Raw genomic sequence first — 55,524 nt, 5'->3', positions numbered from 1 at the left:
CGAAACAGCCGTCGAAAAATCATGTTATACTGATCCCGCCGGGGCGGGCCCTTCGCGCGCCAAGGTGTATATTATGGAGAGATAGCATGAACAGATTTTCAGTGCTGGCCTTGTTGGCCGCTTGTATCCCTTTCACGGCTCTGGCCGAAGATGTCGACCTCGATGTGATGCGGGCGAGCGTCGAAAAATACAAGGATATCAACGTGGCTCTGGCCGAAGGCTACATCACGCCCGACAACCATTGCGTTTCGGCGGCGGCCGAGGGGCTGCCGGCAGAGCTTGGCGCGATGGGCATTCATTACATCCATCCCGCGATGCTCAAGATCACCGGGACCGATCCGCGTGTGAACGGTGAGTCGACCTATACCGACTGGTCGCAGCCGGCGATTCTGATCTATGAGCCGCAGGCGGACGGGTCGATGGAACTGGTCGCGGTCGAAAACCTGGTCTTCGAGGCCGCCTGGAACGCCGCGGGCATGGGCGACGCGCCGATGCTGAACGGTCGCACCTGGGACCATATGGCCGACGATCCGAACACGGCGGGCGACGAGGCGCATGGCTTCATGCCGCATTACGACCAGCATGTCTGGCTCTTCCGCGAAAACCCGATGGGGACGCTGATGCCGTTCAATCCGAACGTCACCTGCGAACACGCCCAAGGCTGACCGGTTCCCGAAAACATTGCAGGGCGCCCAAGGGCGCCCTCAACCGCTTTCGGCCTCGGCCACGTTGTGCAGCACCTTCAGGAAACTGTCCGGCGTGACCGAGATGGAATCGATGCCGAAGCCGACCAGCGTGCGGGCGAATTCCGGATCGTTGCTGGGGGCCTGACCGCAGAACCCGACCTTGACGCCGGCCTTGTGGGCCTCGGCGATCACATGCTCGATCATCCAGAGCACCGCCGGGTCGGTTTCGCGAAAAACATGGGCCAGCGCCTCGGAATCGCGGTCCACGCCCAACGTGAGCTGCGTCAGGTCGTTTGACCCGATCGAGAACCCGTCGAAGCGCTGGGCGAATTCGGCGGCGCGGATCACGTTCGAGGGGATCTCGCACATAACGTAGACCTGCAGCCCAGTCTTGCCGCGCTTCAGCCCGTTTTCGGCCATCACGGCGAGCACCTTGTCGGCCTCTTCCGGGGTGCGGCAGAAGGGGATCATCACGATCACGTTGTCGAAGCCCATCTCGCCGCGCAGCCGCGCGATGGCGCGGCATTCCATTGCAAAGCCGTCGCGGTAGCTGTCCGAATAATACCGCGACGCGCCGCGAAAGCCGATCATCGGGTTTTCCTCGGCGGGTTCGAAATCGCGCCCGCCCAGCAGGTCGGCATATTCGTTGGTCTTGAAATCGCTCATCCGCACGATCACCGGATTGGGGTGCATCACGGCGGCGATGCGCGACAGGCCGAGCGACAGGTGATCGACGAAATACTGCCGCTTGTCGTCGTATCCCGCCGTCAGCCGCTCGATCTCGGCCCGGGCGGCGGCGTCCGTCACCTCGTCGAAGCGGGCCAGCGCCATGGGGTGCACCTTGACGGCGGCGTTGATCACGAACTCCATCCGCGCCAGCCCCACGCCCTTTGCCGGCAGCCGCCACCAGCGCATCGCCGCCGCCGGATTGGCGAGGTTCAGCATTACCTGGGTGCGGGTCTCGGGCAGGTCGTCGAGCGACTGGTCCGTCGTCTCGATCTCGGCCAGCCCCTCGTAGATCACCCCGTCCGAGCCTTCGGCGCAAGAGACGGTGATTTCCTGCTGGTCGTGCAGCACATGGGTGGCCGTGCCGGTGCCGACGATGGCCGGAAGGCCCAGTTCGCGGCTGACGATGGCGGCGTGCGAGGTGCGCCCGCCGTGGTCGGTCACGATGGCGGCGGCGCGCTTCATGATCGGCACCCAGTCGGGATCGGTGGTGGGGGTGACCAGGATGCTGCCGTCGACGAAGCGGTCGATATGTTCGGCGCTGTCGATCAGGCAGCATTGCCCGGCCACCGCCGCCGCCCCGACGCTGAGCCCGCGCAGGATCTCGCGGCCCGGGTGCTTGACCGTATAGCTGCGCAGCGCCCCGGCGGCGGCGCGCGACTGCACCGTCTCGGGCCGGGCCTGCACGATGTAAAGCGTGCCGGTGTCGCCGTCGCGCGCCCATTCCATGTCCATCGGCTGGCCGTAGTGTTCCTCGATCACCTTGGCCTGCCGCGCGAGGTCGAGGATCTCGTCGTCGCTGAGGACAAAGGCCGCGCGTTCGGCCTTGGACGTGGGCACGTTGCGCGTGGTGCCGCCGCGGCTGTAGACCATCTTGATCTTCTTCTCGCCCAGACGCTTCTCGATCACCGGGCGCAGGTCGGCCCGGTCGAGGAAGGGCTTGTAGACCTCGTATTCGTCGGGGCTGACCGCGCCCTGCACCACGTTTTCGCCCAGCCCCCAGGCGGCGTTGATCAGCACCACGTCGGGGCAGCCGGTTTCGGTGTCGATGGAAAACATCACCCCCGACCCGCCGATATCGGCCTGCACCATCTGCTGAACGCCGATCGACAGCGCCACCTGGTCATGGGCAAAGCCCATGGTCTGACGGTAGGAAATCGCCCGGTCGGTGAAGAGCGACGCATAGCAGCGCCGGCAGGCCTCCATCAGCGCGGCGGCCCCCCGAATGTTGAGAAAGGTCTCTTGCTGGCCGGCAAAGCTGGCCTCGGGCAGGTCCTCGGCGGTGGCGCTGGAGCGGACCGCGACGGGCAGGTCCGCGCCGTCGCCCAGCTGCGCATAATGCGCGCGGATCGCGGCAGCGATCTCGGGCGGCCAGTCGCCTTCGAGGATCATCTCGCGGATCGCGCGGCCGGTGCGGGCCAGCGTCGTGTCGCCCGATTGCAGCCGCGCCATGGCGGCGGCGATCCGGTCGGTCAGGCCGTTATGCGCCAGAAAAGCCCGGTAGGCGGCGGCGGTGGTGGCGAAGCCGGGCGGCACGCGGATCCCCTTGGCCCCGAGCGTGCGGATCATCTCTCCGAGAGAGGCGTTCTTGCCGCCCACCAGCGGCACGTCGCTGCGGGTGACAGTTTCCAGATTGACCACAAATTCCTGCATCGCGCCCTCCGTTGGCCGGGTGGGGGCAGTCTGGCAAGGTTTCCGCAACGGTTCTTGATCGTTATCAAGACGGGCGCGTCACCTGCTGAAGAGCACGGGAAGCTTCGCGTCGCGTAGCAGCGCATAGCTGGTGGCACCCAGCACGAAATCGAAGGCGCGCGAGTGGCCGAAGGCGCCGGTCACGATCAGGTCGGCGCCCGTCTCGAAGGCGAATTGGCCCAGAAGCGCCGCGATGTCGTCGCCGCCGCGTTCGCGGTGCTGAAGCGCGGGCTTCAGCCCGTGCCGGTCGAACATGGCGGCCAGGTCGAGCGCCTCGTAATACCTCATCTCGTCCGACACCCCGTCGGTGATCCGCAGCACCGTGACGCTTGCCCCCGGATCGGCGAGGGGGATCAGGTCATGCGCGGCGCGGGCGGTCTCGCGCGTGTTGCTCCAGCCCAGCAGGATGTTCGCGCCGACCGGCGGGCCGTCGTAGTCGCGGGGCACGACGATCACCGGCCGACCACTTTCTCGGATCACCGCCGCCTGCGCGCGGCGCTGGTCGAAGCGGTCGGCATCCGGGTCTTCGTGCGCCATGATCACCAGATCGGCGGTCCGCGCGGATTCGATCATCCGGTCGGTCGCGCTGACGGATTCGGCCTTGAGCAGACGCCACTCGCTGGGGAAATCCTCGTTGCGGGTGTAACGGTCGAAAATGCGTTCGATCGCCTCGGCCTCGGCGCGCTGGCTGGCGTTGAATTCGGCGAAGGCGGGTTCGGGCACGTGCATGGCGATGCCGGGATAGACCAGCAACGCCTCGAGCGTGTGCAGCCCGATCAGATGCGCCATGTGCTTGCGCGCGAGACCGGCCGCCAGTTTCATCAGCGTCGCGGCGTGTTCCTGCGTGGTCAGACAAACCAGGATCGTTCCGAGAGCCATCGCAACCTCCTGTCCCGGGGCCCCTCAGCATGGTTGTAGCGGCCGTTCGCGGCCGTGGATTGACAACGATCAATCTGCGGGCCGCGGTGCGCGGTAGAACCGGACCATCGCCGTTTGTCCGAAAGGAGCGTGCCATGTCTCTCATGCGAATAGCCATCGTACTGGCCGTCATGGCCTGGGTTGGCGGCGCGGCCAGCGCGCAGACGATGACCACGCAGAACGGCACCGACCGGTTCATCGCGGGCGACGCCGTCCTCGAAACCTACGACGCGCCGGGGGATGTCTTTGTCGCCGGGCGTTCTGCGGTGGCGCGGGGGACCGCGAGCGGCGATCTGCACATCGCCGGTATGGATGTGTCGGTCGGCGCGGCCACGGGTCAGGACGTCTATGCGATGGGGATGACGGTCGTTTTGCAGGGCGCCATCGGCGAGGATCTGTCGGCCACCGGCATGACCCTGCGCACCGAGCCCGGGGCCGAGATCGGCGGCAATGCGCGCCTGCTGGGCGGGTCGGTGACCATCGAAGGCCCGATCGCCGGGGCGCTGACCGTCACCGGGCAGGATGTCTTTCTCAACGCGCCGGTCGCGGGCGATGCCCGTATCCTGGCCGAGACCCTGCGCTTCGGTCCCGAGGCGCGGGTGGGCGGGATGCTCCGCTACAGTTCCGAGCGCCGCATCGACGTGCCCGAAAGCGTCGCTCCGGCGGACAGGGTGCTGTTCGAGGACCTGCCCGAATTCTCGGAATGGGACGACTGGGACGAGATGCGCAGGCTGCACGAGATGCCGAGCCTGCCGGGCTTTGCCTCGCTCGTCTTCGGTTTCGTCATTTCGCTTCTGTTCTTCGTCGCGCTGGGGGCCATCGTTCTGGGCTTCATGCCGGACCGGCTGGAACAGATGCGCGGCCGCACGGCGCAAGAGCCCGGCCAGACGCTGGTGATCGGGCTGATTGGGCTGTCGGTCCTTTTCGGCATGGTGCCGGTGTCGGGGCTGACGGTCGTCGGGCTGCCCTTCGTGCCGGTCGTCCTGCTGGGCATCGTCGTGGCCTGGACCTTGGGCTACGGGCTGGGGGCCTATACAGTGGCGATGCGGCTCTGGTCGGGGTTCGGCGGCGATCCCGCGCCGGGCAACATCCAGCGCCTGGCCATCTTCGCCGCAGCGATCATCGCCATCGCCTTGCTGAACTTCATCCCCTTCGTGGGCTGGGTGGCGAATTACACATTGGTTTTGCTGGGCATCGGCGCGATGACGCGGGCGGTCTTCGGCGCTGTGGCGCGCACCGGCCAACCCGCAACCGAGCAGATTTGACGAAAGGAGCGTTCCGATGTCGGCCCAAGGTCTCGAGGTGATCGACCACACGGTCAGCCTGACCCATGAATGGATCAACGAATTGAGCGGCCGGCTGGACTGGTCCTCGCACCGCAGCGCGCTGCGGCTGATGCGGGTGACGCTGCACCACATCCGCGATCATCTGCAGGTCAACGAGCTGGCGCAGTTCTCGGCGCAGCTGCCGCTGCTGATCCGGGGCATCTTTTTCGAGGGCTGGGTGCCCAAGACGACGCCGATCAAGGAACGCACGTCGACCGGGTTTCTGATGGCGATCGGCGAGCAGATGAAGACCACGCCCGAATTCCGCGGCGATGTCGATATCCGGCGCGTTTTCGATCTGTTGAACGCCCGCATCAGCGCGGGCGAAATCGCGGATATCCGCGCCAGCCTGCCGGCCGATATCCGCGATCTGTGGCCGGCGCCCTAGGGCGCCGGAAAGCGGTCAGGCGACCATGTCCTGATGTCCGTCGGACAGCGCCAGAAGCGCCTGCGGCCGCAGGATGATCACCGTATGGATGTTCTCGATCGCGATCACCTTGGCCTTGCGCAATTGCGTCAGACTGCGGCTGACGGTTTCTGTGGTCAGCCCGAGGAAATCGGCGATGTCCGCGCGGCTCATGGGCAGCGAGATCTTGCGGTAGTTCCCCATATCGTCGCCCACACGCTCGGCCAGTACGCTGAGGAACGAGGCGACCTTTTCGGCGGCGGACTTGCGTCCGAGCATCAGAAAATGGTCCTGCATCGCGCTGATTTCGCGCAGCGCCGCCTCGAGCAGATCCTGGTGCAGCTGCGGATCGTTCGCGCCGCTTTCCAGCGCGGCGCGGCTGTAGGGCTGCAGGCGGGCATCGACCAGCACATCGCAATCGGTATGGTGCAGGCCGCTGGCCGGAAAACCGACGATGTCACCTGGATAGCCAAAAGAGATGACCTGCCTCCGCCCGTCCTCAAGCAGCCGGGTCAGGCGCAGGACGCCGGATTTCACCTCGTAGAGACGTTCGACAGCATCCCCTTCGAAATAGAGGTAAGCCCCTGCCTTGAAAGAGACTTCTGTCGATTTTCCACGTGAAACCCGTGGTTTGAAATGATACGATGGCGCGTAATGGTCTGTTGGAATGGTAACATACATCTTTGCTTACCCCCAGTATTGGATGAGGTCAGCTTGGACATGTGATGTAATTCCCCTTATCGTACCATACCGGTATTTTGTATCATTTTGTAATCGTACTCTGCCCAGTGAAAGAGACTATTGCGATGAAGCGTCCCACGGTTCTGATCGTCGACGACGACCCGAAAATCCGGGGATTGCTGCGCAATGTCCTTGAAACCGAGGGGTTCAAGACGCTCGAGGCCGCCACCGGCAAGGAGGCGATGGCCGAGGTGCAGAAGGGTACGCCCGCGCTCGTCACGCTCGACATCCGGCTGGGGCCGGACAACGGGCTGGAGATCGCGCGCGAGATCCGCTCGGTGTCCAGCGTGCCCGTCATAATGGTCACCGGGCAGGATGACGTGATCGACCGGGTGGTCGGGCTCGAGATCGGGGCGGACGATTACATCACCAAGCCGTTCCATGTCCGCGAGGTGGTGGCCCGCGTGCGCAGCGTGCTGCGCCGCTCGGCTCAGGAGGGGCAGGCGGCCGCGTCCCGTGTCGTTTTGGCCGAGGAAACGGCTAAAGCGGCCAAGCGGTGTCTGCGCTTCGACGCGATGACCGCCGATCTCGACCGGATGGAGCTGCGCGACCGGGACGGGACCGATTGCGGCCTGACCAGCGGCGATTTCCGCCTGCTGACGGTCTTTCTGGAACATCCCATGCGCGCGCTGTCCCGCGATCAGTTGATGGATCTGACCGGCGGCACGGAATGGAGCCCGCTGGACCGCACCATCGACAACCAGGTGGCGCGCCTGCGCAAGAAGATCGAGCGCGATCCGGGCGAGCCGAGGCTGATCAAGACGATCCGCGGGGTCGGCTACAAGTTCACCGCAGAGATCGAGGTCATGGACCCGGCCCATTGCAGTTCGATGGTCTGACGGCGGCCGGGTCTGGGCGGCGTTACGAAGCCTTTCGATGGCTGTGCAAAAGCGTCTCGGTCAGGTGCAGGAACCCGACCAGATCCGACAACGAGATGACCCCACGCAGGTTGTGGTCTTCGGTCACCATGAATTTGCGCTGGCCGGTGCGGCTGATACGCTCCATCAGGTCCTGCGCCGGCAGGTCCCCCGAGACGGTGAAGGCCGGATCGAGCCCGACAAAGACATCGCCCACACGCGTGTCCGGCCAGTTCTCGCGGTCGATGCGCGCCAGGATCGCGCTGTCGATATGGCCCAGAAGGACGTTGTCCAGCACCACTGGAACGAAACTGATGCGATGCGCCAGCATGACCTCGTCGGCCAGCGCGGTCAGCGTGACATCCGGCCCGACGGTGATCGGGTGATCGCTCATCAGCGAGCGGACGGTCTTGCCGTGAAAGACCGACCGCGCCAGCTGCGCCTGATAGCTGCCGCGCGCGGCCATCAGCACGAACCCCCCGATCAGGATCTGCCAGAGCCCGGCAACGAGCGCCCCCTGAAAGAGCCCGATCATCCCCAGCCACATCAGCAGATAGGCGAAAAGCGTGCCGGATCTGGCGGCCACCTCCGTGGCGTGCAGGATATCGCCGGTGCGCTGCCAGACATAGGCGCGCAAGACCCGGCCGCCATCCAGCGGAAAGGCCGGCACCAGGTTGAAGAGCCCCAGCACCAGATTGATCATCGCCAGATAGCCCAGCACCTCGGGCACGGCGGTGGGCAGGGCCAGCAGCGGCGTCAGCTGCGCCAAAACCCAAAAGCCGAGCGCCAATGCGAGGCTCATCGCCGGGCCGGCCAGAGCGACCAGAAACTCGACCCGCGCCGTTTTCGGCTCGGCCTCTAGCTCGGCCACGCCGCCGAAGAGGAAAAGCGTGATGCCCTTGATCGGCACGCCGTAGCCGCGCGCCACGACCGAATGCGCCAGTTCGTGCAGCAGCAGCGAGCCGAAGAACGCCAGCATCGCCACGACTGACATCACGACGTAGGTCTGCATGGTCTGGTCGGGGAAGCTTTCGGGAAAGTAGTGCTGCGAGAGGCTCCAGGTGATCAACGCGGCGATCAGCAGCCAGCTTGGGTCGATCTTGATGTCGAAACCGTTGATCGTGAAGAGCTTGACGGCGTTAGAGAACATGCGCCCCTCCAGTTTGGCTGTTATCCTACGCCCGGCTGCGGTTCAAAAAATTGATCTTTCTCAATCTTTGCGGCGGCCCGGGCCTTGGCCCGGGCGCGGCAACGAAATGTGAACCAATCTCGGTCACAACCCCACCGTCCGGGGCTGTCAGAACGAGCGGCGAATGATCCTGAAAAAAGCTGCCCTGTCGCTGTGTCTGGGGCTGGCGGGCCTGGCCGCAGAGGCGCAATCGCTGATGGGCGAAGACGGGTTCGCCCGCCCGCGCACGGCGCTGATCCCCGATCTAGGCGCTTTGGGCGACGCAGCAAAGGCGTCCGGCCGGGCCAGCCTTTTCGCGGGCTTGCAGGGCGACAGCTTCTTTGCCCGCAGCCCCGCGCCGATCCCGCGCAAACGCGTGGGGGCTGGGGTCTTGTCGGGGCAGGGCGGCGCGGCGGCAATGCTGTTGCGCCACCTGATCGCCGAGGCCGAGGCAGGGCCGCAGGGCTATGACGCCGTTCAGCACGGCGCACGGATCCGCCCGCCGAAACGGCCCACAAGGATGAGCATTGCAGAGATCTATCGCTGGATCGACGACACGCCGGGCCAGCCGCACGCCATCGGCCGGTATCAGTTCATCCCCGCGACGCTGCGGCGGATGGTCGACCGGCTGGGCGTGGACGAGCGGGTCGCGTTCTCGCCGCTGGTGCAGGATCGCCTGGCCGATCTGTTGCTGGAAGAGGCCGGGCTGTCGGCGTTCCGGGCCGGGGGCGTGGCGCGGCAGGACTTTATGAACAACCTCGCGCGGATCTGGGCCGGGCTGCCGAATTCGTCGGGCCTGTCGCATTACCACGGCTACGCCGGCAACCGCGCGACCATGTCATGGGCGCAGTTCGAAACCGCGATGGCCCGCATCTTTCCGCCCAGCATCTTTCCGCACTGAGGGGCGGCGTCGCCGTCGCCCCCCGCGCAAAGGCGTCAGCCCTTGTGATGGACCTCTTGCAGGCCGTAGACCGGGGTCTCCAGCCCCTCGGCCCGCGCTTTCAGCTGCAGGGCAAGGAACTGCGAGTAATGCCGCGACTGGTGCAGGTTGCCGCCGTGGAACCACAGCGCGTCCTGCTGGGTGGGCTTCCACATGTTGCGCAGCTCGCCCTCCCACGGGCCCGGGTCCTTGGGCGTGTCCGATCCCAGCCCCCAGCATTTGCCGACCTTGTCCGCGACCTCCTGGCTGATCAGCTTGGCCGCCCAGCCGTTCATCGACGAATAGCCGGTGGCAAAGACGATCAGATCGCCCTCCAGCTCTGCGCCGCTGTCGAGCTTGACACCCGTCGGCGTGACCTCGACCACCTGCCCACGGGCCAGCTTGATCTTGCCGTCCGCCACCAGTTCCGACGCACCCACGTCGATGTAATAGCCCGACCCGCGCCGCAGGTATTTCATGAAAAGCCCGGTGTCGTCCGCCCCGAAATCGAGCTGGAAGCCCGCCTTCTCCAGCCGGTCGTAAAACTCCTTGTCGCGGCGTTTCATCTCGTCGCAGCCGGGTTTCTGGATCGCGGGCAGCACCTTGTAGGGGATCGAGGCAAAGATCAGATCGGCGGTGTTCACGTCGATCCCGTTGGCCACCGCCTCTTCGGAGTAGAGCGCACCCAGCGCCACATCCATCAGCGTGTCCGACCGCGAGATATGGGTCGAGGAGCGTTGGATCATCGTCACATCCGCGCCGTTCTCCCAAAGCGCCGCGCAGATGTCGTGCGCCGAGTTGTTCGAGCCCACGACCAGAACCTTCTTGCCCTTGTAGGCATCCGGGCCGGGATGCTGCGAGCTGTGCTGGATCTCGCCCTTGAAGCTGTCCATGCCGGGCAGGTCGGGCATGTTCGGAAAGGCCGACATGCCGGTCGCCAGCACCAGCTGCTTGGGCTTCAGGGTCACCTCTTCGCCGTCGCGGTCCACCTTGACGGTCCATTCGCCGGTCGCCTCGTCGTAGCTGGCGGACTGGCAGGTGGAGCGGGTCCAATAGTTCAGCTCCATCACCTTGGTGTACATCTCCAGCCAGTCGCCCAGCTTGTCCTTGGGGGCGAAGACCGGCCAGTGATCGGGGAAGGGGAGGTAGGGCAGGTGGTCGTACCAGACCGGATCGTGCAGGCAGAGCGATTTGTACCGCTTGCGCCAGCTGTCGCCGGGGCGGTCGTTCTTTTCGATGACGATGGTCGGCACGTTGAGCCGCCGCAGCCGCGCGCCCAGGGCAATCCCGCCCTGACCGCCGCCGATGATCACCACATAGGGCTGGGTCTTGTAGCCCAGTTCGGCCGCTTCGCGCGCGCGCGCCTCGGACCAGGTTTCGCGGTCCGGATCGGCGCCGTGTTTCACGCCCCTCTCGCGGCGCGGGCCCTTGGCCTCTTCAAAGCCTTTCAGCTCCTGCGCGCTGGTCAGCAGCGTCCAGCAGCCTTCGTCGTTCAGGCGGATATGGCCCTTGCCGCGGACCTTGTCGGTCTCGAAGGTGATCCAGGCGTCGGTGATGCCGTCGGCCTCGTTGGCGTCGCCCTCGATCTGGAAATTGCGGCCGTGTTCATGCGGCTGGCAGGCATTCACCATGTCGGCGATGGCGTCGCGGCCCTCCATCGTCTTGATGTTCCAGGTAAAGGCCACCAGGTCGCGCCAATAGCAATCCTTGGCGAAGAGCCCCTTCAGCGCTTCGGTGTCCGGCTTGGTCAATGCGTCTTCGAATTTGGCGAGCCATGTCTGCACGCGGCCCATGGGCGATGCGACGTCCATTTCTTCTCCTCCCGAGGTATCTGTTGGTTGTGTCTTTTGGTTTGGCTGCTCAATAGGTTGAGGCTAACCGCGGGCCGCGCATTCGGACATAGGGTTTTAGTCGTAGCCTTCGGCGGGCTCAGGGTGTCAAGCGATAGAACCGCGCGGCGGTGCCGCCGAAGATCTCGGCACGGTCCGGGGCGGGCAGATGCGCGACCAGCGCCTGCGCCGTGTCGTGCCAGAGGTCGTATCCCGCCTGCAACTGGCACACCGGCCAGTCCGAGCCCCACATTACCCGTCCGGGCCCGAAGGCCCTGAGGACATGGTCGGCAAAGGGCCGCAGATCCTGGGTCCCCCAGCCGTCGCCCGCCTCGGTCACCAGCCCGGAAAGCTTGACGCAGGCCGAGGTCTCATCCGCCAGCCGTGACATGCCGTCGGCCCATGCGCCGAACGCGTCCTTGCCGGCCCGCTGGTCGCTTATCTGCGGTTTCATGCAATGATCGAGCACGATGCGCAGATCGGGATAGCGGCGGGCCAGCGTCAGAAAATTCTGCAGATGCTGCGGAAAGCCGAGCGCGTCGAAACTCAGGTCCAGCTCGATCAGCGCAGGGTAGGCCCATTGCACGTCGTCGCGCAGCATCCAGTCCACATCCGGGATGTCCTGGATCATCGGGCGGACCCCAAGGAATTCAGGATGCGCGGCCAGACGGCTCAGATGCGCGAGCGCCCCGGGGTCCTCGAAGTCGATCCAGCCGACGACGCCCCGGATGCTGTCCGTCGCATCGGCGAGCCCCAGCAGGTACTCGGTCTCTGCAACCGTGGCGGCGGCCTGTACGGCGATTGTGCCGCCGATGCCGTGCCGGGCCAGCATCGGGGCCAGATCGGCGGGGCCGTAGGGGCGGCAGAGGACCGGGTCGTCCTGGGGCATCCAGTGGTAATCGCCGCGTGCGGGGTGCCAGTAATGCTGGTGCGCGTCGATCTTCACGTCGGCGCGTCTGCCCGCATCAGCCCCTGCGCCTTGAGCTCGGCCCAGAGATCGGCCGGGATCACCGCCTCGGCCGCGGCCAGGTTACCGGCCATCTCGTCCACGCCCTGACCGCCGGGAATGACGCTGACATGGGCGGGGTGCAGCAGCGGAAAGCGGAAGGCCGCGTCGATCATGCGCACGCCGTGCGCCTTGCAGACCGCCTCGATCCGGGCGACGCGGTCGAGGATCTCGGGCGGGGCGAGGTCGTAGTTGTAATACGCCCCCGGTTTCGCGCCCGTGGCCAGGATGCCGGAATTGTAGGGCCCGCCGGTGACGATGCCGATCCCGCGCCTTTCGCAAAGCGGCAGGAAGCTGTCGAGCGCGTCCTGTTCCAGCAGAGTATAGCGCCCGGCCAGCAGGAAAAGGTCCATATCGCCGCGCTCGGCCAGCGTCTGGCAGACCTGCCATTCGTTGACCCCCGCGCCGATGGCGGTGACCAGCCCCTGATCGCGCAGGCTGATCATCGCGTCATAGCCGCGCCCGCCGAAGAACTCTTCGACGCGCATGTCCGACGCCTCTCTCGAACCGTGGGTGAAGGCGCAGAGGTCGTGCACATACAGAATGTCGATCCGGTCCACGCCCAGCCGCGAGAACGAATGTTCGAACGACCGCATCACGCCGTCGTAGGTATAGTCGAAGTGTTCGCGCCGTTGCGGTACCTCGAACCATTTGCCCTGGCCCGAACGGTGCTCGGGCGCACAAGGCTGGATCAGCCGGCCGACCTTGGTCGACAGCACATAATCGTTGCGCGGCTTGCCGCGCAGGAAGGGGTTCAGGCGGGTTTCGGACAGGCCCAGCCCGTAAAGCGGCGCGGTGTCGAAATAGCGCACGCCGCCCGTCCAGGCCGCGTCCAGCGTCGCCCGCGCCGCCTCGTCCGAAATGGCGCGGTAGAGGTTGCCCAGCGGGGCCGATCCGAACCCCAGTTCGGTAAAGCTCAGACCGCCGTTCGACAGCCTGTCCCAATGCCGCGTCTTCAGTGCCATGCCGATCGCTCCTTTCTCGTGTGGGGCGAGCCTAGCGCAGTTCGCCCGGCGCACAAATGATGCGTGTCAGCCCGGGGCCGCGCCGTGGACAGGGCAAACCGCTTTGACTACGGTCATGCGGGCGTCGTCAAAGGAGGCTGACATGCTCAAGGGGATCGACCCTCTTCTCAACGCCGATGTGCTTTTTGCCCTGCGCGCCATGGGACATGGCGACGACCTGATCATCGCCGACACCAACTTCCCCGCCGACAGCGTGGCGCGGCACACCACGCTGGGGCAAGTGCTGCGCATCGACCGCACCGCGCCAGAGGCGGTGCGGGCGGTGCTGTCGGTCTATCCGATCGACGATTTCGTCGAGGACGCGGCGGCGCGGATGGAGGTGGTGGGCGAGCCCACCACCGTGCTGCCGGTGATGCGCGAGGTTCAGGCCGAAATCGACGACGCCGGCGGTCCGCTGATGCTGGGGATCGAGCGGTACGACTTTTACGAACGCGCCCGCCAGGCCTATGCGGTGATCCAGACCGGCGAGCGGCGGTTCTACGGCTGCTTTGCCCTGCGCAAGGGGGTCATCCCGCCGGACGAGGGGTGAGCGGGGGGCTTAGCCTTTGCGGGATTTCGACCGCGATTCAAGTCGCCACCAGCGCCTGCCCGTGGGGTGGCGCTGCAGCCTGTGGTCTCAGCGCTTTATTCCTGCCCGGTCATTGCTCCAAATGAGCGGCGGGCCAACGTCGCCAAAGCGCCAGCCCGACGGGACGGGCTGGCGCTGGTCGCGGCGGCCTGCGGCCTTGATTCCGCGACTTTGGAGCGCTGAACGAGGCCCCGTCAGTCGCCCAGCCGCACCGCGGATCCGGCGGTCTGGTCCGCCGCGCTGAAGCCCATCCGGTCGAGCGTGTAATACGCCCCGATGGCGATGATCGCGATGGCCGCGAATCCCAGAAGCATGGCTTTCATGGCGTGTTACTCCTTGGCGGTTTCGGCGCGCAGGTAGGCGATCAGGTCGTCCCTGTCCTGTTGCCTGGTGATGCGTTGCATGGGCATTTTCGTCCCCGGTATATAATGCTCGGGCCCGATGTCGAACAGGGCGTCGATGGTCTGGTCGGTCCAGACCAGATCGAGCCCGGTCAGGGCCTCGGAATAGCTGTAGTCGCTGACGGCCCCGGCGGGCCGCCCGAAGAGCCCGTAAAGCGACGGCCCCGCGCGGCGGGCGCTGCCGGGGGTCAGCGTGTGGCAGATCGAGCATTTGCGTTTGAACTGCCGTTCGCCGTTGGGCATCGTTTCGGGGTCCGACAGGAAACTGCGGTCGGCCATGTCGATCTGGCCCTGTTCGTCGAGCGTCGCGATGGGCCAGCTGTGCATCCGGTCATCCAGCCCGCCCGCGTGGATGTTGGCGCCATCGGGCGAAAAGGCCAGCGCCCAGATCGGCCCGCGCGTGGTGGCGCGGAAGTCGTTGACGATGCGCCAGCCGTCCGTCGCGACGACCATGATATAACCCTCGCCATCGCCCACCGCCAAAAGCGCGCCGTCGCGGCTGGCCTCCATTGCCAGGATCGGGCGGCGGTCCAACGTCAGATCGGCCAGCTGTGCGCCCGTGGCCAGATCGAGCGCCCGCGTGCCGCCGTCCACCGCGCCATAGGCCAGCCAGCCCGCGGCCTCGTTCAGAACGATCTCGTTCACGCCGAAGCCGTGTTCGACCACGCGCTGGTGTTCCTGACCCAGGGCCACGTCCCACATCCGGATCGTCCCGTCCGCCGAGGCCGAATAAAGGAACGCGCCGTCATCGGTGAAGGCCACATCGTTGACCGGCCCGCCATGCCCGCGCAGAAACCGCGCCTCGCCCGCGCCTGTGGGCCAAAGCCCAACGGTCCCGTCCCATGACGCCGTGGCGATCAGCGCGTCGTCGGGAGAGACGGCGATGCCCATGACCTTGCCCTTGTGGCCTTCGAACCGCTCTGAGGTGCCTGTCGCCGGATCCCACCGCATCAAAGCGAAATCGTCGCCGCCCGACCACAGCACGCCGTCACCCGCGAAAGTGACGGTGTTCACCGCCGCCTCGTGACCGTCCAGCCAGGCGGGGCTGCCATCGGACCAGAGCCCGACGGCGTTGTCGAAGCTCGCCGTGGCGATCCGGCCCGAGGGCGACACGGCGATGCCCATCACCGGGCCGCCGTGGCCGTCGAGCGTAAAGTATCCATTGGCCCAGGCCGGGGCGGCCAGGGCCGCCAGCGCGAACACCAGCGCGCGCATCGGCTATTCCGCCGGGGTGGCCCCTTTCGGGGCGGCGCCTTCGCGGGCCTTCACCTCATCGACCCAGAGCGAATGGTGCTCGCGCGCCCATTGCTCTTCGACATCGCCCTTGCCCATGGCGTCGAAGGCGCCCTCCATCCCGACCGAGCCGATGTAGATATGCGCCAGAATGATCGCCATCAGCACAAAGCTGACGATGGCGTGCCAAAGCTGGGAATACTGCATCTCTTGATGCGGGGCGAGGGTTTCGGGCAGGGGGGCCAGCCCCACCATCTCGGTGATGCCGAAGGCGTTGAGCTTGGCGAAGGTGGCCGCGAACATCGGCAGTTCGAACGGAAAGAGCAGCGCCAGGCCCGAGACGCTGATCGACGCGCCCAGCACGATCACCGACCAGAAGATCAGCTTTTGCCCGGCGTTGAACTTTTTGGCGGGGGGATGGCCCTTGGAAAAGATGCCGCCGCCCTTGAGCAGCCAGTTGATGTCGGTGCGGTCGGGAAGGTTGTGCATCACCCACAGGAAGAAGATGAAGACCAGCGCCACCATGAAGGCCCAACTGACGTTGTTGTGCACCCATTTCGAGACGATGGCGATGTCCGAGAACGCCTCGTGACCCAGCGCGGGGATCAGGAACTTGCGCCCCATCAGCGAGATGAGGCCGGTCAGGCCCAGCAGGATGAACGACCCCGCCAGCAGCCAGTGGCTGAACCGTTCGAACGCGGCAAAGCGCTGGATCGTGCGGCCGGTCTTGGGCCCGTCGATGCGGATGCGTCCGCGGATCAGGAAGAACAGGACCAAAAGCCCGATCGTGCCCAGCAGCAGATAGCCGCCATAGGTCAGCAACGGCCCTTCGCGGAACTCCAGCCACCACATGCCGCTGTCCTGGATCAGCACGGTGGCGGCCGGGCCGCGCACCTGGGTGCTGACATCGGCGGCGTCATAGCGCAATTGCAGCCATCCCAGGGAATCCGACGCGCCGCCCAGGGTGCCCAGCTGTTCGCTTTCCGGCGCGCCGCCGGTTGTCTCCAACGCGCGTTCGAGGCGCGCCGCGTCGTCGCCGGTTTTCAGGCCCTCCTGACGGCGCAGGATATCCTCGAGCGTGGTGGCCCCGCCGGTGGCCGAGCGGTCGATCTCGGGCAGGGCGTCTGCCTCTTGGGCGGAGGGGCCGGTTGGGGCCAGGGCCGCAAGGCCCAAGACCAGTACGATCAGAAGATGCCGCAGCAACGTCATTTGTGTGATCCTCGCTCTGTCGAATTGAAGCGCGGGCGGCCCTCTCCCCAAGGCCGTCGCGAAAGTTCGAGATTGGGCAATAGATAGCGCCCAAACTGGAACCTTCGACATGAAAAGGGGCCAGCACTGATCCCAGCGCTGGCCCCCAGTTCAATTCCGATCAGCCGCCTTTCTGATCGTAGGCCGTGCCCCAGCCCCAGGCGCCCGACCCAAAGCCGCGCGCCACGACGCGTTCGCGGTAGATCGAGGCGACGATGTCGCCATCGCCCGCCAGCAGCGCCTTGGTGGCGCACATCTCGGCGCAGATGGGCAGCTTGCCCTCGGCGATCCGGTTGCGGCCGTACTTGGCGAATTCGGCGGTCGAGTGGGTCTCTTCCGGGCCACCGGCGCAGAAGGTGCACTTGTCCATCTTGCCGCGGCTGCCGAAGTTGCCCGCCTGCGGATACTGCGGCGCGCCGAAGGGGCACGCGTAGAAGCAATAGCCGCAGCCGATGCAGAGGTCCTTGGAGTGGAGCACCACCCCTTCCTCGTTCTGGTAGAAGCAATCCACCGGGCAGACCGCCATGCAGGGCGCATCCGAACAATGCATGCACGCGACCGAGATCGACCGTTCGCCGGGCTTGCCGTCGTTGATCGTCACCACCTTGCGGCGGTTGATCCCCCAGGGAACCTCGTGTTCGTTCTTACAAGCCGTGACGCAGGCGTTGCATTCAATGCAGCGTTCGGCGTCGACGAGAAATTTAGCTCGTGCCATAGGTCATCTCCTCCTTACGCTGGCATGATCTTGCAGAGAGTCGCCTTGGTCTCCTGCATCTGGGTGACAGAGTCGTAGCCGTAGGTCTGGGCGGTGTTGGTGGATTCACCCAGAACATACGGATCGGCCCCTTCGGGGTAGTGGGACCTGCGGTCTTCGCCCTGCCAGTGCCCGCCGAAGTGGAAGGGCATGAAGGCCACGCCGGGCGCCACACGCTCGGTCAGCATCGCCATCACCTTGACCTTGCCGCCTTCGGGGCCTTCGACCCAGACCTGGCTGCCGTCCCTGACGCCGAGGTTGTTGGCGTCGCGCGGGTTGATCTCGATGAACATGTCCTGCTGCAGTTCCGCCAGCCACGGGTTCGACCGGGTTTCGTCCCCGCCGCCCTCGTATTCGACCAGACGGCCCGAGGTGAGGATGATCGGGAAGTCGCCCGAGAAGTCGGTCTTCTGGATCGAGCTGTACATCGTCGGCACGCGCCAGAACTTCTTGTCCTCGTAGGTCGGGTAATCCGCCACCAGATCGTACCGGCTGGTGTAGAGCGGTTCGCGGTGCAGCGGCACCGGGTCGGGGAAGGTCCACACGACTGCGCGGGCCTTGGCGTTGCCGAAGGGCGCGCATTCGTGCTTGATCGCCACCCGCTGGATGCCGCCCGAAAGGTCGGTCTTCCAGTTGGTGCCCGGGCCCGCCACGGCGTCGATGGCGGCGCGCTCGTCGTCGGTCAGGTCGCCGTCCCAGCCCAGGTCCATCAGCATCTGCATGGTGAATTCCGGATATCCGTCCTGGATTTCCGAATTCTGCGATGCCACGCCCTCGGCCAGCAGGTTGTCGCCGTCCCGTTCGACGCCAAAGCGCGCGCGGAACGTCAGACCGCCCTTCGAGACCGGCAGCGACATGTCATAGAGGTTGGCCGTTCCCGGGTGCTTCATCTCGGGCGTGCCCCAGCAGGGCCAGGGCATGCCGTAGAAATCGCCGTCCGCCGGGCCACCGTTCGCGCGCAGCGTGGTGCGGTCGAAGGTGTGCTGGTTCTCCATGTGCAGTCGCAGGCGTTCCGGCGACTGGCCGGTATAGCCGATGGTCCACATGCCGCGGTTGAACTCGCGGGTGATGTCCTCGATCAGCGGCTCGTCGCCGTTGATCGCGATGTTGCGGAAGATCCGGTCGGTAAAGCCGAACTTGTCCGAGAAGAGCTTGAGGATCTCGTGGTCCGTCTTCGATTCGAAGAGCGGGTCCACCACCTTTTCGCGCCACTGGATCGACCGGTTCGACGCGGTGACCGACCCGTAGGTCTCGAACTGCGTCGCGGCGGGCAGCAGATAAACACCGTCGGTGCGGTCCTGCATGATCGCCGACACGGTCGGGTAGGGGTCCACCACGACCATCAGGTCGAGCTTTTCCATCGCCGTCTTCATTTCCGGCAGACGGGTCTGCGAGTTGGGCGCGTGGCCCCACAGAACCATCGCGCGGGTGTTGTCGGGCTGATCGAGGTTTTCTTTGTCCTCGAGCACGCCGTCGATCCAGCGGCTGACCGGGATGCCGGTCTGGTTCATCATCTTCTTGCCGCCGAACTCGGCATCCGAGAAGCGGGCCTGCAGCCAGTCCCAATCCTCTTCCCAGACCCGGGCCCAGTGTTTCCACGAGCCTTCGGCCAGGCCGTAATAGCCCGGCAGCGTGTCAGCCAGAACGCCGAGGTCGGTGGCGCCCTGCACGTTGTCGTGGCCGCGGAAGATGTTGGTGCCGCCGCCGGCGGTGCCCATGTTGCCCAGCGCCAGCTGCAAGATGCAATAGGCGCGGGTGTTGTTGTTGCCGTTGGTGTGCTGGGTGCCGCCCATGCACCAGATCACGGTGCCGGGACGGTTGTTGGCCAGCGTGCGCGCGACGCGCTCAAGCTGCGAACCGGGCGTGCCGGTGACGCGCTCGACTTCTTCGGGGGTCCAGCGGGCCACTTCTTCCTTGATCTGGTCCATGCCCCAGACGCGGGTGCGGATGAACTCCTTGTCCTCCCAGCCGTTCTCGAAGATGTGCCACAGGATGCCCCAGACCAGCGCCACGTCCGAGCCCGGACGGAAGCGGACGTATTCGTCCGCATGGGCCGCGGTGCGGGTGAACCGCGGGTCGCAGACGATCAGCGGCGCGTTGTTCTGTTCCTTGGCGCGCAGCATGTGCAGCAGCGACACCGGGTGCGCCTCGGCGGGGTTGCCGCCAATGAGGAAGATCGCCCGGCTGTTGTGGATGTCGTTGTAGCTGTTGGTCATGGCGCCGTAGCCCCATGTGTTCGCCACGCCCGCCACGGTGGTCGAGTGACAGATCCGCGCCTGGTGATCGACGTTGTTGGTGCCCCAGTAGGCGGCGAATTTGCGGAAGAGATAGGCCTGTTCGTTGTTATGCTTGGCCGAGCCCAGCCAGTAGACGCTGTCGGGGCCGCTTTCGTCGCGGATCGCCATCATCTGGTCGCCGATCTCGTTGATCGCCTGCTCCCACGAGATCTTGACCCACTCGCCGTTCTCTTTCTTCATCGGGTACTTGAGGCGGCGTTCGCCATGCGCGTGCTCGCGCACCGCGGCCCCCTTGGCGCAATGAGCGCCGAGGTTGAACGGGCTGTCCCAGCCGGGCTCCTGCCCGATCCAGACGCCGTTGCTGACTTCGGCGACGACGGTGCAGCCGACCGAACAATGAGTGCAGACGGATTTGACGGTCTCGACCGCGCCGGACACCGCCTGTTGCGCGCTGGCCTGCTGGACCGATCCTGCTGTGGCCGCGATCGCGGCAAGCCCGCCGACGGCCAGGCCCGATCCGCGCAAAAAGGCGCGGCGGTCGACCGATTGACCTGCGATTTCAGACAGGATGCCGTTCCGCTGGGGGCGTCGGGCGACCCCGTTGGTCTTTTTCCTGAGCATGTTTCCCTCCCTTTGCACCCCCGCGGGCGCGTGATCCGTTGCGACCGGGCGCGCCGGTCAAATGGCTTGGGCCCTCAGAAGCGGGCCGAAGCGAGGTAGGCGCGGGTGTGCGCGGTATCCTGCATCTTGCCGTCGTCGACGGGCGCAGGGGCGGCGTCGGCCTCGGTGCCGGACGCGGCGACAGCGGCCACCGCGGCAGGCGCGGCGGTGCCGGCCAGTTTCAGAAAATCGCGGCGGCTGGCGCCCTCGGTTTTCGCGGTCATGAAAGGTTCCTTCCTTTCTTCTTGGTCATGCGGCCCGGACCGGGCCACGGTGGATGGCGGAGCAAGCCGCCGGTTCAGCGCCGGATCACTCCGGCTGAAGTCGGAACGCCTCGCGCTCGATCTCCATGAAAGCGCGCCCGACGCTGCCGAGCGCGCAATACATCATGCCCGTCTTCGCGCCCTCGAGGTCGGCAAAGAAATGCCCGGCCCAGGGGGCGAGGTGGCGGTTGAAGAAGGTCTTCTGGTCGGCCAGTGTCGCCGGCGCCGAGAAGCGCCCGACGATCAGCCCCGCCATCACCTCCATCAGGGTGGCTATGTTGTCTTCGGGTTCGTAGACATTGGGCGCGCGGGCGATCCGGCGCGCGGCCAGATCGTTGCGCAGCACCGCCAGCGGCTTTTCGTTCAGAAACCCGGTCAGGTAATAGCTGGCGTAGGGCAGCAGCTCGCCGCGCCCCATGCCGATGAAGAGCGCGTTGAATTCGCGGGTCGCGTCCTTGGGCTTGGTCGTGGCGGCGCATTCCGCCAGCCGCGCGATGGCGCGGCCCAGGTCGGTGTCGTCGCCGGTCAGCCCGGCTGTCTGCGACAGCAGCAATTCGTCCGGAGGCCCGGACAGCATCAACCCAAGATAGTTGTAAAGATCGGCACGAAGACGATCTTCGGGGGCGATATCGGTGGTTTCGGCAGCGGCGCTGCTCATGAATCGTCCTCGAACCTGAATTGCATACGACGGGGTACGGCAACAACTGAGTAGTCGTCGTCAGTTTCGGTCTCAAGCGCCGCTTCGGCCATTACGACCTTGGTCGTAGGTTCCGTAGCAGACCGGTCATTTTCCTGACTCTTTTCGGTGGGTTCGGCTTTGGCCGTCTGCGGCTCCGCCGTGTCGGCCGCCGGGGTGTTTTCCGCCTCCAGCGCCTCGATATGCTTCAACAGACCCTTGCCCACGCGGTAGGCGGTCTTGACCCCCGGCGCGTCGGTCGCGGCGGCGGTGAAGTCGTCGTCGTAATCGTTCAGCCCGTCGAGATTCGCCAGCACCGGGTTCAGCCGCCAGAGCCGACGCAGCGCGCGGCGGCGCAGGCGTTCGGGGACGGCCTTGTTCATGAAGCCCGAAATGTCGTCGCCCAGTTTCAGCGCGTCCGGGTCCGGAAGGTCGTATTCGGCCAGGATCTCTTCGTCGGTTTTTTCGGCGACCTTGGCGGCCTCGGCCTCCTCGGTGGCGCGGGCGCGCGCCTCGGCCTCGGCGGCTTGCTCGGCCTCGACGGCGGCGCGGCGGCGGGACCAGAAATCGCCCCGGCTCATGACCCGCCGGCCTTTCGGGTGCGCGACGGCGCGCGGTAGACATCGGTGGGCTGCGAGATTCGAGGATCGCCGATCCCGTCCTCCTGACGCGCGTCGCGATGCTTGCGGCGCTTGCGTTTGACGAAGGGCTCTTCGACGTAATGCGCCTCGACCCATGCCGCGACCCAGGCGAGCAGCCCGTCGGGCATCGGCACCTTTTCGACGATCTCGTCGCCGCTTTCGCTGAACATCTGCCCTTCGTGCACCGAGGCGGTCACCAGATGCACGTGGTAGGGCCAGTCCGACGCGGGATCCTCTTCGGGCCGCAGCACCACATATACGCAGGGCACCGCCTCAGAAAGGGCGGTCCTGTAGGCCTCGGCTTCGCCACGATAGAGCGTCAGCGGCACGGTGTCGGCGTGAAATTCCGCCGCCTCGCCATCCTCGCGCAGCAGTTTCCAGCGCGCGGGCGGCGCGCCCGGCAGCACGGCGACCGGTTTCCAGACCCATTTGGCCCAGCGCGTCACCCCCGGCAGGCGCCGGATCACGACGCCCACGGGCAGCGTGACCGATTTCTGCGTCTCAAGCGTCACGTCGTCCCCCCTTGCACGGCGTATGCTTTCGCCGCGCGGTTGCCCTTGTCCCTCCCGGACCCGGGCGCTATCCCTCTCCACACGGCACCAAGGTTAAGCGCAGGTCAGGCCTGGATGGCAAGACCCAAGTGCGGAACCGAGGGGGAGATCGGGGGGAAGATCATGGCCAAGACGGTGATGGTGTGCGACTGCCTGGGCAGTCAGACGGTGGATGCAGAGGCGATCGGGGCAGGGAGCGGCCAGCAGGTCAGCCGGGTCTACCGGGCGCTTTGCCAGCAGGATGCCGAAGCGGCGGCCAAGGCCATAGCGGCGGGCGACGTGATCGTCGCCTGCCAGCAGGAAAGCGCGTTTTTCGAGATGCTTGCCGAAGAGCTGGGCGTCGACGCGCCGGGCTTTGTCGACATCCGCGACCGCGCGGGCTGGAGCGACGAGGGCGCAAAGGCCGGCCCCAAGATGGCCGCGCTGGTGACCGAGGGAATGCTGAACGTGCCCGCGCCGCGCGCGGTGGATGTGGTCAGCGAAGGCACCTGCCTGATCGTCGGGCCGGGCGAGGTGGTGTTCGCCGTGGCCGCCGATCTCTGCGAGACGCTGGCGGTGACGGTGCTGCAGACCGACACCGCCGAGCCGCCGGCCGACCGCCGCTTCGACGTGGTGCGCGGGCGTCTCAACCGCGCGCAGGGTGCGCTTGGCCGGTTCGACGTGCGGATCGACGGCTTTGCCCAGCTGATCCCCGGCGGGCGCGGCGGTTTCGGTTTCTCCGCGCCGCGCGACGGCGCGAAATCCGCCTGCGACATCCTGCTCGACCTGACCGGCGACCGGCCGCTTTTCCCCGCGCCCGAAAAGCGCGAGGGCTATCTGCGCGCCGACCCGCGCCAGCCCGCCGCGGTGGCGGCAGAGGCGGCCAAGGCCGCGCAGTTGGTCGGGACGTTTGAAAAGCCCTTGTATGTGCGGCTTGAGCCCTCGCTCTGCGCCCATTCGCGCGCCGAACAGCCGGCATGTTCCAAGTGTCTCGACATCTGCCCCACAGGCGCGATCACCAGCGCGGGCGATCACGTCGCCATCGACCCGATGATCTGCGCGGGCTGCGGCGCCTGTTCGGCGCTCTGCCCCTCGGGGGCGATCAGCTACGACGCGCCGCCCGTAGCGACGATCTTTCGCCGCCTCGACACGCTGGCGGGCGCGTACCGCAAGGCGGGCGGTGCAACACCCCGCCTGCTAGTGCATGACAGCGGTCACGGGGCCGAGATGATCCGGCTCGCCGCGCGCTTCGGGCGCGGGTTGCCCGCCGATGTGATCCCGTTCGAGACGGACACGCTGGCGGGCTTCGGCCATGCCGAGATGCTGGCGGCGCTGTCCTGCGGCTTTGCCGCCGTCGATGTGCTGCTCTCGCCGCGCACCGAACGTGACACCCCCGCGCACGAAACGGCGCTGGCCAATGCGATTGCCGGTCGCGACGCGGTCCGGCTGCTCGACCTCGCCGATCCCGAGGCTTTGCCGGAGGCGCTTTACGACGTGGACGCTGCCAGTGCCGCCGACCCGGTGCTGCCCATCGGCACAAGGCGGCAGGTCACCCGCGTCGCCGCCAAGGCGCTGCAGCCGCAGGGCGGGGTGATCGACCTTCCGGCGGGCGCGCCTTATGGCGCGGTGCTGGTCGACACCGACGCCTGCACGCTTTGCCTGTCGTGCGTGTCGCTCTGCCCCTCGGGGGCGCTGGGCGACAACCCCGACAAGCCGCAGCTGCTGTTCCAAGAGGACGCCTGCCTGCAATGCGGGCTTTGCGCCAACATCTGCCCCGAGCAGGCCATCGCGCTGGAGCCGCGGCTGAACCTCGCCGACAGCGCGCTGTCCCAGCAAGTGCTGAACGAGGAAGAGCCCTTCGCCTGCGTCGAATGCGGCGCGCTCTTCGGGGTCAAGTCGACCATCGAGAAGATCAGCGAAAAGCTGGCCGGGCATTCGATGTTCGCCAATCCCGATGCGCTGCGGATGGTGCAGATGTGCGACAATTGCCGCATCCAGGCGCAGTATCATTCCGAAAACAACCCCTTCGCGGGGGGCGAACGGCCCAGGCCGCGCACGACGGACGACTATTTGGCCGAACGCAAGTCTCCCGGCCCTCGCCGGGACCACTGATCGCCGTCCGCGTCGTCCGCGCCCCGGACCTGATCCGGGGCCTCCAGGCGGCGCGCGGCGAGGTGCCGGGTCAGGCCCGGGACGGCGTTTAGCGGGATTGCACCGGCTGACCCAGGTCTGCGGGGGGCACGTCGGCGACGAAGGCCATGATGTTTTCCAGATCGTCCAGCGTCATCTCGACTGGCGCAATCGGCGACGGTCGGGTGCGGTCGAAGGGAGGCGTGACCTCGGCCACCTGGGTGAAGGCGGGATGCGGGTTGAGCGCGTAGAAGCTCTGGAACCGGTCCTCCCAGTCCGGCAGCGCCTTGAGCACCGCGAAAGAGGGCGTCGAGCCGATCGCGTTCATCCGGTTGGTGTCGTTCACCACATGGCAGCGCCCGCACATCGACAGGCTGGTCTTTTCGCCGCGCGCGGCATCGCCGTCATAGCTGACCTCGGCGACGGCCACGACCTCCTTGACCGACGCGGAGAACACCTGCGCGCCGTCCACCGCAAAGCTGTCCACCGTGCCGCGCCCCACGTCCGAGCGCAGCCAGTCGGCAAAGCGCTGTGCATCCGGGTCTGCGCCCACCGCCAGTTTCCAGACCTGCCCCAGCCCCTCGAAGGCCAGTACGCCGTCCGCGCCGAAGACCGCCTCGGCCTCGGCCCCGTCTTCGACCAGCGTGACCCGCGTCGCGGTCTTGAGCGCGAAACGCGGCAGGATGAATTTCAGCAGACCGCTTTCCGACAGGGCCGCAGGCGCGGCCAGCCGGAACGCCTTGTCGTCGGCCATGGCCCACGACGGCGCGAACAAAAGCCCCAGGGCCAGCAAACCGTACCGCATGGCGCACCTCCTCGTCTTGCAAGCCTACGGGGGCTGGCTTACACCGGTCAATGCTGCAAATTCTGGACAGGAGGGGAGCGGTCCGATGAGCGACGATTTCAACATGTCGATGCGCAAGTTTCTGAAACAGGTGGGCGTCACCAGCCAGCAGGCCATCGAAGAGGCGATGCGCGGCGCGGGTACCGCGGGCAAGGAGTTCGAGGCCAAGGTGGTGCTGACCATCGACGGGCTCGACCTTGAACATGTGGTGACCGGCAAGATCAAGGGACAGGACTGACGTGGCAGTAACGCGCGAGTCCGTTCTGGCCGCTCTGAACACCGTGACGGATCCGGTGTCGGGCAAGGATATCGTCGAGGCCGGTCTGGTCCGGGCGCTGAACGTGGACGGCGCGTCGGTGCGTTTTGTGCTCGAGGTCGCACCCGAGCGCGCCAAGGATTACGCGCCGGTGCGCGACGCCGCCGAAGCGGCGGCGAAAGGCGTCGACGGGGTGGCGCAGGTCACCGCCGCGCTGACCGCCCATCAGGCCAAGGCCCCGCCCGACCTCAAGGGCAACGCGGGCCACGGCAAGCCGGTCAGCCCGCTGCAGGGCGGGCCGGAAAAGATCCCCGGTGTGCAGAGCATCATCGCCATTGCCAGCGGCAAGGGCGGGGTGGGCAAATCCACCGTCTCGGCGAACCTGGCCTGTGCGCTCGCGGCCGAGGGGCGGCGCGTGGGTCTGCTGGATGCCGACGTCTACGGGCCGAGCCAGCCGCGGATGCTGGGGGTCAGCGGACGCCCGGCCAGCCCCGACGGCAAGACCATCCTGCCGATGCGCAATTTCGGCGTGACGATGATGTCCATCGGGCTGATGACCAACGAGGGCCAGGCGGTGGTCTGGCGCGGGCCTATGCTGATGGGCGCGCTGCAGCAGATGATGATGCAGGTGCAATGGGGCGCGCTCGACGTGCTGCTGGTCGATCTGCCCCCGGGCACCGGCGACGTGCAGATGACGCTGGCGCAGAAGGCGCAGGTCGACGGCGCCATCGTGGTCAGCACACCGCAGGACGTGGCGCTCTTGGATGCGCGCAAGGGCATCGACATGTTCCAGCAGATGAAGGTCCCGATCCTCGGGCTGATCGAGAACATGTCCACCCACATCTGCTCGAACTGCGGACATGAGGAGCATATCTTCGGCCATGGCGGCGTCGCCGCCGAGGCGGAAAAGCTGGGCGTGCCGCTCTTGTCGGAGATTCCGCTGCACCTCGATATCCGCATGGCCGCCGACGGCGGCGCGCCGATCGTGGTGTCGAAACCCGACAGTCCGCAGGCGACGGCGTTCCGAGACTTGGCGCGCCGGCTGGTGGAGATGGGCAAGGCATGAGCCTCGCCCCCACGTTCCCGCCGCTGATGCAGGGCAGGCTGGCCGGGGCGCAACCGCCGTTCGAGGCGGCGCTGCGCGCCGCGCGGGAGGGCTGCGACGCGGGGCTGATCCTTTACGATCCGGGCCCGGCGGCGCTGGAGGCGGCCATCGTCCTAGCCCCCGAGGTGCCGCTGGCCGAGGCCATGACCATGCTGCCGCTCTGCGGCGTGTCGCTGCAGAACGCGCTGGGCGCGCTGGGGCCGTCGGAACTGGCGGTCCAGCTGGGCTGGTTCGGCGAGATCGTCGTCAACGGGGCCAGTGCGGGCAGGCTGCGCGCCGCCGCCAGCACCGCCGATCCGGCGGCGCAGCCGGATTGGCTGGTCGTGGGGCTGTCGCTGGACTTCGTACCGGAGGGCGATGGCGGCGACACCCCGGACCGCACGGCGCTTTATGCCGAGGGCTGCGGGGATCTGACGCCCGAACAGGTGCTGGAAAGCTGGTCGCGGCACCTGCTGACCGGCATCCACCGCTGGGAAGACGAGGGCATTGCCGCTTTGCACCGGGACTATTCCGGCCTCGTGCACGGTCTGGGCGACCCCATGCGGCACGGTGGCGAAAGCGGCACGTTTCTGGGCCTCGACGAACGTCTGGGCCTGTTGTTCAAGACGGCAGGGGGTACGCGGCTTCTCCCGCTGACGCAGCTTCTGGAGGAGGGACGGCCATGAACCTTGCCCGCGCGATCCATTTCGACGAATCCGACATGAACGTCTTTCATTCGCCGGCGCGCACCGGTGAATGGTGCGTGTCGGGCGGGTTCGAGTTTTCCAACTGGACCGAGGCCGACCTGACCGGCAAGGCGCGACAGGCCTTCGCGAACGGCTGGCTGGGGGTGGAAACCTTCGGCCGGGTCAGCTTTGTCGCGGTGACCAAGATCGAAGAGGCGGAACGCGACATGCTGGTGGACCGGCTGGCGCGGCATTTCGTCGAGGTCTACGGCGCGCCCTCGGTCGAGGCCGCGTCGCCGGTGGCGGCGGAAGAAATCGCGCAGATGGTGCAGATGTGCGACGACCACGCGCCGAACACGCTGCTGACCGTCGCACGTGAATTGACCGAGGCCGGGGTGCGCGAAACGTTCCGCGTGATCGCGCCGCAGGAGGCCGACATCATGCAATTCGCCGTGCACGGGTCGCTGGACGAGTGAGGCCCGAGCTCTGGCAGGCACGGTGCGCATGAATGCGCACCCTACACTGTTGCGCGCGGCCCCGTAGGGTGCGCATTCATGCGCACCGCTCCCGCTGCTGTCACAGCAGGCCGCGAATCGGTTCCAGAAGCCCCTTGTTGCGCAAGGTCCGCACCGGGTAGCTGTCGTCGTGCAGGATGCGGTCGATGGAGAACCCCGGTTCGATCTTGGCCAGCTTGTCCGCGGTGGCCTTCGCCTTGTCGTATTGCCGGTCGAGCGCGTAGAGCGCCAGAAGGTGGCGATGCGCCGGGCGAAACGCCGGCGCGGCGCGGGCGGCGGCTTCTCCGGCCTCGATGGCGATGCCGGGGCGGTTGCAGGCCACGGCCACGATGCAGTGATACAGATCCCACCAGTGGCGGAACGGCGAGTGCCGCGCGATCTGCCGCGCGCGATCGGAATGCTCCAGCGCCTTGTCGTGCTCGCCCGCGAGATTCGTCGCGACCGCCAGAGACAGCCAGCCGAACCCGCCCGAGGGATTTCGCTCGACCGATTGCTTTGCCAGGTCCATCGCTCCGGCCGCATCGCCCAGCGCCATCACCCGCACCTGGCCGATCAGCGCCTGCACCAGCGCGTTGTCGGCGCCCTGTTCCAGCGCCTTGTGGTTCATCTCGTGCAATTCGTCGGACACCGCGTCGATGTCCTTTTCCAGCAGCTCGATCATCTGGATGTTGCGGATCAGGCAGCGCCAGGCCGTGTAAATGCCGTTGCCGTCGATGTCATGGGCCTGGCTGAGCAAGCTGTCGGCCTCGCGCAGCGCCTCCGGCTCAAAGCTGAACATCCGGTACATCGCCAGACGCGACAGCGCGGTCGCGCGCGCCTCGGGGCGCGTCGTCTCGACCGCCAGCGGCAGCTTGCTGAGCGCCCGGTCGGCCGCCTCGAAAACGATCGAGGCCACCCGCACGCTGGGGGTCAGCACCTCGGCCGGGCTGTCGAGACTTTCCTGCATCGAATGCAGAACCCGGGCCGAGGGCAGGTGCACGATCTTGATGTAGACGAAGCTCGACCCTTCGTTCTCCACCAGATCGCAGCATATCTCGAGATCGCCGCGGTCGTTATCGCCGGCGTCCAGCGGCAGGCCCGCCTGCCGCCAGGCGCGCACCTGCTCGGCGATGTTCTCGCCGATCCGGTCGGTGAGCACGTCGCCGATCAGGCTCGCCATCCCGCCGGTGTGAACCTGGGTCCGGCAGCGCATCAGAAGCCCTTTGGGCTGCGAGGGGCGGGCCGCGTCGAGCCGGGTCTGCAGCCGCGCGCGCTCTTCCCGCAGCCAGTCCTCGAATTCGGGGTCGCGCACGTCCAGCCCTTCCAGCAGGTCGCGGCTGCCCTCGATCTTCAGATCCGCGCTGAGCACGTCGACATCCAGTTGCGCGGGGACGAGCGAGATTGTCGTGCGATCGGCGAGGATGCAGCCGGAATGCGCCCCCAGCATGGTCCGCAGCTTGCTGAGCGCCTGACGCAGATTGGCGCTGGCCTGTTCGGGGGCGAAGGTGCTCCATAGCTTGTCCTCCAGCCAGCGGCGCGGGCGCGACATGCCCGGGCTGAGCACCAGAAGCGCCAGCAAACCCTGGTTCTTGGCGCCGACCGGCGTCAGGTTCGCACCGTCCGCCGCCGTGACCTGAAGCGGGCCGACGAGTGTGATGCGCAGGTGTCCCTCGTCCTTCTTCATGCCAAAGTCCCCTAAACCTAACCGGGTTGCCAACCGATTGATGTCAACGAAGGCATAGCATCGGGGCCATGTTCCGGCAATGGGCGTGAAAGATGCGTTAATTCTTCGCGCAGAGCGCGATAGGCTTTGACCGGCGGCGCAGCATCATGAAATGGTTCAAATAATTGTTTGGCACGGGGGAGCTGTATGACAATTTACGGCGGACAAGGTGGCCAGGGCGGGCAAGGCGGCCAGGGCGGACAAGGTGGCCAAGGCGGCCAAGGCGGCCAAGGCGGCCAAGGCGGTCAGGGTGGCCAAGGCGGTCAGGGCTTCGGGGCCTCGCCCTATCTTACCAATGCCATGGCGCTCGCGCGCGATGGCACGCAGCATTATTGGAATGGGACGGCCTCTCGAACGCCGCCGCAGGCCGGGCGCGACACATGGCAAGCGTTCAAGGCGCTGGCCGGCTTCCCGCGGCAATCGGTGATCGACCAGGCGCTCTTGCAGATGTTCACCGTCGATCTGGACAGTTCGGACCAGGCCAACACAACCGGCGGTATCTCGATCGGGGGGCAGACGCTGGCGACGCTGGAAAAGCCCGAGGCCGAGTTCCTGGCGGAGCACCAGCTGCATTTCTTGCGTGCCGCCGCCGATCTGCGCGGCGACCGCATGGCCGAGATCGTGACCGAGACGACCGACCTCATGTCCTTCTTCGGCATGGTCGGCTATCTCAGTGAAGAGGCGACCAAGTGGACGCTCTGGGTCGCCAACGCCGCATGGCGGCTGGCCAACAACCTGGAAATGCCTCTCAAGCTTGGCTTCGACGTGCCGCGCCCGATCACCATGTCCTACGAGGTGCAGCCCTGCATCCAGACGCCGGGTCATGGCGCCTGGCCAAGCGGGCACGCCACCGAATCCTTCGCGCTGGCGACCGTGCTGACGCGGCTCGTTTATCCGGGGGCGTTCGATCCCAAGGCGGCGATCACCGCGCAGAACGAGCTTTACCGCCACGCCGCGCGCATCGCCATGAACCGGACCGTGGCCGGGGTGCATTACCCGTCCGACAGCATGGCCGGTGCGGTGCTGGGCATCACCATGGCCGAGGCGCTGGTCAATCTGCTCGACGGCAAACCGGCGACGCCGCAACGCACCTATCACGGCGCCAGCTATGCGGGGGATTTCAATCTGACCCTGCTGGCCGAGGCGCTTGACTACGACGCCATCATCGGCACGGGCAGCACCGATCTTTCCGGTGTCACGGCGCCGGCTTGGATGGCGCATATGTGGGCGGACGCCCTGAAGGAATGGACCCCCGGCACTGGGGGCTGAGAGTTTTAACGAGTTTTAAAGGTGGCGCGCGGAGTCTCCGCGTGTTTTGGTGACCAGTAGGCCGGAGGTGCAGACCTCCGGCCAAGTTTTTTTGGGAGCACTAGATCTGAAAGGCTTCGATGCAGTCTGCGAGCGTGTCGCGCAGAAGTTCGGAGGGTTCGTAATCCAAAAAGAGTATGATTTTCCATTCATCCAAAACACTCTCGGGAATTTGACCATCGGGTAAGGTCGCGAGTACCCAACATGCGTGGGCCTTCCATCTTGCCCCGCCAATTTCGGCCTGCCCTCTTAACTTGAAAATACGGAAGACGTCTTCGTTATTGAGCGAGCCGTCCTTGGCTTTTTGAATCAAACCTGGCGCATGAACCTTTAGAATGATCAATCCCGTATAGAGATGTAGCCTCGCTTCGGGACGCTCAATTGGCTCAGGGGTTAGTACTGCAAGCGCAGCGATCCGTTCGACATCTCGCAGGCCGAGACCTGCGTGGTGATCGACGTATCCAAGATATGTTTCAAGCCATCGAAACTTCCACGAGGCCTCCAGCCCCAGTTGCTCCGATACGTACCGAAAGTGATCGATTTGCAGTTGAGTCGATGGCCCCCTGCGCGCAGGCCGCGGAACAAGCGGCATCGTCAGCGTGATGAATTTTTGCAGATACTTTTCGGCCTGAACCCCGGACCCGTACCTTGCTCTGACCGAGTTGGCCAATTCCGCCGAATTCACACCAAGGATGAAGTGCACGTTCGGAACGTCGAAGAAGTGCTTGATCACTTCCAGCAGGCTCAGTGCATAGTCCGGCCGGCATCTGTCCAGCTCGTCGACAACGATCACCAGCTTGGTCTCGTCAGATGCGACCTGGGACAACCCCTCGCGGAACCCTTCCATGGCGTTGCGGCGATTTTCCTCGGTGCGCCAGAAGTCTCGTGTCGCGTCGCCAAGCTCTTTGCTGCCAGCGTCCAGCGCATCGTCGGCAAGGCTTTGCGTGGGGTCCGGAATCTCGTGCAACGCGCCGGCTGTTGCATATGCGATCCCGAGGCGCAGCAATGCCCGCCCGAACATGGGCGCGTAGCTTTTGACCTTGGCCAGCCCCTTTTTCTTTGCCGATCCGGATTTCGAGCCGCCCAAGCTCTCCAGGCGCTCGGCGACGACCCCGACGATGGAAACCAGCGGATCGTCCAGGTAGTCGTGTTTGAAGGCGTCGAAATAGACCGTTGTGGCCGTGCCGCCGTTCTCAGCGACATGCGCGCCGACCCAGCACTTCAGGAAAACGGATTTCCCGGCACCCCATGGGGCGTCGAGCGCGACCACCATCGGTTCCGAGACCCGTTCGACCAGATCGGACAGCTTTTGGCCATCCTTCGCGCGCCCAAGTCTGCAGTGCTTTTCAAAGCCCTCATTATAGAGGTCGATCTTTGGTTCCGGCACGGTCAGCCGCATGGTGTCCTCCGGGCAGAGCAGGCGGCATGACGTGTCGGCGCGACCTCAGTTGCGCGGCCGCGCGCCGGCGTGAATGTCGACGGTCACCGGGCCGAGGCGCGTCTGCGCGGCGGCGGGGACAGGCACCAGCGGCAGAACGGCGGGGTCGAGATCGTCGATCTGGTTGCCGCCGCCTTGCGCGGCATTGGCGACGATCGTCGGCGCGCACATGGCCAGCGCCCGGGTCATGCGCCCGGCGGCGACGCTGGTGCCGTTCAAGAGCCGCGCGCTGTCGGTATAGGTGCCCGCGGCCAGAACGCCCCAGAAGAGCCGCCCGTCGTCGGCCACGGTGGAACCGACCGGCCCGTGCATCGTCCATTCCGCCCCTTCGGCGGTGTAAAGCGAGGGCGGCAGCGAGTCCGTGGCGGTGTCGCGCTCGACCGCGCCGACGGTGAAGACCTGCCGCACCGGCACGGGCGGATGCGCATCAGGCGTCCAGCCGGCGGTGGTCAGGGCGCTGAGGCTGTCGGCGTATTCGATGGGGCAATCGTCGGCCAGGTGGCTCCAGTCCTGCAGGGTCTTGTCCCAGCCATAGGCGCCGGGCGCGTCGAAATAGGATTGCCGCGCGCCGGGCCGGTAACCGGCGAGGCTCTCGTCGCGCTGGACTTGCAGATGCACCGCCGCCTCGTCCGCGCCCTCGTAGCGGAGGCCGATGGTCCAGGCGCCAGCGGTGGCCAGCGCCTCGCCGGCCAGCTTGTTGTCGGTCTGTGCAACCGCAAGGACATGATGCGCGCGGCGCACCTGCCCGTCGTCCAAGGGGTGTTCGGGCACATGATAGAGCCGCGCCACCGCCGCGCCGTTGCGCATCAGCGACCGGTATTCCCCCGGCGGGATCGGCGCAAAGCCCGAGGCCACGCCATCGGGCGTGGTCAGCGCGATCTGCAACGCGGTCGAAGGGGTCGCGGGGTCGGTGTGGATCTCGACGAAGCTCGCGGTTTGGTCGCCGGGCTGGATGCGCCAGGTCAGGTGCCGGTCGCTGTCCTGCGCCGCGCTGCCCGCGTCATAGCCGAAGCGCGTCACCAGATTGCCGCGATAGGCGTTGCCGAAGGACCAGACCACGCGCACCGGCTGGCCGGTCACCTCTTCCCACAGCTTGGCCTCGCGCGCGACCTGGTATTCGGTGAACCGCGTACCGTCCTTGGGCCCGGCGAGGATGCCCATCGACAGGTTGACGATCACCGGCGCCTTGGGGTCGATCTGCGCCGCCTGCCGCAGGATCCAGCGAATGCCCTGCACCATGTAATTCTCGAACTTGGTGCCCGACGTGTCCTCGACCGCCGAGGCGGGCAGTTGCACGCCAAGAAGCGGCCAGTCGCGCGCAGGATTGCTGGCGTCGTCCGGGTCGGCCCCGGCGGCCAGATCGAGAACATGGGTGCCGTGGGTCAGCGCGAAATCGGTCGAGCGGCGTTCGTCGATGCGGCAGAGCCGGGCGTTGAGCGCGGAATAGACCGCCCATTCGTCCGGCGCCGCGCCCTGGTCGAGATAGGCGTCGATGTCGCGGCGGGTCAGCACCTCGCCCAGATAGACGCGGCGCGGGGCGTCGCCCTGCCGGGGTGCGGCCTCTTCGATGGCCTGCAGCCAGATCGCCTCGAACCGGCTGCCATAGCCCTTGCCCTGCCGCCGCCGGAACCGCGCGTTGAGAAAGCCGATGCCGTCGTCGATGATGGCGACGATGGGCGTGGTCTTTTTGGGTTTGCGCCCGGTGGCCGGTTCGGCGACCGCGCCGGCGGTGCCGACGGGGATCGCGCCGGGATCGAGGTTCACGGTGCTGCCCACGTCCAGCAGCAGCCAAAGCGACGCCTGATAGTCGTTCGCCGTGCCGAGCTTGCGGTAGAGCGCGTATTCGTCGGGCAGGCCGGGGTAGGTGCCTGGGCGCGACAGCCTTTCCTGCAGGAAATCGTATTCGTGCGGGTCCATCACCACCGGGGCCGCCGGGTCGTTGACCAGCGCCGACAGCGCGGCGCGGGCGGCTTCGATGGTGGCGGGCTGGCCGACGGGCTTGAGGCGGATGAAGATCGGCTGATAGCGGTCCGGCGTGGGCTGCGGCGGCGGCAAAAGCGCCTCGCGGCGGGCCTGGATGAGGCCGGTCCAATCCAGATAGGCATCCCAGAAATCATGTGGGCTCGAAGAGGTCCAGCTCTGCGCCATCGCTCGCTCCTGCTAATCGCTTTGTCTTTGCGGATAGCAAAGGCCGCGCGGGTCATCCGGTCAAGCCGTGCACCGTCATTTGCGCGTTATTCACGCCGGCAGCGGCAGGATTGCTGGCGCCGACCTGCATTTTAACGCGCGTTTTTGCGGCGCGGTTGCGCTGCATTCACGGGCAGGTCACGCTGGCCTGTCAGCCTTTACCTCACGCTAATTCGGGCACCGCCCCGGCCGGACAAGGCCACGCGGGCCCATCGACAGGGGGATCGCGCCATGACCGCTCAAACAACCGCTCCGCTCAAAGCCTTCAACGTCGTCGACGGCGGTCTCGGCGAGGCCGCGCGGGTCGGCGATCACGCCATTCTCACCCGTGACGTACCGCGCCACGGGGCGGCGGAACTGGCCGCCGACATGGCCGAGGTCTATGCCATGGCGCTGCTGCGCGACGTGCCGTTCGACGCCATGACCAACCCGCATCACACCGTCACGATCGATGGCGGAACGCGTTTCACCCTCCACGAACTGCTGTGCGAGCTGCGCAGCCTGACGTGGTTCGATCGTTCCGCCGTCTCGTTCCGGGACGTGGACGACACGGCCTTCTCCCGGGCCGGTCTGGGTGACGAAGGCCATCGCCGTTCCCTGCGCTGGAACGGCGATGGCCAGCTGACCCTGCGCACGCTGTTTCGCGGCGGTGTCGCCTGCGACGGGCCCGCCGCGCCGATCTCGCCGCTGTGGAGCCAGGGCATGCGCCCGTCGATCCGGGCGGCGCTCGGCACGGTTCCGGGCGAAGCGGCGCCGATGTCGGAATGGATCGACTGGCTGGACCGCACCGTGGGCGCCGATCTGCCTTTGCCGGGGCACGACGCTGCGCCGCGCTGCCACGTCGTCACGCCGCGCGGTCTTGCCGAGCAGGTGCACACCGCGCATCCCGGCCAGATCTTCTTTGCGACCGCGCTGCGGATGCTGGGGCTTGGCGTCGGCTATGACGCGGGGATCAGCGCCACGCCGGTGCTGCGCCGGCACTGGACGGCGCAGCGGCTGCTGACGCTCATGTGCTGCGCGGTGCGGCGTGCAACGGCGCTGGCGCAGGTCCGCGCGGGGCGCACCGATCGGTTGTCGCGACCGGGCGTGACGGCGGCGCGCTTTGCGGTCATGCATGCGCGTGACGATCTGCACAGCGGCCCGGACGGGGTGTTACTGCGCGCGGCGATCGACGAGTTGGCGAACGCCTGTCCGAACCTCCTTCATTGGGTGGGCCGGATGAACGCCACCACCGGCGACCGGACGCGGATCCGCGAGACCCTGCATTTGCCGGTGATGTGCGAGGACGGCCTGCCGCTGCATCCCTCCGACGGGGCGGCGCAGGCGCTGACCGCCGGGGCGCTGGTCACGGTGATGAAGGCGGTCTTCGATCTGCCACGCCACCAACCCCACCTGGCCACCGCTGCCGCCACGGGCGTGGATGCCGCCGGGCTCGACCGGCTGGCCGGCGACGTGGCGCTTGGGCGCATTGTGGCCGGAGGCTATTATCACGCCGAGAACCACGCCGATCTGCGCATGGGCGAGGCGCTGGGGCTGCAGATCCTGCGTGAGGCGCTGGAAGGCGACAACCTGTCGGCCTCGATCGGGTTCAGCGGGCTGGACGGGCAACGCCATGCCATTTCGGCGAACCCGAGGGCTTTTCGCTGCGGATATGCGAGCCTGCGCGTCGACGGTGACTTTACGCCCTGGCCCGCCGACGGGCGTCGTGGCGCGGCGAAACTCACGGCGGTGGTCTGAACCAGGCCTGGCGCCGGCGTCAGCGGCATATGCCGCGGGGCTCGGCGCCGGACCAGGGCAGGCGGACCAGCGGGCGGTCCAGCGCCTGCTCCAGCCGGTCCACGGGCATGTGCCGGCTGATCATGTCGCGCAGCCGCGCGGTGCGCGGGGCCTGCGGGTCGAGCAGGCGGCAGCAGACGTATTCCTCGACGATCGCGCCTTGCTGTTCATAGCCGTAGGTCAGGAAATCGCCTTCGGTGTCGGGCTCGAAGAGGTAGGGATCGGGGCTGTCCCGGTGCTCGCGCGCGGCCTTGAGCGGGTGATACCCGGTCTCGGCGCGGTTCTGCCATTGCCAGACATGGGCCAGCTCATGCGCCACCAGCATGGCGTCGGCCAGGTCGATCAGGCCGGGAAAGCCGGGCATCAGATCGTCGCGATAAAGATCGCGGCGAAAGAGCACCGTGTTCAAGAGCACCATCGCCCCGGGCGACACGGTGACCGTCTCGCCATCAGAGGGCGGAAAGATTCGCTCCTGACAGGTCAGGCGCGGGCGCACGGGGCGCGTGTAGGTGAAGGATCCGGCGAAATGCCCGTTATGAAAGCGCACGGACGCGGTGTCGACCGCGGGGCCCGCGAGAGCGTCGGCAAAGGCGGTCTCGCCCTCGGTCAGGGGGCGGCCGCAGGCGGCCAGAAGGCACAGCATCAGGATCAGCGTCATCCGCATTGGCGCAGGGAAGCGCAAGCGGCGCGCGGGCGCAAGTCTTCGGAGTCGCTCAGGGGCGGTGCGCAGTGAATGCGCACCCTACGGGGGCGGGACAAGGCTTTCTTAACCATGTGCCGGGCATTGTGTGGGCATGCCGAATTATCTTCGCCCCGACAGGCCTGGCGCCTGCATCTTCTTCACCGTCGCCTTGAACGAGCGCGGCGCGTCGCATCTTACCGGCAATATCGGCCTGCTGCGGCAGGCCGTGCGCCAGACGATGGTGGAACGGCCGTTTCGCATCGAGGCTTGTGTCGTTTTGCCCGATCATCTGCACATGATCTGGAAGCTGCCGCCCGGGGATGCGGATTTTTCGACCCGCTGGTCGGTGATCAAGGCACGCTTTTCGCGGCAGATGGAGCCTGGACCGCGACGGCTCAGCCATGTCGCGCGGCGTGAGCGTGGGCTGTGGCAGCGGCGATTCTGGGAACATCATCTGCGCGGGCCGGCGGCCCTGGCCGAGGCGGTGGCCTGTTGCCACGAGGACCCGGTGAAACACGGGCTGGTCGCGCGCCCGGAGGATTGGTTGTATTCGTCGATCCACCGGGCGCGGGATATTGCGTCCGGTGCGGCGGCGTAGGGTGCGCATTCACTGCGCACCGGGCCCGTATGAACCGGGGGGGCAGGTGCGCAATGAATGCGCACCCTACGGTGTCGGTACCTGTCAGCGGGTGAATTTCTTGAATTTCACCCGTCTCGGCTCCAGCGCGTCGGCGCCCAGGCGGCGTTTCTTGTCTTCCTCGTAATCCTCGAAGTTGCCTTCGAACCATTCCACATGCGCCTCGCCTTCGAAGGCCAGCATATGCGTACAGATCCGGTCGAGGAAAAAGCGGTCGTGCGAGATCACGACCGCGCAGCCTGCGAAATCCACCAGCGCGTCCTCGAGCGCGCGCAGCGTCTCGACGTCCAGATCGTTGGTCGGTTCGTCGAGCAGCAGCACATTGCCGCCCGACTTCAGCAGCCGCGCCATGTGCACCCGGTTGCGTTCACCGCCCGACAGCAGCCCGACCTTCTTCTGCTGGTCGCCGCCCTTGAAGTTGAACGCCCCGCAATAAGCGCGCGAATTCATCTGCGCGTCGCCCAGCTGGATGATCTCGGCCCCGCCCGAGATCGCCTCCCAGACAGTGGCCTGCGGATCGAGATCGTCGCGCGACTGGTCGACATAGCTCAGTTGCACGGTGTCGCCGTATTCGATTGTGCCTGCGTCGGGTTTTTCCTGCCCGGTCAGCATCTTGAAAAGCGTCGACTTGCCCGCGCCGTTGGGACCGATCACGCCGACGATCCCGCCCGGCGGCAGCGAAAAGCTCAGATCCTCGATCAGCAGCTTGTCGCCCATGGCCTTTTTCAGCCCATTGACCTCGATCACCTTGCCGCCCAGCCGCGCACCGTTGGGAATAACGATCTGCGCGCGGCCCACGCGTTCGCGCTCGGACTGGCCGGCCAGCTCTTCATAAGCCTGGATCCGCGCCTTGGACTTGGCCTGCCGGGCCTTGGCGCCCTGGCGCATCCATTCCAGCTCGCGCTCCAGCGTCTTCTGGCGGGCCTTGTCTTCGCGCGCCTCGTGGGCGAGCCGCTTGGCCTTTTGCTCCAGCCAGCTGGAATAATTGCCCTCGTAGGGGATGCCGCGCCCGCGGTCGAGCTCGAGGATCCAGCCGGTGATGCTGTCGAGGAAGTAACGGTCGTGGGTCACGATCAGGATCGTGCCCTTGTATTCGATCAGGTGGTTCTGCAGCCAGGCGATGGTCTCGGCGTCGAGATGGTTGGTCGGTTCGTCCAGCAGCAGCATGTCCGGAGCTTCCAGGAGCAGCTTGCAGAGCGCCACACGGCGCTTTTCGCCGCCTGAAAGCGTGGTCACGTCGGCATCGTCCGCCGGGCAGCGCAGGGCCTCCATCGCGACGTCGATCTGGGCGTCCAGATCCCACAGGTTCTCGCTGTCGATCTGGTCCTGCAGCGCCGCCATCTCATCGGCGGTCTCGTCGGAATAGTTCATCGCCAGCTCGTTGAACCGGTCGAGCTTGGCCTGCTTCTCGGCGACCCCGTCCATGACGTTTTCGCGCACGGTCTTCGACGCGTCGAGCTCGGGTTCCTGCGGCAGGTAGCCCACGCGCGCGCCCTCGGCGGCCCAGGCCTCGCCAGTGTAATCCTTGTCGATCCCCGCCATGATCCGCATCAGCGTCGATTTACCGGAGCCATTGACGCCGACAACACCGATCTTCACGCCCGGAAGAAAGGAAAGGCGAATGTTTTCAAAGCACTTCTTGCCACCCGGATAGGTCTTGGACACGCCATCCATATGGTAAACGTACTGATAGGACGCCATCGAAATTCTCCCTGCTCGGTCTCGCGCCGGTGTACTCGGGCGGACGCGGCTTTGCAATCGCCCGCGCGGCCTTGGCTAGCCTTTAACCTGACCGCAAGATTCGCCCTGCTAATGGGTTTGCGGACTGAAATGCGGACCCTCGCGGGGCGCGGTGCGGACGGAGGCCTCGGATGGCAGAGCAGAACACGGTCAAGAAACGCAGCATGTGGCGGCGCATGTCGATCCGGCACCGGTTTCCGATCCAGATCGCCGTGCCCACGCTTTTGGTGGTGCTCGCGGCGATGCATTTTACCGATCATCAGGCCTCCAGCGCGCTTTACCAGGAACGAATCGCCAAGTTCCACAGCGTGATCGAAGGACGCCGCATCGCTCTCACTGAATGGGCCGAGGGGATCGAAGAGGATCTGCGCATCCTGTCCACCGGGTTTGCCACCCGCGACGCGCTGACCAGCTTTTCGCAAGGATGGGTGTTTCTGGGCGATCAGCCCACCGAAAAGCTGCAACGGCTGTACATCGACGACAATCCCAATCCGGTCGGGTCGAAAGATATGCTCGACACTGCCGCAGACGGGTCGCTCTGGTCGCAGGTGCATGCGCGTTTTCATCCGGGCTTCCGCACCATTTTGAAAGAGCGTGGCTTTTACGATGTGTTCCTCTTCGATACCGATGGCAACCTTGTCTATTCGGTGTTCAAAGAGACCGATTTCGCCACCAATTTCGCTGACGGGCCGTATCGCGACTCCGGCCTGGGCCGGGTCTTTCGCGCGGCGATGGCGGCGCCGCCGCTCGCCGCGCAATACGAGGAATTCTCTGCCTATGCGCCCAGCAACGGCGCTCCGGCCAAGTTCATCGCCATGCCGGTTTTCGATCATCTGGACAACCGGATCGGTGTGATCGCGGTTCAGATGCCGATTTCCGAGATCGCGCGCATTCTTACGGATTCCGACGCGCTGGGCGAGACCGGGATCGCCTATGCGGTCAGCACCGGCGGCGAGATGCGCAGCAGTCTGGACCGGCCCGGCGCGCCCGCCGTGCTGGAGCCCGCGCCGCCGACGCCGCAACTCGAGACGGCGATGCGGCTGGAAAACGCGATTTTCGAGGACGTTCCCGGCATCGCGGGCGATTCGGTGCTGGCCGTGACGGAACCGTTGGAGGTGGCTGGGACGAAATGGTCGATCATCCTGGAACAGGACATGGATGAGGCCTTTGCGGCGCAGCACGCGCTGCGGACGAGCATGATGATCGAGATCGGCATTGTCCTGTCGGTCGTCGCATTGTTGTCATATTGGCTGACGCAGTTGCTGACCGCCCGCGTCACCAGAATCGCCGAGGCGGTGGACCGGATGATGAAGGGGGATTACGACACCGACATTCCCGAAACCAAAACCGGCGACGAGGTCGGGGCCATCGCCAGGGCGCTCAAGGGTTTGCGGGACGACCTTACCAAGGGGCGCGAGGCGCAGGACGGCGCGGTCGAGCGCGCGCAGGCGCAGAACGAAGTGATCGAGCGGCTGAGCGAGTCGCTCAACGCGCTGGCCGCGGGCAAGCTGGATTGCGCCATCGACAGCGAACTCGATGCCGAATACGAAAGCCTGCGCGCGGATTTCAACGTTACGGTGGACGCGCTGCGCGACATCATCGAGCAGATGCAGGCCACGTCTCTGGCCATCGACAGCGACGCCCGCACCCTGTCCTCGGGGGCCGAGGAATTGTCCCAGCGCACCGAAAACCAGGCCGCCACGCTGGAAGAGACCGCCGCCGCCATGGAAGAGATCACGGCCAGCGTGCAGGGAACGGCGCAGGGTGCGAACGACATTGTCTCGGCCATCGATACCGCCCGCGACGTGGCCGAACGCGGTGACGAGGTGCGCTCGCGCGCCGTCGAAGCGATGGGCAATATCGAGGATTCCTCCAAGCAGATTGGCCAGATCATCCAGGTGATGGAGGATATCGCCTTCCAGACCAATCTGCTTGCGCTCAATGCCGGGGTCGAGGCCGCCCGGGCAGGCGAGGTGGGCCGCGGCTTTGCCGTGGTCGCAAGCGAGGTGCGCGCGCTGGCGCAGCGTTCTTCGGACAGCGCGGGCGAGATCCGGAACCTGATCGTGAATTCCAACAACAATGTCAGCAACGGGGTCAAGCTGGTCTCGGAACTGGGCCAGTCCATCGATCAGATCCTGACCGAGGTGCGCGCGGTCGCGGTTCAGGCACGCGAAATAGCCAGCGCCGCGTCCGATCAATCCAACGGTCTGTCGGAAATCAATACGGGCATCGTCATGCTGGACGACGTGACCCAGAAAAACGCCAGCATGGTCAGCGACAGCGCCGACGCCAGCCGGACCCTGTTGAAGAAATCCATGGACCTGCGCGAACTGGTCAGCCATTTCGAAGGCACGGCCGCGTCCGACGTGCCGCTCAGCCCTGACTGGGAGGATGTCGGCATCGACCCCGAACCGGCCCTCGCCGCCTTCGAGGAAGAGATCGCTGTTCCCGCCACTCCACTGCCGGTCGAGCGGCCTGCAAGAGCGGCCAACGGAGCGCAGGCGGCGGGCATCTGGGAGGAGTTCTGACCCATCCCGGGCCGCGCCGCCCGCGCTCGGCCGGCCGCGGACATATGGCGCTTGCACTCGGCCGGGGTTGATGTCTTTTTGCGCAAATGCCGTGTTTGCCGATAAATATGCAGGATCAGCACTGTTGTGGACAGGCCCTGCGGCTGCCGCTGCCGCGCGGTGCCCGCGTCGGTCTTCTGGGCGGGTCGTTCAATCCAGCCCATGCCGGGCATGTGCATATCTCGAAAGAGGCCCTGCGCCGGTTCGGTCTCGATCGCGTCGTCTGGCTGGTCAGCCCGATGAACCCGCTCAAGACCCAGGAGCCCGCCTCGCTGGCCGACCGCATGGACAAGGCGCGACAGGTACTCGGGGGGCATCCGCGCATCTGTGTCAGCGACTTCGAAAGCCGCGCGGACACGCGCTATACCGCCGAGACCCTGGCCCTGCTTAGGCGCCTGCATCCCGGCATAAGCTTCGTCTGGCTGATGGGCGCGGACAACCTGGCGCAGATACACCGCTGGCGCGACTGGCAGAAGATTTTGAACGACGTGCCCGTCGGCGTTCTGGCGCGCCCCGGCGACCGCATTTCCGGGCGCATGTCCAAGGCGGCGCGGGTCTTCCGGTGCGCCCGTCTCTCCGCGCGCGCGTCGCGGCTTCTGCCCGCCGCTGCCCCGCCGGCATGGTGCTTTGTGAATGTGCCGATGATTCCGCTCAGTTCCACGCGCATCCGCGCGGCCGGTCACTGGCCCGCGGCGATGCCTCTGGGCAGAGCAGGCGATTGACGCCAGTGGGCGCGCGACCCTCGCAAGCTGCGGCGTTCGGGCCCTTGCCCCGGCCCAAGCGCTGAGCTTAGATCGCGCCATGACACACAGGTTCTCACGCCGCGCCTTTCTGCTGACCGGGGCCGCCGCGACGCTGGCGGCCGCGCAGCCGCTCTGGGCCAATCCGCCGCTCACCTCGCTGCGTCCGGCCGCCCGCGGCGCCGATTTCGGACGCAAGACCCTGCCGAGCGCCGAAGCCCTGATCGAAGCGGCCAGGCTGGACGGCGCGGTCGGCTTTGCCGTGGCGGACGTGGCGACCGGCGAGACGCTTGAAGAGCGGCAGGGCGCCACCGGCCTTCCGCCCGCCAGCGTGGCCAAGGCGCTGACCGCGGCGTATGCGCTGCATCATCTCGGTCCGGCGCACCACTTCGTCACTCGCCTGGTCGCCACGGGCCCGGTCACGGATGGTGTCGTCGCAGGCGATCTCGCGCTTGTGGGCGGCGGGGATCCAGTGCTGGAGACCGACAATCTCGCCGCGCTTGCCGCCGATCTGAAGGCGGCCGGCATTCGCGAGGTGAAGGGACGGTTTCTGCTCTGGGACGGCGCATTGCCCTATCTGCGGACGATCGACGCCGGCCAGCCCGATCATGTCGGCTATTCCCCGGCAATCTCGAGCCTGAACCTGAATTACAACCGCGTACATTTCGAATGGCGGCGCGGCGGCAAGGGCTATGACGTGACGATGGACGCACGGTCGGCGACCCACCGGCCCGACGTGAGCATGGCGCGCATGTCGGTTGTGGCGCGCAGCACGCCGGTCTACACCTACGCGGATGCGGGCGGGCACGACGATTGGACTGTGGCGAAAGGGGCGCTGGGCAAGGGCGGGGCGCGCTGGCTGCCGGTGCGCAAACCGGCGCTTTACGCGGGCGAGGTGTTCCAGACTTTCGCGCGCGCGCACGGGATCGTTCTGAAAACGCCCGCGATGGCCGAGACCGAACCGAAGGGCGCCACGCTCGCCACGCATGAAAGCCCGCCGTTGCGGATCATCCTGCGCGACATGCTGAAATATTCCACAAACCTGACGGCCGAGGTGGTCGGGCTGTCGACCACCAAGGCGATCGGGGGCGTGGCCGAGACGCTGGCGCAATCCGCCGCCGCGATGAACGCCTGGGCGATCTCGGACCTGGGCCTGAAAAGCGCCGCCCTGGTGGACCACTCTGGCCTAGGCGACGCCAGCCGCATCTCGGCTGCGGATATGTGCCGCGCGCTGGTGGCGGTGCGCGGGCGGATGGGGCTGAAACCCCTGCTTAAAAAGATCAAGATGCGCGACGACGCGCGCAACCTCGTCGAGGACCATCCGCTGAGCGTGCACGCCAAGACCGGGACGCTGAATTTCGTGAGCGGGCTGGGCGGGTTCATCGACCTGCCGGACGGCCGCGAACTGGCCTTCGCTATCTTCGCCGCAGACATCGAGCGCCGCGCGGGGCTGACGAAGGCAGAGCGCGAACGGCCCGAAGGCGCGCGTAGCTGGAACGTTAGGGCGAAGAAGCTGCAGCAGGCGCTGATCGATCGTTGGGGGGTGATGTACGCGTCGTGATGGCGCTACGGTGACCGTCCGCGCAAACACAGCCCCGGACCAGATCCGGGGCCTCGTAGCTCGCCGTCGCCGCGACCAGCGCCGGATCGTGGGCTGGCGCAGAAACGGCTGTTCTAAGGCGCTTTATTTTTGCCAGATCATCGCTCAGAACGAGCGACGCGCCCGCGTCGACAGAGCGCCAGACCGCCGGGACGGTCCGGCGCTGGTCGCGGCGGGCTTCGCCCTTTGTTCCGCGACTTGGCGCGCATTGAATTTCGGTGGAGGTCCCGGATCAGGTCCGGGACAATGTCGCCCTGCGAGAGCAGGCCTCACACATCCAGTTCCTCGACGAACCGGGCGTTTTCCTGGATGTACTGAAACCGCAGCTCGGGTTTCTTGCCCATCAGGCGCTCGACCAGATCGCCGGTTTCGCCGGGCTCATCCTCGTCGATGGTGACGCGGATCAGCTTGCGGGTCTTCGGGTCCATCGTGGTTTCCTTGAGGTCCTTGGCGTCCATCTCGCCCAGGCCCTTGAAGCGCTGCACGTCGATCTTGCCCTTGCCGCCCAGACCCTTGGCCAGCATTGCCTCTTTCTCGGCGTCGTCGGCGACGTAGAGGCGGCGCGCGCCCTGGGTCAGGCGGTAGAGCGGCGGGCAGGCGAGGTAGAGGTGCCCCTGGTCGATCAGCGGGCGCATCTGGGTGAAGAAGAAGGTCATCAAGAGCGACGCGATATGCGCGCCGTCGACATCGGCGTCGGTCATGATGATGATCTTGTCGTAGCGCAGATCGTCGACGTTGAACTTGGTGCCCATGCCGACGCCCAACGCCTCGCAGAGATCGCTGATCTCGGCGTTGGACCCCAGTTTGGACGAGGCCGCCCCCAGCACGTTCAGGATCTTGCCCTTGAGCGGCAAGAGCGCCTGATTTTCGCGGTTGCGCGCGCCCTTTGCCGAGCCGCCGGCGGAATCGCCCTCGACGATGAACAATTCGGTGCCTGCGCGGTTCTTGGCGGTGCAATCGGTCAGCTTGCCAGGCAGGCGCAGCTTCTTGGTCGCCGATTTGCGCGCGGTTTCCTTTTCCTGCCGGCGGCGCAGCCGTTCCTCGGCGCGTAGCACCAGGAAATCGAGGATCGCACCGGCGGATTTGGTGTCGGAGGCCAGCCAGTTGTCGAAATGGTCGCGCACCGCGCCCTCGACCAGTTTCTGCGCTTCGGTGGTGGCCAGCCGGTCCTTGGTCTGGCCGACGAATTCCGGTTCGCGGATGAAGCATGAGACCAAAGCGCAGCCGCCGGTCAGCAGGTCGTCGCGGGTGATTTGCCCGGCCTTCTTGTTGTTCACGAGCTCGCCGTAGGCGCGGATGCCCTTGAGGATCGCCGCCCAGAACCCCGCTTCATGCGTGCCGCCCTCGGGCGTGGGGACGGTGTTGCAATAGGACTGGATGAAGCCGTCGCGCGACGGGGTCCAGTTGATCGCCCATTCGACCTTGCCCGGAGCGTTGAACTTTTCCCTGAAATCGACCGTGCCGGCGAAGGGTCTGTCGGCATAGGCCGCGGCATTGCCCAGCGTTTCGGTCAGGTAGTCCGACAGCCCGCCGGGAAAGTGGAACGTGGCCTCTTGCGGGGTGTCGCCATCGGGAATCGCCGATTTCCAGCGGATCTCGACCCCGGAGAAGAGGTAGGCCTTGGAGCGCGCCATCTGCAGCAGCCGCGCCGGTTTGAACCGGTGCGCGCCAAAGATGTCGGGGTCGGCATGGAAGGTCACCGTGGTGCCGCGCCGGTTCGGGGCCTGCCCGACCTTGGCCACGGGACCCAGAGGAATGCCGCGCGAGAAGCGCTGTTCAAAGAGCTCGCGGTTGCGGGCCACCTGGACGACCATGGAATCCGACAGCGCATTCACCACCGATGCGCCCACGCCGTGCAGGCCGCCCGAAGTCTCGTAGGCCTTGCCGGAGAATTTGCCACCCGCGTGCAGGGTACACAGGATCACCTCGAGCGCCGATTTGTCAGGGAATTTGGGGTGCGGGTCGATCGGGATGCCGCGCCCGTTGTCGCGGATGGTGATGGCGTAATCGTCGTGCAGCTCGACCTCGATGCGGTTGGCGTGGCCCGCCACCGCCTCGTCCATCGAGTTGTCCAGCACCTCGGCCACCAAGTGATGCAGCGCGCGTTCGTCGGTGCCGCCGATATACATGCCGGGGCGCTTGCGCACGGGCTCCAGCCCTTCGAGGACTTCGATGGAATGGGCGCCGTAATCGTCCGGGCCGGTGCCGGAGAGAAGATCGTCGGGCATGGCAGCTGCTCGTCTTGGTTTTGATTGGCCGCAGTATGGCAGAGGGGGGCGGTGCGGTGAAGGGGGAACACGCAGTTCCCGGGGGCGGGGCCCCTCATCAAGCCCTTGCGAGCTTTCTTCGGATTAGCCCTTGGTCAGCCGGTCGGCCTTTTTGCGCACCAGGACGGTGCGCAGGTCGTGCATGGCCAGCAGCAGCGCGTCGGTGACCTCATCGAGCTGTTCCGGCGAGGCCTTGGATTGCGCCCATTGGGTCGTCAGGTTCAAATGGTCGACGGCGCGGTGGATGTCGTCGATGTCGCGCCGGGCCAGCAGCGCACTGCGGTCGGCCATCCACGCGCGGATCTCGGTCAGGTCGTCCTCGGACAGGGTTCGGTCGCCATGGGGTTTGATCTCGCCGTTGCGGATGTTGATCACGGCGATCGGGTCCATCTCGATCCGGCGCTGGCGGTTCTCGGTATCGACGCGGAAGACCATTGCCCCGTTGTCACGGACGCGAAAGTAATAGTCCGGCAGGTCCGCCATGGTCGTTCCTCTTTACACCCCGGTCACCGCTTACGCCCGCAGCCCTTCGCAAAACACGCGGATGCGCCGACAGGCTTCCGCGAGGGCCTCGTCAGAGGTTGCATAGCTTATCCGGAAGTGTGGCGAAAGCCCGAAGGCCGCGCCAAAGACCACGGCGACGCCGGTTTCGTTCAGCAGGGCGGTCGCGAAATCCTCGTCGTTGGCGATATGCGCGCCGCCGGCGCTGGTCTTGCCGAGGCAGCCGGCGATGGAGGGATAGACGTAAAACGCGCCCTCGGGCACCGGGCAGGCGATCCCCGGCGCCTCGTTCAGCGCCGACACCACAAGGTCGCGGCGGCGCAGGAAGGCCGCGGCGCGTTCCGCCAGGAAATCCTGCGGCCCGTTCAGCGCCTCGACCGCCGCCCATTGGCTGATCGAGCAGGGGTTGGTTGTGGATTGCGACTGCACCTTGCGCATCGCCGCGATCAGCGGCTCGGGCCCCGCGGCATAGCCGATGCGCCAGCCTGTCATGGCGTAGGCCTTGCTGACCCCGTTCACCGTCAGCGTCCGGTCGTAGAGCTGCGGCTCGACCTCGGCGGGTGTGCAGAAGGCAAAGCCGTCATAGGCCAGGTGTTCGTACATGTCGTCGGTCATCACATGCACATGCGGATGCCGCAGCAGCACGTCGGTCAGCGCCTTGAGCTCGTCCCAGGAATAGCCCGCGCCGGTGGGGTTGGAGGGCGAGTTGAACAGGAGCCACTTGGTGTCGGGCGTGATCGCCGCCTCGAGCTGAGCCGCCGTCAGCTTGAACCCGGTGTCGATCGAGGTGTCGACGATCACCGGCGTGCCGCCCGCCATCAGCGTCATGTCGGGGTAGCTGACCCAGTAGGGCGCGGGGATGATGACCTCGTCGCCGGGGTTGAGCGTGGCCATCAGCGCGTTATACAGCACCTGCTTGCCGCCGGTCGAGACGCTGACCTGCGCCGGCGTGTAGCTGAGGCCGTTTTCGCGGGCGAACTTGGCGCAGATCGCCTCTTTCAGCTCGGCGATGCCGTCGGGCGCGGTGTATTTCGTTTTTCCGGCATTGATTGCCGCAATCGCAGCGGACTTGATGTTGTCGGGCGTGTCAAAGTCCGGCTCACCGGCCCCGAGGCTGATCACGTCCTTGCCCTGTGCGGCAAGCTCACGCGCCAGCTGCGTGACGGCGACGGTCGGTGAAGGTTTCACGCGGGCGAGGGTCTGCGACAGGAAAGGCATGGAACACCGGGCTGTGACAAAGCGTTGACCTCTCTTAGGGGGCTGCCCGGTTACGATCAAGCGGGATAGAGGACATGAGCACGATGGACGATCAAACAGATTGGTACGGGCCGGATTCGGCCACCTTCGGCGATCGGGTCGCCGCGGCCCGCGAGGCCACAGGCATGACCCAGGAAGAGCTGGCCAAGCGCCTGGGCGTCAAGCTGAAAACGCTGCAATCCTGGGAAGACGACATGGCCGAGCCGCGCGCCAACCGGCTGTCGATGATGGCGGGGCTGCTGAACGTGTCGATGATGTGGCTGCTGACCGGCGAGGGCGAGGGGCTGGGCGCGCCCGAGGAAGAGATGCCCGAAGGGCTGAACGACGTGCTGATAGAGATGCGCGCGATCAAGTCCGAGATGTCTGCAAGCGCGGCCCGGCTGGGCCGGCTGGAAAAGAAGCTGCGCGGCCTGGCGCAGAGCGGCCTATGAGCGAGACGCGAGAGGCGCGGCTGCGGCGCATGCATATGCGCTCGATGCGGCGCGGCATCAAGGAAATGGACATCATCCTGTCGCGCTATGCCGAGGCGCGGCTGGCGGGGTTGTCAGGCGACGACCTGGATTGCTACGACGCCCTGCTGTCGGAAAACGATCAGGACCTCTATCAGTGGGTGACCGGCCAGCGCGCGGCGCCTGACCGGTTTACCGCATTGATCGCCGATATCGCGGCGACGGCCCTTGGCGCGGCGCAGGAAAGAAAAACGTCCTGAGCGGAAAAGCTTAACCGAATGTTCGGGATTTTCTCTCAATTCTACCTTTGAGCAGAAGGACGGAGAGAATCATGAGCATGCATGCGTCACTTAAGGATGGCTCTGAGCAGAGCTTCGCCGCCGGGTATCTTGAGGCGCTGGCGCTGGTGGAACGGCTGCACCGGCTGCTTCTGGACGTCATCAAGGACGAGTTCGAACGCGTCGGCATAATCGAGATAAACGCGGTTCAGGCGCTTTTGCTGTTCAACATCGGCGAGAACGAGGTCACCGCGGGGGAACTGAAGACCCGCGGGTATTATCAGGGCTCGAACGTCAGCTACAATCTGAAGAAGCTGGTCGAAATGGGCTACATGCACCACCAGCGATGCGAGATCGACCGCCGGTCGGTGCGTGTCCGGCTGACCGCCCGGGGGCGAGAGATCCGCGATATCGTGGCAGATCTGTTCGCCCGTCATGCCGACGGATTGCAGGGCAAGGGCGTTCTGGGGCCCGAGGGGATCGAGCAGATCACCACCTCGTTGCGGCGGGTGGAGCGGTACTGGATGGATCAGATCCGCTACATCTACTGACCAAGGCCTGTGGCGCAGAACGTGCCGGCCTGCCAGAATTTCACCTTAATGGAAAACGCAGCGCCTGGCGCTTGCGTTCGTTTGCGTCTTCGGCAGCGGATTGCGCCTCGCCACCGCCACGCCCGGAACCATGCCCGGCGGTTAGCGTTGCGATACGACCAGACCCATCAATTCGCGCTTGAGCTTGCGCACCATCGCCGCCTCGAAATCCTGAAACCCAAGCGCGCTTTCGACAAAGGCATCCGGCCCCTTCTTCACGTAGGCGTTGTAATAGGCGTTGAGCTCGCCGATTTCCGGCAGGTCGCGGTCCATTGCAGCGATGACCAGCCCGTTGACGGTGATGCCCCCCAGCGACTGAGAGGTCGCGCCGCGCGGATGCGGGCCGGTGTTGGATTTGCCGTCGCCCGACAGATCCAGCGTTCGTTTCCAGCACCCCGTCTGCGCCGACAACAGCGCCGCGCCGTAAAGCGTCGCCGCGCCGATGGCGGTCGACGGATCGCCGCCGCCGCGCTGCGTCGCCCGCACCCGTGCCGACAGCGCCGCGATGTCGGCGGCCGAGGCGATCTCGATCCAGTCGGCGATCAGCCTCTGGTCGGTCGGCCCGCTCCACTCGAACACCGTCAGCCGGACGGGGGCCGAGGGCATCGCCAGCAGCGCCGCCTGCACCTCGGGATGCAGCAGCGCATTGGCCAGCCCGTCGAGCTGCAGCCGGTAATCCACCGCATCCACCGACCCCGACACATCAAGCCCCAGCACCAGCGCCTGCCGGCAGGCGGCCGTGGACGCGCTGGCCCAAAGCGCCGCGCAAAGGCAGATCAGCCAGCGCGTCATCCCGGATCCGCCGATCGTGACGCAGGCAGGCTGCCCACCTTCATATCATTGATTTCGCGGTAAAGTTTACGGGTCATGGCCCGCCGGTAACCCTCGTACCCTTCCGAGGTCTCGACAAAGGCGCCGGGGCCGTGGCGGACTTCATCCTCGAAATAATCCTGCACCATCGGATCCGCGCCCAGCACCGCCAACCCGTTTACGGTGATGCCCTCAAAGGGAAAATGCCTGTAGGCGAGGTCCGGCCCGAAGCCGTCGTTGGTGATCCCGTCGCCCGACAGGTCGATCACCCGCCGCTGGCAGGCCGGCCCGCGCGCCATCAGCGTCGCGCCGTATCCCAGGGCGTAGCCCATCGCGGTGGGAAAGCGCGTGTGGCTGCGGGGCCGCGCCTGGATCGTGGCGATGGCGGCGTCGATCGCGGCGTGATCCGACAGGATCTTCCAGTCCAGCACCAGTGTGTTCTGCCGCCGCCCGCTCCATTCGTAGACCGCAAGCGCCACCTCGCCGCCGCCCGCCAGAATGGCCGAGCGGATGTCGGGATCGTCCAGCGCCGCCGTCAGCCCGTCCTTCTGCAAGAGGTATTCACGCGCATCGACCGAGGACGACACGTCGAGCGCCAGCGCCAGCGCGAGGCGGCATTCCGCCGCCGCCGCGCCGGCCCAGAGCGACAGGATCAGTGCAAGCCTTACCAATGGCCGGTGTTTTCCATGCTGGCCCAGGGTTCCTGCGGGGGCAGGGCGTCGCCCTGTTGCAGCAGTTCGATCGAGATGTTGTCGGGCGAGCGGACAAAGGCCATGTGCCCGTCGCGCGGCGGGCGGTTGATGGTCACGCCGTTGTCCATCAGCATCTGGCAGGTGTCGTAGATATTCTCGACCGTATAGGCGAGGTGCCCGAAGTGGCGGCTGTCCGAGGGCAGCCCGTCGTCGCCGTCCCAGTTGTAGGTCAGCTCCACATCGGCGGTGCCGTCGTCCTGCTCGGGCGGGCAGAGGAAAACCAGCGTGAAGCGGCCTTTCTCGTTCTCGGTGCGGCGGCGTTCCTTGAGGCCGAGAAGCTTGTAGAAGGCGATGGATTTGTCCAGGTCCTTGACCCGGACCATGGTGTGCAAATAGCGGATGGGCATCTGTCTTCTCCTGATGCTGCGAGTCAGGGTCACAGAGTAAGGCCGCCCGGCGGATTGTCGAGGATCAGAACGCCGATCGAAGCCCGATGTTGAGCCCCATTTCGTTCACATCATATTGACCGTAGTCGGATTCCGTCCGCCGCGCGGTCAGCGACAGGGTCGGGACAAAGCCGTAGTAATCGTAGTCCGAAAGGATCGCGGTGATCCGCGCCGCTGCCTCGTGGTCGGTGCGGTCCTGGCCGCTGACCGGGCCCTCGTCGTGGTGCTTGACGGTCAGGTCGAGCCCCATCTCGATACGTGCGCCCAGTACCGGACGGGCCAGCGTCAGATCGGCCGAAAGCGTGGTGCTGCGATAATCGAGGTTGGCGCTGTCCGAGGTGCTGTCGCGCAGGGCGACCCCCAGTTTCAGCGCATGGCCCGACCCCAGCCGCTGCGACCACGCCGCGCCCAGATCCCAGATCTCGGCGTCCGAGGTGCGCGTGCCCAGCGTCTCCTGCCAGCGCCGGCTGATATCCGCGTCGATCCGGTGGCCGGGGCCCAGAACGAAGGTCTGCCGGTAGCCCAGCACGGCGTATTGCATGTAGGGCTGGCCGCCATACCACGTCCGCCCCAGCGTCGTGCTGATCTGGTAGGGCCGGCGGGCGTCGCCCAACTGGCCGCGATGGGCCAGGGTGCCCTGAACGCTGGAATAGGCGAAATCGCTGGCCTCGACATCCGGGGCGTCCTCTTTCGCAGCCTCGGAAAGGGTGTAGGTCCTGTGGCTGAGGCCGAAGGCGATATCGGTGCGCGACACGGCCGATTGCTGCAACCGGTAGCGCAGCTGCGCGCCGAAGGTGTATTCGACGCCCGAAAGCGCCTTGGCCGCGCCGCCGAGTGCCGCATCGACGGTGCCGAAGACCGGCACCTCGTAGGTGCCCGTCTCGGCGCGCGATCCGTTGTTGATGTTGGAATTGGGGGCGACGGAAAAGCTCAGCTCGGTGCCCCAGGGGTTGCGCGCGCGCACATAGCGGAAGTCTCGCACGGCGACGGCCTTGAGCCGGGCACTGGGCGCGATCTCGGCGGCGCGGCGCAGCCAGAGCTGCGCCTGCGTGCGCTGCCCCGAAGAGGCCAGCGCCTGCGCCCGTACCATCGCCGCCGCGAAACGCCGCTCGGGCGTGTCGGCCAGCGCCCAGGCGCGGGACGCGCTGTCGCGCGCCTCATCCAGGCGGCCCAGCGTCCGGGCGGCACGCGACAGCAGGATCAGCGCATCGACATCGTCCGCATCGCGCGCCAGAAGCGCGCGGGCATAGGTTGCGGCAATCTCGGGACGCCCGGCCTGCAGGGCAATGGACGCCTCGGCGCGCAAAGCCTCGGGCGTCAGGGTGCGGGTCTGCGCCACGGCGTCGGTGCCCATAAGTGCCACGCAGAACGCCACCGCGCCGCCGAGGCGGCGCAGGGCTTGCACGTCGGGGCCTGCGATCCGGCGCACCCGATCAGCGCGTTGCGATGAAGCCGCCGGTTTCACGGATGGTCACACCGTCGATGCGCGGGTCCTCTGAGGTCACCACCAGGATACCCGCCACTTCGGTCGCGCCGTCGCCGCTGAGGATGGCGTAGAAGGTGCCGGATTCGAACACCTCGGTGCCGTCGGTCGTGACGATCGTGCTGTCGACGGGGCCGGTCGCCTCGCCATTGGCGTCAAGCCCGTTGGCCACCACGTCGAACACCAGCGTCGGCATGGTCACGAAATTGGATTCGTAGGTTTCGCCCATCGCGGTCAGGAAATCCTGGGTGATGTCCTCGCCCGCCTCGTTAAAGATCACGCGGTTGGTGATCTGACCGGCAACGGCGCCGGTTTCGAAGGCGTCGAAATCGACCGTGATAGAGGCGTCGCCCTGCACATACTCGATCCCGCCTTGGCCGTCGAAATCGCGCAGCGCCGCATAGTCGCCGGTGAAAGACGCCTGACCGCCGGTGGGCAGCGTCACGCCGCCGTTGCGTTGGTAGACGAAGCCGCCAAAACCGTAATCCTGGTAGGCGCCGGTGCGCACGATGGCCAGCTCGGTCTCGCCGCTCTGGCTGACCGCATAGATCGCCTTGTGCTCGAACTGCTCGATCGGCACGCCGGTGATCGGATCGACGGCGATGCTGTCGTTCTCGTAGACCGCGAAGGGCCCCAGGCTGCCGACCACGTTGTCGCGCGAATAGGTGTCGTCGCCGTCAAAGGCCAGCTGGTCGACCGTAAAGGTGTCGGCCGAAGCGTTGTACGACGGCTGGGCGAGGAAACCCGACCCGGTGTCGTCGTCCATCGCCTCGTAGCGGAAGATGCCGGTGTTCGGCGTCGGGCTGGCGGTGCCGGGCGGCAGGTCGCCGTCGCTGACGATCGGGCCGCCCTCGTCGCCGCCTCCCTCGTCGCCTTCGCCGCCGCCGTCCTCGCCGTCGGGGGCCTCTTCCTCGGCCATGAGCGGATTGGTGTCCTCACACGCAGCCACCAGGCCGAGCGCAAGCATAAGCATAAGAATGCGGGTCATTTTGTACTGCTGCCCCATTTGTTTTTATGGCGTTTGCCGCAAACTGCGTGAAACGCTCCGGCCAAGTCAACGCATCATTGCGGGGCGTGGAAACTTTTCGTGCGCAGTGAGGCGCTTTTGCCGCCACTCGATATGGTGTGTTCCACGGCTGCGAGCGCCAAGATATAGTGGCCCCCGACTCAGGATAGTGGGAAAGGAATCGCCATGCCCCTCAGCCCGGAACAACAGGCCGACATCGACGCGTCGCGCGCCAACGCACAGCCCACCCTGCGCGCGGTCAGCGCGGGCATGGAACAGCATCTCTACAAGGCGCTGCCGGTGCTCGACCACGGCTTCGTGCGCGTCATCGACTACATGGGCGACGACGCCGCCATCTGCCAGGCCGCGCGCGTCAGCTACGGCAAGGGCACCAAGTCGGTACAGAACGACGAAGGCCTGATCCGCTACCTGATGCGGCATTGGCATTCGACCCCCTTCGAGATGTGCGAGATCAAGCTGCACGTCAAACTGCCGGTCTTCGTGGCGCGCCAGTGGATCCGCCACCGCACCGCCAACGTCAACGAATACTCGGCCCGCTATTCGATCCTCGACCGCGAATTCTACATCCCCGAGCGCGACGCGCTGGCGGCCCAATCGGTGGTCAACAATCAGGGGCGGGGGGCCGCGCTCGAGGGCGAAGAGGCCGACCGCGTCCTGCGCTACCTGCGCGACGACGCGATGCGCTGCTACGACCACTATGAAGAGATGATTTCCCAGGACGGCCAGCAGGGCCTCGCCCGCGAACTGGCCCGCATGAATCTGCCCGCCAACATCTACACCCAGTGGTACTGGAAGGTCGATCTGCACAACCTGCTGCATTTCCTGCGCCTGCGCGCGGACGCCCACGCCCAATACGAAATCCGCGTCTACGCCGAGACCATCTGCAACGTCGTCGCCGACTGGGTGCCGTTTGCCTACAAGGCCTTCGAGGACTACCGCATGGGGGGCGCCACACTGTCGGCGACCGCTCTTGATTGTGTCAGGCGGATGCTGAAAGGTGAGGAAGTGACGCAGGAATCCTCCGGCATGTCGAAGGGGGAATGGCGGGAGTTTGAGGGGTTGATTGGGTGAGAAAACTTTCCGAACGTCACAATATTATCCGGCCTAGGGAGGTAATTCAGCGTGGTTCAATTGATAGCCGGTTGAGAAATCGCCTTTGGTCAACCAGGCTTTGTTGCACAAATCGGCTGAAGGATTCACTGTTTGAATCCAGCATGATAGCCGTGGGGTATGAGCAGTTGGGCACGGCGTTGTTGCAGAACTAGGGCTTGAGGCGTGATTGCCCCTTTCCCCGCTGAGATCATGCCACGCGGATGATCTCGG

Annotated in this window: 51 protein-coding genes; 21 read left to right on the top strand and 30 right to left on the bottom strand. The window is 66.2% G+C overall.

Translation table 11 applies throughout. The features are described from left to right. Positions 1-86 precede the first annotated feature (86 nt). Positions 87-665 carry a hypothetical protein gene (locus RXV88_RS14380; protein ID WP_316294035.1) on the top strand — a complete coding sequence of 193 codons (579 nt, stop codon included), beginning with the start codon at positions 87-89 and terminating at the stop codon, positions 663-665. Between the two features lie 39 nt (positions 666-704). Here the strand turns inward: RXV88_RS14380 and ppsA are convergent, their stop codons facing one another. Further along, positions 705-3,065 carry a phosphoenolpyruvate synthase gene (gene ppsA, locus RXV88_RS14375; protein ID WP_316294032.1) on the bottom strand — a complete coding sequence of 787 codons (2,361 nt, stop codon included), beginning with the start codon at positions 3,063-3,065 and terminating at the stop codon, positions 705-707. A 78-nt stretch (positions 3,066-3,143) separates the two neighbouring features. Continuing rightward, on the bottom strand, positions 3,144-3,983 hold the full coding sequence (locus tag RXV88_RS14370) for a universal stress protein (protein WP_316294030.1): 840 nt from the start codon (positions 3,981-3,983) through the stop codon (positions 3,144-3,146). 134 nt (positions 3,984-4,117) lie between these two features. On the opposite strand from RXV88_RS14370, the gene RXV88_RS14365 reads away from it, so the two are divergent. Next, positions 4,118-5,287, top strand: coding sequence for a hypothetical protein (locus tag RXV88_RS14365; protein ID WP_316294028.1), 1,170 nt, complete (start codon positions 4,118-4,120; stop codon positions 5,285-5,287). Between the two features lie 16 nt (positions 5,288-5,303). Beyond that, positions 5,304-5,735 carry a DUF2267 domain-containing protein gene (locus tag RXV88_RS14360; RefSeq protein ID WP_316294027.1) on the top strand — a complete coding sequence of 144 codons (432 nt, stop codon included), beginning with the start codon at positions 5,304-5,306 and terminating at the stop codon, positions 5,733-5,735. A 15-nt stretch (positions 5,736-5,750) separates the two neighbouring features. Here the strand turns inward: RXV88_RS14360 and RXV88_RS14355 are convergent, their stop codons facing one another. Continuing rightward, positions 5,751-6,434 carry a helix-turn-helix domain-containing protein gene (locus tag RXV88_RS14355; protein WP_316294026.1) on the bottom strand — a complete coding sequence of 228 codons (684 nt, stop codon included), beginning with the start codon at positions 6,432-6,434 and terminating at the stop codon, positions 5,751-5,753. 125 nt (positions 6,435-6,559) lie between these two features. Here RXV88_RS14355 and RXV88_RS14350 point away from each other — a divergent pair, with 125 nt between their 5' ends. Continuing rightward, positions 6,560-7,333: a response regulator transcription factor gene (locus RXV88_RS14350; protein WP_316294024.1), complete on the top strand. Its 774-nt coding sequence runs from the start codon at positions 6,560-6,562 to the stop codon at positions 7,331-7,333. A gap of 22 nt (positions 7,334-7,355) precedes the next feature. On the opposite strand, the gene RXV88_RS14345 is transcribed toward RXV88_RS14350, so the two are convergent. Next, on the bottom strand, positions 7,356-8,501 hold the full coding sequence (locus RXV88_RS14345; RefSeq protein WP_316294023.1) for a site-2 protease family protein: 1,146 nt from the start codon (positions 8,499-8,501) through the stop codon (positions 7,356-7,358). A gap of 163 nt (positions 8,502-8,664) precedes the next feature. On the opposite strand from RXV88_RS14345, the gene RXV88_RS14340 reads away from it, so the two are divergent. Then, positions 8,665-9,420: a hypothetical protein gene (locus tag RXV88_RS14340; RefSeq protein WP_316294022.1), complete on the top strand. Its 756-nt coding sequence runs from the start codon at positions 8,665-8,667 to the stop codon at positions 9,418-9,420. A gap of 35 nt (positions 9,421-9,455) precedes the next feature. On the opposite strand, the gene RXV88_RS14335 is transcribed toward RXV88_RS14340, so the two are convergent. The 3 genes from RXV88_RS14335 to RXV88_RS14325 all read right to left on the bottom strand — a co-directional run bounded on the left by RXV88_RS14335 (position 9,456) and on the right by RXV88_RS14325 (position 13,238). Continuing rightward, positions 9,456-11,249 carry an NAD(P)/FAD-dependent oxidoreductase gene (locus RXV88_RS14335; RefSeq protein WP_316294020.1) on the bottom strand — a complete coding sequence of 598 codons (1,794 nt, stop codon included), beginning with the start codon at positions 11,247-11,249 and terminating at the stop codon, positions 9,456-9,458. Positions 11,250-11,367: 118 nt separating this feature from the next. Beyond that, positions 11,368-12,213, bottom strand: a complete 846-nt coding sequence (locus RXV88_RS14330) for an amidohydrolase family protein (protein ID WP_316294018.1) — start codon at positions 12,211-12,213, stop codon at positions 11,368-11,370. Next, a complete protein-coding gene (locus tag RXV88_RS14325; RefSeq protein WP_316294016.1) occupies positions 12,210-13,238 on the bottom strand; it encodes an aldo/keto reductase in 1,029 nt (342 codons plus the stop codon). Before RXV88_RS14325 ends, RXV88_RS14330 begins: the two co-directional genes overlap by 4 nt. 142 nt (positions 13,239-13,380) lie before the next feature. On the opposite strand from RXV88_RS14325, the gene RXV88_RS14320 reads away from it, so the two are divergent. Beyond that, a complete protein-coding gene (locus RXV88_RS14320) occupies positions 13,381-13,827 on the top strand; it encodes an RbsD/FucU family protein (RefSeq protein ID WP_316294013.1) in 447 nt (148 codons plus the stop codon). A gap of 233 nt (positions 13,828-14,060) precedes the next feature. On the opposite strand, the gene RXV88_RS14315 is transcribed toward RXV88_RS14320, so the two are convergent. The 9 genes from RXV88_RS14315 to RXV88_RS14275 form a co-directional block, all read right to left on the bottom strand. Next, positions 14,061-14,189, bottom strand: a complete 129-nt coding sequence (locus tag RXV88_RS14315) for a hypothetical protein (RefSeq protein WP_316294011.1) — start codon at positions 14,187-14,189, stop codon at positions 14,061-14,063. A gap of 6 nt (positions 14,190-14,195) precedes the next feature. Next, a complete protein-coding gene (locus tag RXV88_RS14310; protein WP_316294009.1) occupies positions 14,196-15,482 on the bottom strand; it encodes a c-type cytochrome in 1,287 nt (428 codons plus the stop codon). A 3-nt stretch (positions 15,483-15,485) separates the two neighbouring features. Further along, entirely contained in the window at positions 15,486-16,709 is a 1,224-nt protein-coding gene (locus RXV88_RS14305) for a formate dehydrogenase subunit gamma (RefSeq protein ID WP_316294007.1), read from the bottom strand. A gap of 160 nt (positions 16,710-16,869) precedes the next feature. After that, a complete protein-coding gene (gene fdh3B / locus RXV88_RS14300) occupies positions 16,870-17,463 on the bottom strand; it encodes a formate dehydrogenase FDH3 subunit beta (RefSeq protein WP_316294005.1) in 594 nt (197 codons plus the stop codon). Between the two features lie 14 nt (positions 17,464-17,477). Beyond that, complete coding sequence (locus RXV88_RS14295) at positions 17,478-20,360, bottom strand: formate dehydrogenase subunit alpha (protein ID WP_316294003.1); 2,883 nt, start codon at positions 20,358-20,360, stop codon at positions 17,478-17,480. A gap of 74 nt (positions 20,361-20,434) precedes the next feature. Further along, complete coding sequence (locus RXV88_RS14290; RefSeq protein ID WP_316294001.1) at positions 20,435-20,623, bottom strand: twin-arginine translocation pathway signal protein; 189 nt, start codon at positions 20,621-20,623, stop codon at positions 20,435-20,437. Between the two features lie 85 nt (positions 20,624-20,708). Then, positions 20,709-21,320 (bottom strand): molecular chaperone TorD family protein, encoded by a 612-nt coding sequence (locus tag RXV88_RS14285; RefSeq protein WP_316293999.1) that lies wholly within the window; start codon positions 21,318-21,320, stop codon positions 20,709-20,711. Then, a complete protein-coding gene (locus RXV88_RS14280) occupies positions 21,317-21,919 on the bottom strand; it encodes a DUF3306 domain-containing protein (RefSeq protein WP_316293996.1) in 603 nt (200 codons plus the stop codon). Before RXV88_RS14280 ends, RXV88_RS14285 begins: the two co-directional genes overlap by 4 nt. Continuing rightward, complete coding sequence (locus RXV88_RS14275) at positions 21,916-22,491, bottom strand: DUF3305 domain-containing protein (RefSeq protein WP_316293994.1); 576 nt, start codon at positions 22,489-22,491, stop codon at positions 21,916-21,918. The genes RXV88_RS14280 and RXV88_RS14275 overlap by 4 nt, the downstream gene beginning before the upstream one ends. 162 nt (positions 22,492-22,653) lie before the next feature. On the opposite strand from RXV88_RS14275, the gene RXV88_RS14270 reads away from it, so the two are divergent. Next, on the top strand, positions 22,654-24,621 hold the full coding sequence (locus tag RXV88_RS14270; RefSeq protein ID WP_316293992.1) for a 4Fe-4S binding protein: 1,968 nt from the start codon (positions 22,654-22,656) through the stop codon (positions 24,619-24,621). A gap of 88 nt (positions 24,622-24,709) precedes the next feature. On the opposite strand, the gene RXV88_RS14265 is transcribed toward RXV88_RS14270, so the two are convergent. Beyond that, positions 24,710-25,444: a hypothetical protein gene (locus tag RXV88_RS14265; RefSeq protein ID WP_316293990.1), complete on the bottom strand. Its 735-nt coding sequence runs from the start codon at positions 25,442-25,444 to the stop codon at positions 24,710-24,712. Positions 25,445-25,529: 85 nt separating this feature from the next. On the opposite strand from RXV88_RS14265, the gene RXV88_RS14260 reads away from it, so the two are divergent. Genes RXV88_RS14260 through RXV88_RS14245 form a run of 4 tightly spaced genes read left to right on the top strand, consistent with a single transcriptional unit; the run spans position 25,530 to position 27,985 of the window. Further along, entirely contained in the window at positions 25,530-25,721 is a 192-nt protein-coding gene (locus tag RXV88_RS14260) for a DUF6494 family protein (protein WP_316293988.1), read from the top strand. A gap of 1 nt (position 25,722) precedes the next feature. Then, complete coding sequence (locus RXV88_RS14255) at positions 25,723-26,805, top strand: Mrp/NBP35 family ATP-binding protein (protein WP_316293986.1); 1,083 nt, start codon at positions 25,723-25,725, stop codon at positions 26,803-26,805. After that, the gene (locus RXV88_RS14250) at positions 26,802-27,509 is read left to right on the top strand and encodes a biotin/lipoate--protein ligase family protein (protein ID WP_316293984.1); all 708 of its coding nucleotides are present in this window, start codon (positions 26,802-26,804) and stop codon (positions 27,507-27,509) included. The genes RXV88_RS14255 and RXV88_RS14250 overlap by 4 nt, the downstream gene beginning before the upstream one ends. Beyond that, positions 27,506-27,985 carry a DUF6505 family protein gene (locus RXV88_RS14245; RefSeq protein WP_316293981.1) on the top strand — a complete coding sequence of 160 codons (480 nt, stop codon included), beginning with the start codon at positions 27,506-27,508 and terminating at the stop codon, positions 27,983-27,985. The genes RXV88_RS14250 and RXV88_RS14245 overlap by 4 nt, the downstream gene beginning before the upstream one ends. A gap of 100 nt (positions 27,986-28,085) precedes the next feature. Here the strand turns inward: RXV88_RS14245 and RXV88_RS14240 are convergent, their stop codons facing one another. After that, on the bottom strand, positions 28,086-29,687 hold the full coding sequence (locus RXV88_RS14240) for a transcriptional regulator (RefSeq protein ID WP_316293979.1): 1,602 nt from the start codon (positions 29,685-29,687) through the stop codon (positions 28,086-28,088). Between the two features lie 339 nt (positions 29,688-30,026). Here RXV88_RS14240 and RXV88_RS14235 point away from each other — a divergent pair, with 339 nt between their 5' ends. After that, positions 30,027-30,995 (top strand): phosphatase PAP2 family protein, encoded by a 969-nt coding sequence (locus tag RXV88_RS14235; protein WP_316293976.1) that lies wholly within the window; start codon positions 30,027-30,029, stop codon positions 30,993-30,995. A 100-nt stretch (positions 30,996-31,095) separates the two neighbouring features. Here the strand turns inward: RXV88_RS14235 and RXV88_RS14230 are convergent, their stop codons facing one another. Beyond that, positions 31,096-32,433 (bottom strand): P-loop NTPase fold protein, encoded by a 1,338-nt coding sequence (locus RXV88_RS14230; RefSeq protein ID WP_316293974.1) that lies wholly within the window; start codon positions 32,431-32,433, stop codon positions 31,096-31,098. Between the two features lie 45 nt (positions 32,434-32,478). Beyond that, positions 32,479-34,620 carry a S8 family serine peptidase gene (locus RXV88_RS14225; RefSeq protein ID WP_316293972.1) on the bottom strand — a complete coding sequence of 714 codons (2,142 nt, stop codon included), beginning with the start codon at positions 34,618-34,620 and terminating at the stop codon, positions 32,479-32,481. Positions 34,621-34,890: 270 nt separating this feature from the next. On the opposite strand from RXV88_RS14225, the gene RXV88_RS14220 reads away from it, so the two are divergent. After that, the gene (locus RXV88_RS14220) at positions 34,891-36,396 is read left to right on the top strand and encodes a bromoperoxidase (protein ID WP_316293970.1); all 1,506 of its coding nucleotides are present in this window, start codon (positions 34,891-34,893) and stop codon (positions 36,394-36,396) included. 19 nt (positions 36,397-36,415) lie between these two features. Here the strand turns inward: RXV88_RS14220 and RXV88_RS14215 are convergent, their stop codons facing one another. After that, complete coding sequence (locus RXV88_RS14215) at positions 36,416-37,099, bottom strand: hypothetical protein (protein ID WP_316293968.1); 684 nt, start codon at positions 37,097-37,099, stop codon at positions 36,416-36,418. Positions 37,100-37,229: 130 nt separating this feature from the next. Here RXV88_RS14215 and RXV88_RS14210 point away from each other — a divergent pair, with 130 nt between their 5' ends. Next, positions 37,230-37,715, top strand: coding sequence for an REP-associated tyrosine transposase (locus tag RXV88_RS14210; protein WP_316293966.1), 486 nt, complete (start codon positions 37,230-37,232; stop codon positions 37,713-37,715). 84 nt (positions 37,716-37,799) lie between these two features. Here the strand turns inward: RXV88_RS14210 and ettA are convergent, their stop codons facing one another. After that, positions 37,800-39,455, bottom strand: coding sequence for an energy-dependent translational throttle protein EttA (ettA, locus tag RXV88_RS14205; protein ID WP_316293964.1), 1,656 nt, complete (start codon positions 39,453-39,455; stop codon positions 37,800-37,802). A gap of 170 nt (positions 39,456-39,625) precedes the next feature. On the opposite strand from ettA, the gene RXV88_RS14200 reads away from it, so the two are divergent. The 3 genes from RXV88_RS14200 (at position 39,626) to dacB (ending at position 44,362) form a co-directional block, all read left to right on the top strand. Continuing rightward, on the top strand, positions 39,626-42,022 hold the full coding sequence (locus RXV88_RS14200) for a methyl-accepting chemotaxis protein (protein WP_316293961.1): 2,397 nt from the start codon (positions 39,626-39,628) through the stop codon (positions 42,020-42,022). 107 nt (positions 42,023-42,129) lie between these two features. Next, positions 42,130-42,783: a nicotinate-nucleotide adenylyltransferase gene (locus RXV88_RS14195; RefSeq protein WP_316293958.1), complete on the top strand. Its 654-nt coding sequence runs from the start codon at positions 42,130-42,132 to the stop codon at positions 42,781-42,783. A 79-nt stretch (positions 42,784-42,862) separates the two neighbouring features. After that, on the top strand, positions 42,863-44,362 hold the full coding sequence (gene dacB, locus RXV88_RS14190; protein ID WP_316293954.1) for a D-alanyl-D-alanine carboxypeptidase/D-alanyl-D-alanine-endopeptidase: 1,500 nt from the start codon (positions 42,863-42,865) through the stop codon (positions 44,360-44,362). Positions 44,363-44,670: 308 nt separating this feature from the next. On the opposite strand, the gene parE is transcribed toward dacB, so the two are convergent. The 3 genes from parE to RXV88_RS14175 all read right to left on the bottom strand — a co-directional run bounded on the left by parE (position 44,671) and on the right by RXV88_RS14175 (position 48,387). Further along, the gene (parE, locus tag RXV88_RS14185; RefSeq protein WP_316293952.1) at positions 44,671-46,629 is read right to left on the bottom strand and encodes a DNA topoisomerase IV subunit B; all 1,959 of its coding nucleotides are present in this window, start codon (positions 46,627-46,629) and stop codon (positions 44,671-44,673) included. A 123-nt stretch (positions 46,630-46,752) separates the two neighbouring features. Further along, positions 46,753-47,151, bottom strand: a complete 399-nt coding sequence (locus tag RXV88_RS14180; RefSeq protein ID WP_316293950.1) for a hypothetical protein — start codon at positions 47,149-47,151, stop codon at positions 46,753-46,755. A gap of 30 nt (positions 47,152-47,181) precedes the next feature. Continuing rightward, positions 47,182-48,387 (bottom strand): pyridoxal phosphate-dependent aminotransferase, encoded by a 1,206-nt coding sequence (locus tag RXV88_RS14175; protein ID WP_316293949.1) that lies wholly within the window; start codon positions 48,385-48,387, stop codon positions 47,182-47,184. Between the two features lie 83 nt (positions 48,388-48,470). Between RXV88_RS14175 and RXV88_RS14170 the strand changes: the two genes are divergently transcribed. From RXV88_RS14170 to RXV88_RS14160, 3 genes are all read left to right on the top strand, one after another. Next, a complete protein-coding gene (locus tag RXV88_RS14170; protein ID WP_316293947.1) occupies positions 48,471-48,857 on the top strand; it encodes a helix-turn-helix transcriptional regulator in 387 nt (128 codons plus the stop codon). Next, positions 48,854-49,135, top strand: coding sequence for a succinate dehydrogenase assembly factor 2 (locus tag RXV88_RS14165; RefSeq protein WP_316293945.1), 282 nt, complete (start codon positions 48,854-48,856; stop codon positions 49,133-49,135). The genes RXV88_RS14170 and RXV88_RS14165 overlap by 4 nt, the downstream gene beginning before the upstream one ends. A gap of 71 nt (positions 49,136-49,206) precedes the next feature. Continuing rightward, positions 49,207-49,704 (top strand): MarR family winged helix-turn-helix transcriptional regulator, encoded by a 498-nt coding sequence (locus RXV88_RS14160; protein ID WP_316293943.1) that lies wholly within the window; start codon positions 49,207-49,209, stop codon positions 49,702-49,704. A gap of 141 nt (positions 49,705-49,845) precedes the next feature. Here the strand turns inward: RXV88_RS14160 and RXV88_RS14155 are convergent, their stop codons facing one another. From RXV88_RS14155 to RXV88_RS14135, 5 genes are all read right to left on the bottom strand, one after another. Continuing rightward, positions 49,846-50,535, bottom strand: coding sequence for a DUF1194 domain-containing protein (locus RXV88_RS14155; protein ID WP_316293941.1), 690 nt, complete (start codon positions 50,533-50,535; stop codon positions 49,846-49,848). Beyond that, positions 50,532-51,224: a DUF1194 domain-containing protein gene (locus tag RXV88_RS14150; protein ID WP_316293939.1), complete on the bottom strand. Its 693-nt coding sequence runs from the start codon at positions 51,222-51,224 to the stop codon at positions 50,532-50,534. Before RXV88_RS14150 ends, RXV88_RS14155 begins: the two co-directional genes overlap by 4 nt. Further along, entirely contained in the window at positions 51,218-51,652 is a 435-nt protein-coding gene (locus tag RXV88_RS14145) for a VOC family protein (protein ID WP_316293937.1), read from the bottom strand. Before RXV88_RS14145 ends, RXV88_RS14150 begins: the two co-directional genes overlap by 7 nt. A gap of 64 nt (positions 51,653-51,716) precedes the next feature. Continuing rightward, the gene (locus tag RXV88_RS14140; protein WP_316293936.1) at positions 51,717-53,120 is read right to left on the bottom strand and encodes a tetratricopeptide repeat protein; all 1,404 of its coding nucleotides are present in this window, start codon (positions 53,118-53,120) and stop codon (positions 51,717-51,719) included. 4 nt (positions 53,121-53,124) lie between these two features. Beyond that, a complete protein-coding gene (locus RXV88_RS14135; protein ID WP_316293934.1) occupies positions 53,125-54,162 on the bottom strand; it encodes a hypothetical protein in 1,038 nt (345 codons plus the stop codon). Between the two features lie 204 nt (positions 54,163-54,366). Here RXV88_RS14135 and thyX point away from each other — a divergent pair, with 204 nt between their 5' ends. Further along, complete coding sequence (gene thyX / locus RXV88_RS14130) at positions 54,367-55,272, top strand: FAD-dependent thymidylate synthase (RefSeq protein WP_316293932.1); 906 nt, start codon at positions 54,367-54,369, stop codon at positions 55,270-55,272. The last annotated feature ends 252 nt before the right edge of the window (positions 55,273-55,524 follow it).

The organism is Aestuariicoccus sp. MJ-SS9, from assembly GCF_032586235.1.
In the GTDB taxonomy this organism is placed as follows: domain Bacteria; phylum Pseudomonadota; class Alphaproteobacteria; order Rhodobacterales; family Rhodobacteraceae; genus Aestuariicoccus.
Note: the sequence above shows the minus strand (reverse complement) of the source record. Positions and strands in the feature narration are given on the sequence as shown.

Bases quoted from the DNA above. Each gene is read 5' to 3' on its own strand.
- RXV88_RS14380 (WP_316294035.1), top strand. From the start codon at position 87: ATGAACAGATTTTCAGTGCTGGCCTTGTTGGCCGCTTGTATCCCTTTC.
- ppsA (WP_316294032.1), bottom strand. From the start codon at position 3,065: ATGCAGGAATTTGTGGTCAATCTGGAAACTGTCACCCGCAGCGACGTG.
- RXV88_RS14370 (WP_316294030.1), bottom strand. From the start codon at position 3,983: ATGGCTCTCGGAACGATCCTGGTTTGTCTGACCACGCAGGAACACGCC.
- RXV88_RS14365 (WP_316294028.1), top strand. From the start codon at position 4,118: ATGTCTCTCATGCGAATAGCCATCGTACTGGCCGTCATGGCCTGGGTT.
- RXV88_RS14360 (WP_316294027.1), top strand. From the start codon at position 5,304: ATGTCGGCCCAAGGTCTCGAGGTGATCGACCACACGGTCAGCCTGACC.
- RXV88_RS14355 (WP_316294026.1), bottom strand. From the start codon at position 6,434: ATGTATGTTACCATTCCAACAGACCATTACGCGCCATCGTATCATTTC.
- RXV88_RS14350 (WP_316294024.1), top strand. From the start codon at position 6,560: ATGAAGCGTCCCACGGTTCTGATCGTCGACGACGACCCGAAAATCCGG.
- RXV88_RS14345 (WP_316294023.1), bottom strand. From the start codon at position 8,501: ATGTTCTCTAACGCCGTCAAGCTCTTCACGATCAACGGTTTCGACATC.
- RXV88_RS14340 (WP_316294022.1), top strand. From the start codon at position 8,665: ATGATCCTGAAAAAAGCTGCCCTGTCGCTGTGTCTGGGGCTGGCGGGC.
- RXV88_RS14335 (WP_316294020.1), bottom strand. From the start codon at position 11,249: ATGGACGTCGCATCGCCCATGGGCCGCGTGCAGACATGGCTCGCCAAA.
- RXV88_RS14325 (WP_316294016.1), bottom strand. From the start codon at position 13,238: ATGGCACTGAAGACGCGGCATTGGGACAGGCTGTCGAACGGCGGTCTG.
- RXV88_RS14320 (WP_316294013.1), top strand. From the start codon at position 13,381: ATGCTCAAGGGGATCGACCCTCTTCTCAACGCCGATGTGCTTTTTGCC.
- RXV88_RS14315 (WP_316294011.1), bottom strand. From the start codon at position 14,189: ATGAAAGCCATGCTTCTGGGATTCGCGGCCATCGCGATCATCGCCATC.
- RXV88_RS14310 (WP_316294009.1), bottom strand. From the start codon at position 15,482: ATGCGCGCGCTGGTGTTCGCGCTGGCGGCCCTGGCCGCCCCGGCCTGG.
- RXV88_RS14305 (WP_316294007.1), bottom strand. From the start codon at position 16,709: ATGACGTTGCTGCGGCATCTTCTGATCGTACTGGTCTTGGGCCTTGCG.
- fdh3B (WP_316294005.1), bottom strand. From the start codon at position 17,463: ATGGCACGAGCTAAATTTCTCGTCGACGCCGAACGCTGCATTGAATGC.
- RXV88_RS14295 (WP_316294003.1), bottom strand. From the start codon at position 20,360: ATGCTCAGGAAAAAGACCAACGGGGTCGCCCGACGCCCCCAGCGGAAC.
- RXV88_RS14290 (WP_316294001.1), bottom strand. From the start codon at position 20,623: ATGACCGCGAAAACCGAGGGCGCCAGCCGCCGCGATTTTCTGAAACTG.
- RXV88_RS14285 (WP_316293999.1), bottom strand. From the start codon at position 21,320: ATGAGCAGCGCCGCTGCCGAAACCACCGATATCGCCCCCGAAGATCGT.
- RXV88_RS14280 (WP_316293996.1), bottom strand. From the start codon at position 21,919: ATGAGCCGGGGCGATTTCTGGTCCCGCCGCCGCGCCGCCGTCGAGGCC.
- RXV88_RS14270 (WP_316293992.1), top strand. From the start codon at position 22,654: ATGGCCAAGACGGTGATGGTGTGCGACTGCCTGGGCAGTCAGACGGTG.
- RXV88_RS14265 (WP_316293990.1), bottom strand. From the start codon at position 25,444: ATGCGGTACGGTTTGCTGGCCCTGGGGCTTTTGTTCGCGCCGTCGTGG.
- RXV88_RS14260 (WP_316293988.1), top strand. From the start codon at position 25,530: ATGAGCGACGATTTCAACATGTCGATGCGCAAGTTTCTGAAACAGGTG.
- RXV88_RS14250 (WP_316293984.1), top strand. From the start codon at position 26,802: ATGAGCCTCGCCCCCACGTTCCCGCCGCTGATGCAGGGCAGGCTGGCC.
- RXV88_RS14245 (WP_316293981.1), top strand. From the start codon at position 27,506: ATGAACCTTGCCCGCGCGATCCATTTCGACGAATCCGACATGAACGTC.
- RXV88_RS14240 (WP_316293979.1), bottom strand. From the start codon at position 29,687: ATGAAGAAGGACGAGGGACACCTGCGCATCACACTCGTCGGCCCGCTT.
- RXV88_RS14235 (WP_316293976.1), top strand. From the start codon at position 30,027: ATGGCGCTCGCGCGCGATGGCACGCAGCATTATTGGAATGGGACGGCC.
- RXV88_RS14230 (WP_316293974.1), bottom strand. From the start codon at position 32,433: ATGCGGCTGACCGTGCCGGAACCAAAGATCGACCTCTATAATGAGGGC.
- RXV88_RS14225 (WP_316293972.1), bottom strand. From the start codon at position 34,620: ATGGCGCAGAGCTGGACCTCTTCGAGCCCACATGATTTCTGGGATGCC.
- RXV88_RS14220 (WP_316293970.1), top strand. From the start codon at position 34,891: ATGACCGCTCAAACAACCGCTCCGCTCAAAGCCTTCAACGTCGTCGAC.
- RXV88_RS14215 (WP_316293968.1), bottom strand. From the start codon at position 37,099: ATGCGGATGACGCTGATCCTGATGCTGTGCCTTCTGGCCGCCTGCGGC.
- RXV88_RS14210 (WP_316293966.1), top strand. From the start codon at position 37,230: ATGCCGAATTATCTTCGCCCCGACAGGCCTGGCGCCTGCATCTTCTTC.
- ettA (WP_316293964.1), bottom strand. From the start codon at position 39,455: ATGGCGTCCTATCAGTACGTTTACCATATGGATGGCGTGTCCAAGACC.
- RXV88_RS14200 (WP_316293961.1), top strand. From the start codon at position 39,626: ATGGCAGAGCAGAACACGGTCAAGAAACGCAGCATGTGGCGGCGCATG.
- RXV88_RS14195 (WP_316293958.1), top strand. From the start codon at position 42,130: ATGCAGGATCAGCACTGTTGTGGACAGGCCCTGCGGCTGCCGCTGCCG.
- dacB (WP_316293954.1), top strand. From the start codon at position 42,863: ATGACACACAGGTTCTCACGCCGCGCCTTTCTGCTGACCGGGGCCGCC.
- parE (WP_316293952.1), bottom strand. From the start codon at position 46,629: ATGCCCGACGATCTTCTCTCCGGCACCGGCCCGGACGATTACGGCGCC.
- RXV88_RS14180 (WP_316293950.1), bottom strand. From the start codon at position 47,151: ATGGCGGACCTGCCGGACTATTACTTTCGCGTCCGTGACAACGGGGCA.
- RXV88_RS14175 (WP_316293949.1), bottom strand. From the start codon at position 48,387: ATGCCTTTCCTGTCGCAGACCCTCGCCCGCGTGAAACCTTCACCGACC.
- RXV88_RS14170 (WP_316293947.1), top strand. From the start codon at position 48,471: ATGGACGATCAAACAGATTGGTACGGGCCGGATTCGGCCACCTTCGGC.
- RXV88_RS14165 (WP_316293945.1), top strand. From the start codon at position 48,854: ATGAGCGAGACGCGAGAGGCGCGGCTGCGGCGCATGCATATGCGCTCG.
- RXV88_RS14160 (WP_316293943.1), top strand. From the start codon at position 49,207: ATGAGCATGCATGCGTCACTTAAGGATGGCTCTGAGCAGAGCTTCGCC.
- RXV88_RS14155 (WP_316293941.1), bottom strand. From the start codon at position 50,535: ATGACGCGCTGGCTGATCTGCCTTTGCGCGGCGCTTTGGGCCAGCGCG.
- RXV88_RS14145 (WP_316293937.1), bottom strand. From the start codon at position 51,652: ATGCCCATCCGCTATTTGCACACCATGGTCCGGGTCAAGGACCTGGAC.
- RXV88_RS14135 (WP_316293934.1), bottom strand. From the start codon at position 54,162: ATGACCCGCATTCTTATGCTTATGCTTGCGCTCGGCCTGGTGGCTGCG.
- thyX (WP_316293932.1), top strand. From the start codon at position 54,367: ATGCCCCTCAGCCCGGAACAACAGGCCGACATCGACGCGTCGCGCGCC.